Genomic DNA, 57,671 nt, shown 5'->3' on the forward strand with positions numbered 1-57,671 from the left:
TGGAGCGACTTAGGAGGCTCGAACTCCTGACCTGAACCTTGGCAAGGTTCCGCTCTACCAGCTGAGCTAAAGTCGCACTGGATTTTTCAATTGCTTGTCTAAGCAAGCGAGGCGCATTATAAATAAATTGAGCCGCGCTGCAAGTTCTTTTTACAAAAAAAGTGTCAACTGGTTAAATTTTGAAGAAATTGGCCTGATAATGGCGTAATTCTGCAATAGATTCACGAATATCATCTAATGCTAAGTGGGCACCAGTTTTTACCACGCCGTCGAGCATTTTCGGATTCCAGCGACGAGCCAACTCTTTAATGGTACTGACATCAATATTTCGATAATGAAAATATTGCTCTAACTCTGGCATATGGCGTGCCATGAAACGGCGATCTTGACCAATACTGTTACCACACATTGGTGAAACGCCTTGATCAACCCAAGGAGCCAAAAATTCGAGGGTTTGTGCAATAGCATCGGCTTCACTAATCGTGCTGGCTTTAACCCGCGTCACAAGTCCCGAGGCGTTATGGTGGGTAGTATTCCATTCATCCATGCCATCAAGTGCAGCATCGCTTTGGTGAATCGCTAACACCGGACCTTCGGCCAAAGTATTTAACTGGCTGTCGGTAACTATGGTCGCAATTTCGATTATTTTGTCGTGATCTGGATTTAATCCGGTCATTTCCAGATCGACCCAAACTAAGTTGTGTTGTTTTTTATTGTGAGATGGCATTTGCGCTATTTATAACCTTATTAACTGTTCGTCACTATAGTAGAGGAAATTTCTCTTTTTCCATAGTATGATTAGGCCTATTTTGTGAATTACTAACGATAAATTAAGATACTACTTTGGCTAAACAAAAAAAGTTAACGAAAGGGCAAATACGTCGGGTTCGCAGTAACCAAGACAAACGTTTGTCTTCATCGAAGAAAAAATCTCGTAATGTCGAGTGGCAAGACAATCAATTAGGCGATCAAGAAGATGGACTAGTGATCAGTCGTTATGGTCAGCACGCTGACATTGAAGCTGACGACGGCAACGTTCATCGTTGTAACTTGCGCCGGGCCATTGGCTCGATCGTGACCGGCGATCGGGTGGTTTGGCGTAAAGGCAACGAAACCTTTTCTGGCATTAGTGGCGTGGTTGAAGCCGTGCACGAACGAACATCTGAACTAACTCGACCTGACTATTACGATGGCGTAAAAGTTATTGCATCGAACATTGATCAGATATTTATTGTGTCATCGGTGGTACCCGCTTTTTCAAGTCAGATTATTGACCGTTATTTAGTGGCGGCTGAAAATGTCGAAATTAAACCGATTATCGTGCTCAATAAAATCGATTTGCTCGATGACGAAGGTTTAGAGTTGCTTGACTCGATGCTGGAAGTCTATCGTCAGCTCGGTTATGAAGTGGTGATGTTATCAAGTCATACTGGCGAGTCGGTAGCGACTATTAACGGCATGCTCGACGGGAAGGTTAGCGTATTCGTTGGTCAATCAGGGGTTGGTAAGTCTTCTTTAATTAACGCACTAATGCCCGATGCTGAATTGGTCATTGGTGATGTTTCAGCAAACTCAGGTTTGGGTACTCATACGACTACCACCGCTAAACTGTTGCATTTTGCCCAAGGTGGCGACTTAATTGACAGCCCTGGCGTACGTGAGTTTGGTTTATGGCATATTGATCCCGAACGCATTGCTTGGTGTTTTATCGAGTTTAGACAGTATTTGGGTGGCTGTAAATTCCGCGATTGTAAACATGGCAACGATCCCGGCTGCTTGTTAGCTCAAGCGGTTGAAGATGAAATAATAGATCAAGAACGCTTCGACAACTTCCATCGGATTATTGATTCTTTAGAAAATAACAAAGCGAATCGGCATATAGCTGGCTCAGAGTAATCTTCTTTATATACTTTGCTTACAAGGATACTTAAGTGAATTTCAGTGACAAATTAAAAATCGTCGGTCAATATTGTTTGCCTAAACATGCGCTATCACGCTTAACCGGCGCATTTGCAGCGGCTGAATGTGGCAAGGTTACTACCGCCATTATTGGTTGGTTTATTAAACGTTACCAAGTCGACATGGCTGAAGCAGAGCGCGAGCAACCACAAGACTATGTGACTTTTAACGATTTTTTTACCCGAGCATTAAAGCCAGGTTTACGCCCAATTGCCCAAACTGACTTAGTGTTGCCGGTTGACGGCTGTGTTAGCCAATTAGGTCCAATGCAAACGGGACGGATTATTCAGGCCAAAGGGCACGATTATTCAGCCTTTACCTTGTTAGGTGGTGATAAGTCACGCGCTAAGCCATTTAATCATGGCCATTTTGCGACTATTTATTTAGCGCCTAAAGATTATCACCGTATTCATATGCCAATGGACGCGACATTGCGTGAAATGGTTTATGTACCTGGCGATCTATTTTCGGTCAATCCATTAACAGCCGCCAACGTGCCGGGTTTATTTGCCCGTAACGAACGTGTTGCCGCAATTTTTGATACCGAATTTGGCCCAATGGCGATGGTATTGGTCGGTGCAACTATTGTTGCCAGCATTGAAACGTCTTGGCATGGTACTGTAACACCACCGTCAAACCAGCTTGACAGTTGGGACTACCCAGCCGATGGTGAGCAAGCGATTACCTTTAAAAAAGGTGATGAAATGGGGCTGTTCAAATTGGGCAGTACCGTTGTGATGTTATTTGGCGATGACATGTTATCGCACTTTGAACCGCACTTAGTTGCTGGCACTGTCACTCGCCTTGGTCAGCCAATGGCAAGCTTAAATAATACGGCCGCCTCAGACCAATAATCAGAGACACTCGATGAATGACTATCAGCGTAGTTTAATTCAGCTGCACGGCGGGGTGCTGTTATTTGGCGGCACTTCGTTGTTTTCTCATTTGTTGCCTTGGTCGGCGCTCGACATTACCATGTTGCGTACCGCCATTGCTGCGCTGGCCTTAATGCTTATTATTAAGTATCAAGGCGATCGGCTTAGGCTGAACAGCGGCAAAGATTATCTGATGGCGCTACTATTAGGCCTGATCGTTGGCGCGCATTGGGTAACCTATTTTATGGCGATGCAGTTGTCTAATGTCGCCATTGGTATGTTAGCTTTTTTCTGTTATCCGGTAGTCACGGTCTTTCTCGAACCATTATTTAATAAAACCCGAGCCCATCAGCGTGACATTTTATGCGCGCTGGCGGTATTTGTTGGGGTTTATTTATTGATCCCCGAACTTGATGTGAGCAACGATACCACCCTTGGCATTGCGATTGGGGTGTTTTCTGGTTTCTTGTTTGCACTGCGTAACGTCTTGCACAAGCGTTACTTTAGTCATTACAAAGGCACCCAGGCAATGTTTTATCAAACCTTGGTGGTCGCTATTATGTTGTCGCCATTTCTTGAATTAGATCCGCTGAGCATGAGTGGTTTGGTGGTTGATGGCAAGTTGGGTGAATTTGGCCTGTTGTTATTGCTGTCAGTGGTGTTCACCGCGCTGCCACATTCATTTTTAGCCAACAGCCTTAAGAATCTATCAGCTAAAACCGCCGGGCTAATCTCTTGCTTGCAACCGCTTTATGGCGTGGTGTTAGCTGCACTTATTCTTGGCCAGTGGCCAAGCTCTATGGTGTATATTGGTGGCGCGTTAATTGTTATGTCAGCGGTGTTTGAAACCATTGCCGTAACTAAAGGCTCGAAGAAAACCCGATAAAAAATCCCCGATGTTCGTCTGAATATCGGGAATTTATCACTTCACTTACCTTATTCTATCTTCGATCATCAGTTAGAAAAGAAACTTAAAAAATCATCAAATACTGACTTTGCGGCTTTTACTGGCGCGGCATAGCATGATTCGGTGTTCTGCCAAGTCGACTCTAACGCAGGTAACTGCACCACATCGTTACAATATTTGTCAGATGGCCGTCCCGTGACACTTGAAAAGTAACCCGAAACGATATTGCCCGGCGGTGCGAGCGAAATAGACTGCGCGCCATGCCGTTTAATCATTTCACTATAAACCGTTAACGCGCCTGACGAACCGGTTAATCCCGTTGATTTATTGTCGTCGCGACCAAGCCAAACAATGGTGGCTTCGTTATGGTCGAATCCGGCGTACCAACTGTCACGTAAATCGTCGGTCGTGCCTGTTTTACCCGCCAGCCTTTTGTTTGGATGTTGCCAGCGTAATGATCTGGCGGTACCCGACTGAGTCACTTGGTGCATTGCAAACTTAGTGAGGAATGCGGCGCTAGGGCTGATAGCCTGAACGGGATCAGGGTTATAACCATAAAAGCTTTCGCCGCTTTCAGTGATAACCGCGATAACAGTATGCAGCTGTTTAGTTTCGCCACCATTGGCCAAGCTTTGGTAAAGTTGACTTATTTGCCACGGACTGGCTTCAATTGCCCCTAATAACATTGAGGGCAGTTGCTTTATTTCATCTTTCCAGCCAGCTCTATTTAGGGTAAAGGTTACATTATCTAGCCCCACTGCCATGCCTAAATTAACGGTTGGCACATTGTAAGAGTGACTTAATGCGTCCATTAATGAGACTTGCTGACGGTACTTTTTGTCATAATTGAGCGGGCGCCAAGTTTGGCCATGGCCATCGGTTAACGTTAGTGGCTTATCTTCAAGCATGGTCGCTAAGTTAAACTGACCGGCGTTTTCTAGCGCACTAGCATATACAAAGGGTTTAACTAATGAGCCGATTGGGCGAATCGCATTAAGAGCGCGGTTAAAGCCAGCATAGTTAGCGTTGGTGCCATCGACTAATGCTTTTACTTGGCCGGTTCGATAATCGGTCACAACGACAGCGCCTTGCAAATGCGATGTTTTGGCTGACTTTTCGAGTTGTTTAACCCGTTTGGTTAAACTTTGCTGGGCAAAGCGTTGGGTACTGGTGTCTAACGTCGTATAAATAGACAGGCCAGAGGCTTGGGATAAATCCTGACTAAAACGTTGGGATAATTCTTGTTTTACTAAAGACATAAAGCCATGGTATTTGCCATTGCTGCCAATGCCATTTTTTAAGCCCAGTGACGATTTTGCCGCCGTTTGATATTCGCCAACGCTAATGAAGTTTTGCTTGAGCATTTGGCGTAGCAGAAAATCTCGGCGTTTTAAGGCACGCTTTGGCTGACGTTTAGGGCTGTAATAACTCGGGCCTTTGATCATCGCGACTAACAGCGCGGTTTGCGCTGGGGTTAATTCATTGATCGGGCGGGCAAAATAAAACTCACTGGCTAAACCAAAACCGTTAATACTTAAGGCACCGTTTTGGCCTAAAAATACTTCGTTGAGGTAAATTTCTAGTAACTGATCTTTCGAGTACTTCAGCTCAATTAATACCGAATAATAGGCTTCCTTAACCTTACGCCATAAACTGCGCTCACTGGTTAAAAAGACATTTTTAACCAGCTGCTGAGTTAAGGTTGAGCCACCTTGCACTGTGCGGCCTGCTTTTATGTTCGCGACAAGCGCACGTAAAATAGAGACTGGTGCAATGCCATTGTGGCTATAAAACTGGCGATCTTCGGTATGAATTAAGGTTTCAATTAACAATTCTGGAAATTGTTCACGCGGCACAAATATGCGATCTTCGGTGCTGCCATTGTTTAAGCGTTTTAACAGTTTTGGCTCAATGTTAAACTGAGCAATCGCTTGTTTTTCACCATGATTAACAATTGAATGTAAGCTATCCCCCTTAAAAGTTAACATTGTCCGTTGCGATGGGGTGTCGCCATCAACATAACTAAAGGTGCGCCGATAAAGATCAATCTTAGTGGTTGAAATTGCGTATTCACCCGGCGAGTTTGGGTTGCCAACTCGCCGGTAATTGAGCTGTTTTAGCTCGTTAAGCACTTGATCGCGACTAATTGACTGGCGCGGACGCAAGGTCATTGATTGTGCGTAGACCTTAGCGGGAATATTCCAGTGATCATAGGCAAACTTTTGGTCAATTTTGCCATCAAGATATACGCCATAGCTGGCCACAGCCACCACCATAATAAAACTTAATTTGGCGACGAACTTTAGCGCTTTTTTACGCCATAGTGCTTTTTTGTTAGCTTTTGCTTTAGCTGTAGTGCTGGTCTTTTTTTTGCTGGTCATTAAGTGGCTACTTTTAGGGCGACTGCGGGTCGCTAATTTATCGTTTAGTGGGCGAGTTCATGTGCTTTTTAACTCGGGTCGTTGGCATTGCAATGGCCGGATCTTCAGGCCAATAATGCTTCGGGTAACGCCCTTTCATATCTTTTTTGACTAACTGGTAACTGCCATGCCAAAAGTTGGCTAAGTCCTGCGTCAGCTGAATCGGTCGCATCGCCGGAGACAGCAGTTCAATTAATAGTATTATTTTACCCTGGCTAATTGCCGGATTGTTCATTATGCCGAACATTTCCTGAATTCTAACTGAAAGCTTAACCTGTTGGCTATCACTGTAATCAAGCCGAATGCTAGAACCGCTCGCTACTTGGTAATGAGTTGGAAATAATTGATTCAATTGTTGCTGCTTGGCCCAATCTAACCGTGAAAGCAGGGCGTCGCTAACATTAATCTGTTTGAGCGCGGTCAGCTTCTTGGCACCATTAAAATAGGGTAACAACCATTGTGATAACTGTTCCAGCAAGCAGCTTTCGCTAAAGTCTGGCCACTGGGCGGGATCGCTTTGGTGGGCAAAGTTGAGTCGCTGCAGTAACTGGTTATCGTTTTTGGTTAAATCAAGATACTTTAACCCGTTGGATCTAATACCGGCCATCAGTGCTAATTCCAGCTGTTGACGGTCTATTTGGGTGAGTGGTCGCTCGCTTACGGTAAGTTTACCTATTTTTCGCTGTGCTAGCGCTCGAACCTTGTTGGTTTTGTCGTCCCATTGCAATAAGTCGTGATCGTTAAAGTGTTCAGGGCTGTATTGCTCGAGCTGGCTGAGATCAAGTTCAGCGCCAAGAAATATCCGGCCTTCGTTGGCACTTTGAAAGCTGCCTTGCTCAAAACTCATTAAGTCGGCAACCACGATGTAATCGTGACTAAAGTGACTGTGGGTCGGTACACTGGCGCCAAAGCCATTGGCCAATAAATATTTTTCATCACCACTATTATTGCTATTGCTATTGCTATTGCTATTATCAGGGCGGCGTTTAGCGATGCGATCGGGAAAAGCTTGAGCCAGCAACAAACCGCACAGCTGACTGTCAGCGCTAAACTGGCGCTTATCAAGCTTGAGGCGTTGGCGATATTTGTTAGCTTGGCTAATAATTTGTTTGTCGGTATAAGACAGTGCTTTTGCATTTAATAAATGATTAAGATGAGTGCTAATGTCTATTTGGTTGGCTACAACACCGCCTTGCTCTAACACCGCGGCTAAATAGCAGGCTAGGGCCGCCAATTGTGGTTGTTGTTGCTTGGTTGCCCATAACATCATGTGGGCCATGCGCGGATCGGTACCAAATTGATAAATAGCCTGACCGTGCGCCGTTAATTGAACATGGCTGTCGAGTGCGCCGAACTCGCTGAGGAGCTGGCGAGCTTGGGTTAAATTATGTGTTGGTGGCGGGTTAAGCCAGCGTAACTGGGTTGGGTCTTGCACGCCCCATTTGGCTAGTTCAAGAGCCAGTGACAATAAGTCGCTGACCAATATTTGTGGTTGGTCGAACTTTGCGAGGCGGCTTTGCTGCTCTGCCGACCATAAGCGCCAACAATGGCCAGCCTGAACGCGACCAGCACGGCCTGCGCGTTGCTCGGCCGAGGCCTGAGATATCTGTTCTTTTTTAAGGTGGGTTACGCCGTTATGACGATTAAAGACCGCCTTGTTCACTAGGCCGCTATCAATCACCAGTGAAATACCTTCAATGGTTATTGAGGTTTCGGCGATATTAGTCGCTAGCACCACTTTTCGGCGCCCGGGCACTGTGCTCGATATTGCTTGGTCTTGTTGCTGCTGACTGAGCTGACCGTACAGCGGCAACACATCGATATTAGCGGGCTGTTGGCCCAAAGCGCTCGCAACTTTTTTTATTTCACTGGCGCCGGGTAAAAACACCAAAATATTCCCGTCATATTCACTCAGCGCTATGTTAACTAGCTTGGCGACTTGCGGTGGCAAAGGCAGTTTGGTATTGCGGGGTTTGTAGTGCAGATCAACCGGGTAGCAGCGACCTTGCGACTCAATCGCCACAGCATCGGGCATCAGTTGCTGCATTTGCTCGCCATTTAGGGTCGCTGACATGACGAGTAAATGTAAATCGTCGCGCAGGACATCGCCAATCTCTAAACACAAGGCCAAACTAGTATCAGCATGAATGCTGCGCTCGTGGTATTCGTCAAAAATAATTAAACCGACATCGGCCAGTTCCGGATCTTGTTGCAGCATCCGGGTCAAAATACCTTCGGTAATAATCTCTAATCGAGTAGTGTTCGACGTTTGATGATCGCCTTTTATGCGATAACCGACCGTTTCACCCACTTTTTCGCCCAGTTGCTTGGCGATATAGCGGGCAATATTACGCGCGGCCAATCGGCGTGGTTCAAGCATTAGAATTTTTTTATCAGCAAACGATGGGTGCTGTAATAGCTGCAGCGGTAAATAGGTTGATTTACCGGCGCCGGGCGGGGCTTGCAGTAATACTTGATTATGACTGGCCAGTGCGGCATTTAATTGGTCTAGGACCAAGCTAACGGGAAGTTGATTCAAAAAAATTCCTAATAAACGATATGTATTGCTAGCGCAGTGCGTGTGGCTTAAGCATTATTGTTGCAGTTAGTGTTAACGATTGTAGATCTGGCTTGGCGTAATAATTTGCGGCAGTGGAATATCCCAAGCCGCGATTGGCAAACTATCTACCTGTTGGCACTCATGCGCTAACCCAATTGGGTAAGGCCCTTGGCCTTGCGAAAAAGCGCCTAAGGTACGGTCATAATAACCGCCGCCCATGCCCATGCGATTGCCTTGCCTGTCAAAAGCGACTAATGGGGTAAAAATAATGTCTAACTGCGCGGTTGGGCAAAGTTTTGTTACATCAAGTTTGGGTTCTTTAATGCCGTATTTATTACTGACCATCGGCGAATTAGCCTGATAGCGAATAAAAATTAAATTGCCGGCACTAAAAGGGTGCAACCGTGGCAAATAGACTTCTTTGCCTTGACGCCATAAAGCCTCAATTAAGGGCATTGGATCGAGTTCACCGTCATTGGCGAGATAAATAGCAACCTTGGTCGCCTGCTGTAACTTAGGGTGACCGATCAGCTGTTTAACTAATTGCTGCGAGGCTTGTTGTTGCTCGGTTTGGCTAAGTTGCTGACGCGATAAACGCACTTGTTGGCGTATTTGTTGGCGTAACGGTGCTGGGGTTGCTGCTCGATTCATTGGATTAAGCTTGCTAAAGAGATTTATGGCTAGTGTAGAGGATTTTTGAACCAAGGTGAATGGCCAAGTTGTCATCTCAAAAAGCATTATATTTACATTAAGGTAATCAAGCGTGCAGGAGTTTATACAAAGGTTTCAATCTTGAAGGATATAGTTAATTCCCAGAGTGCCGCTGTTAGACATTTGGTCCTCGAACCGTAGGGTTCAAGGCGGGAGTCAATCATCACCGTAGGCTTCCCGGTACATGCCGGGCTTGCGCAAAAGCAAAGGGATTGACACCCTGGGTGTGTATATTGGCTCGGGAACTCAGCCCACTGACGCACACCCCAGGAATTGAATTTAGTATATTCCAGATCGGCGGTCTTGTTAATGGCTAAATGCTGATATATTAGTCTAACAAGTAACAAAAAACGCTAACTGTCTATTTTATCGGCACATTTATTTAGTGGCTTTAAATTATTAGCCCCTAAATCATGGGAATTACAGTGAAGTAGTTAAGTATGCAATAGCATGAGCTGATGTTTTATCAGTGATAGTTGTTTTTAGGCGTAGATACCAGATTGTGGAAACATTTTGAGTGTCGTTTACGGCGACCTTTGGTGAAATACATCGATGTATTTGATCTTATAACTATGGTTTCAATGATGACGGCTATAGATTAATAAAATTGGGTTCAATGCACGGTAACCAGCTGATAGAATAGCCAGATAAGATAATACAGTTTTAGGATAACAAAATGACTCAAGTAACTTGGCAACAACTAACCAGCAGTGTAAAGATGGCAGAGCTTGGCGCAACAGCCAGTGAGTGCCATGGTATTGTCTGTGGCCTTATTTGTGGTGGCATTAGTTTAGAAGACAGCAGCTGGTACGGTGCCTTTAATGATTTAATGAACGACGGCCTTGCATTGCCAATCGATTTGAAAAAAGTGATGCAGCAAGCATTTGATAACGCGCGTGGCGAATTTTTAGCTGAAGAATATCAAGTGCGGTTATTGCTGGCAGACGATGAGCAATATCTTAACGAACGTGCTAAATCATTAGCCCAGTGGACCGAAAGCTTTTTGACCGGACTGGCGATTGGCAATGAGTCGGGCAAAGAAATGTCAAAAGATGTCAAAGAAGCACTGGCTGACTTGAACCAGATTGCCAAAATTGATTCAGAAATTGAAGACGGCGAAGAAGCTGAGCAATTTTTAGAAGAAATTATTGAATACGTTCGCGTGAGCGCGATTTTATGTTTTAGTGAGCTGGGCCAAAAACCTCAACGACCTGAAACAGCCGATGCCGATGTTAAGGCTTCCAAAACCGAGAAGAAACTACATTAATGATCAATCAACTTTTCTTTAGCGGGCGTCGTAAGGCGCTGTTCGAACAAATGACAGACAACAGTGCCGCAATTATTTTTGCGGCTACTGAAAAAGTCCGTAGTAATGATACCGAATATCATTTTCGACAAAACAGTTACTTTTATTACCTCAGTAGTTTCACCGAGGCCGATGCGGTGCTGTTATTGGTTAAAAAAGATGGTTTGACCAATACTGTGTTATTTAATCGCGATAAAGATAAGTTACAAGAAATTTGGCATGGCCGCCGATTAGGCCAAGCACAAGCCGTTAAACAACTTGAGGTTGAACAGGCGCTGTCAATTAGTCAGCTTAGTGAGCAACTGCCCGAGTTGGTTAATGGCTGTGACACTTTTTATAGCTGTCACGGCGAGTCGTCTGATAATGACGCGACCATAGCGACCTTAATGGCCAGTTTACGCGCTGGCGCTCGCCAAAACTGGCGCGCACCGACCACGCACATTGATTTACGTATAGTGCTTGATGAATTACGGTTGTTTAAACAAAACGAAGAAGTTGAGCTTATGCGCCGTGCTGGGGTTATTTCAGCCAATGCGCATACCCGCGCAATGACTTTTATTAAACCTGGCATGTTTGAATACCAGATCGAAGCAGAGATATTGCACGAATTTACCATTAATGCCGCGCGTTTTGCCGCTTACAATACTATTGTCGGGGGCGGGGATAATGCCTGTATTTTGCATTACACCGAAAATGAGTCGGTATTGAAAGACGGCGATTTAGTGCTAATTGATGCAGGCTGTGAATATCAAGGCTACGCGGCCGATATTACCCGAACCTTTCCGGTTAATGGCAAGTTCTCTGTCGAGCAAGCGGCAATTTATCAATTAGTGCTTAAGGCGCAATTGGCCGCGATTGACATAATCAAACCTAGCGCCACGCTTAAAGCCGCACAAGATCAGGTGATTGCTATTTTCACCCAAGGTTTGCTCGACTTAGGCATTCTTAACGGTGATTTTGATCAGCTGGTGGCCGACCAAGCGTACAAGCAATTTTACATGCACGGGATAGGCCATTGGATTGGCATTGACGTGCACGATGTTGGCGATTATAAAACCGCAGATCGAGGTCGCATTTTAGAACCCGGCATGACGCTAACGATTGAACCCGGTTTGTACATTGATCTTGATGCCGACGTTGACCCTAAATGGCGCGGCATTGGCGTGCGCATTGAAGATGATTTATTAGTAACGGTCGGTGGCAACGAGGTGTTGAGCAAAGATGTGGTTAAAACCATTAGCGATATCGAAGCCTTAATGGCCCCTAGCTAGTGTTCATCCAGAAACTGCGAAGCAGGACACTGGCTATGTGGTACAGGGATGTGCCAACATTTTCAACTTGTTGAAAATGAAAGCGAAGTAAAACCACGTTTTACAGTAGTGTCTTCAGAAACAGACAAGGATGTCTATTTCTGGACGATAACTAGCTAGGCCGACGTCACCTTAGCAGTGACGTTATGTTAGATTTTGAGAACAAAGAGACAGGTTTAAACAAGTGGCAGACAACAAACAACATTTTGATTTAATCATCAACGGTGGTGGCATGGCAGGCGCAACGCTGGCATGGGGCTTAAGTTATCTGTTAGGTGATAATCACTCGCTTAAGATCGCAATTATTGAAGCTTCGATCAGTGATGACAGCCACGCAGGGTTCGATGCCCGGGTTATTGCGCTGTCTTATGGCTCGCGCCAAATACTAGAGCAGTTGGGCTTGTGGGCCGATTACAAAAAAATAGTCACTGCGATTGCTGACATTGAAGTGAGCGATCGTCACCACTTTGGTCGCACCAGTCTTACGCCTGCCGATTATCAATTACCCGCCTTAGGTTATGTGGTTGAATTGGCGCAAAGCGGGCAGTTATTACATCAAAAAATAGCTGAAAAGAATAACATCACTTGGTTTCGTCCCAATAGCATTGTCGCGATTGAGCAACAGCAATCGCAAGTTAATGTTGTTTTGCAAGGCGGTGAACAGCTGTCAGCTTCGTTACTGGTGGCCGCTGATGGTGGCAGTTCAATGGTGCGGCGTTTGCTTAATATTAGCAGCGAGCAAAGCCAGTTTAATCAGTCGGCCGTTATTGCCAATGTTACGGTTTCTGTGCCACATCTTGGTAAAGCTTACGAGCGATTTACCGATGAAGGCCCACTGGCTTTATTGCCGATGAGTCAAGGCAGAATGTCGTTAGTTTGGTCGATGGCGACCGACAAAGCGGCGGCGGTAATGGCGCTGCCTCAAGCCGATTTTTTGAGTGCGTTGCAACAGGCTTTTGGTTATCGGCTTGGTACGTTTGAACAAACGGGGCAGCGAGCAAGTTATCCGCTGGTGGTGACGTTATCGAGTCAACTGGTGCATCATCGGGTTGCCATTGTTGGTAACGCGGCGCAGGCATTACACCCAATTGCTGGCCAAGGTTTTAATTTAGGTTTGCGCGATGTTGCGCAACTTGTTGGTGATATTACGGCGGCGGTGACCTCAGGAAAAGACATTGGTCAGTTTCAGGTGTTAGACACTTATCGCCAAGCACGCGAGTTAGATCGCAACCACACGGTGTTGGCCACCAGTGGCTTGGTGTCAATCTTCTCAAATAACCACTGGCCGTTAGTGTTTGGGCGCAATGTTGCGTTACAGCTCACGAGTTGTTTTGGCACATTAAAACGGCCAGTGGCACACCAAATGTTAGGCTGGCGCGGGCAAGCTGCTGCTTTGCCACCTGCTCGTTAATTGTCTATAGCTTTACCATGGAAATAAATAACAAATGAATATTCAATCTTTTGATGTGGCGATTGTTGGCGGTGGCATGGTGGGGCTAGCGCTGGCCTGTGCCTTAGCCGACAGTGACCTGAAAATTGCGGTGGTCGAAACCAAAACACCGTCACTAGATTTACCCCAAGCTCATGACATGCGAGTAAGCGCGTTAAGTCAGTCGAGTCAAAATTTACTGACTCGGCTTAATGTCTGGTCAAGCATTACGGCGAGTCGTCATCAGCCTTATCGGGCGATGGAAGTTTGGGACACCGATAGTTTCGGTAAAATTGCATTTGACGCGCAGCAACTGCGTTGTCAATCGCTTGGTACTATCGTTGAAAACTCGGTGATTCAGTCGGCGTTATGGCAACAAGCCGAGCTGCTAGAAAATATTCGGTTATATCATCCGTATCAGTGTCAAAGTGTGGCGTTTGGTGACAAAGAAGCTTGGTTAACTTTAACTGACGAGCAGGGCGGCACTGAGTCGTTAACCGCAAAATTAGTGGTTGGCGCCGATGGTGCAAATTCTTGGTTGCGCACTAAAGCCGATATTCCATTAACCAGCTGGGATTATGATCATCACGCCTTGGTTGCAACGATTGAAACCGATTTAGCGCATCAACAAACCGCGCGGCAGGTGTTTTTACCCGAAGGCCCGTTAGCCTTTTTACCTTTGGCTAATGCACAGGGCAACAGCCCTGAGCAAAACCTCTGTTCAATTGTTTGGTCACTGTCGCCCGAATCGGCGCAAGAGCTGGCACAATGCGACGAACTTGAATTTAATCGCCGCCTAACAACCGCTTTTGATAATCGCCTTGGTTACTGCCAGCTAAAATCAGCTCGCGCAATATTTCCACTAAAAATGCGCTACGCTCGATCGTTTGCTAAACAACGCATTGCTTTAGTGGGGGATGCGGCGCACACCATTCATCCGTTAGCGGGGCTTGGGGTTAACCTTGGTTTGCTCGACGCCGCGGCACTGGCGCAAGAGGTGCTTGCCAATCACAACGCAGGTAAAGACATTGGCGAACTGGCTAATTTACGCCGTTACGAGCGCTGGCGCAAAGCCGATGCCACCCAAATGATTGCAACCATGGAAGGGCTAAAGCGTTTATTTAGCGGCAGCAACCCGGTTAAAAAGCTGGTACGAGACTTAGCATTAGTCGCTGTTGACCATATTGATCCGATTAAAGACATTTTTATTCGCCACGCCATGGGGCTAACCGATAATTTGCCTGAGCTGGCCAAACCGATCATTAAACAATAAGCCACTGGACCAAAAGGGTAATTACATCAACGTAAGCGCCCTTTTGTCACATTAGCTGTCGCACACAGTTAAGCGTGTGTAACAAGCTACTCCTCTGGTTAAGCCAACAACAATGGCTTTTAAATAACTTTATTTATAAAAAATAATTGGTTAATAGATTGTAAACTGCTCGGCGAGACCTCACACCCCGCACTGCTTATGGCTTTAATTGATTTCATCTGTATAACACCCTCTCTAGGTGTCGATTTTCGCATTAGTTTTTCTAACTCAAAGGGGGTTTGGTCATTAGAATATGTCTTTGGCGTTTAAGTTACAAAATAGTTATAATTGGCCATCTGAAAAAATCGGCAGCGTCAATAAGGGTTTCCTAACGACGTGATCTAGATAACAAACATTAAGGATCCATCATGGCTCAACAAACTGTTTTATTTGATAAGCACATTGAAGCTGGCGCAAAAATGGTCGACTTTCACGGTTGGGAAATGCCAATCAACTATGGCTCTCAAATAGAAGAGCATCATGCAGTGCGTAAAGATGCTGGCATGTTTGACGTGTCTCACATGACAGTTGTTGATATTAAAGGCGTGCAAGCGAAAGATTTCTTACGCAAGTTACTTGCTAATGATGTAGCCAAACTAACGGTTGAAGGCAAGGCAATGTACGGCGGCATGTTAAATGAGCATGGTGGCGTTATTGATGACCTTATTACTTATTTCATTACGGATAACTACTACCGTTTAGTGGTTAACTCAGCGACTCGCGAAAAAGACATGGCGTGGATCAATAACCAAGCTGCTAACTTTGAAGTTGCCGTTACTGAATTACCCCAATTATCAATGATTGCAGTGCAAGGCCCTAACGCTAAAGAAAAAGCAGCGAAAATATTCGACGCTGAGCTAAACGCTAAGCTTGAAGGCATTGGTCCATTCTTTGGTATTGCTAGCGGCGACTTGTTTGTCGCAACCACGGGTTATACCGGTGAAGAAGGCTACGAAATTATTATGCCGCAAGAGCAAGCCGTAGCAATGTGGCAGCAACTGCTTGACGTTGACGTTCGTCCTTGTGGCTTAGGCGCACGTGATACCTTGCGTTTAGAAGCTGGCATGAACTTATATGGCCTAGACATGGATGAAAGCATTTCTCCACTAGCGGCTAACATGGCGTGGACAGTAGCGTGGAAACCTGAAGATCGTAACTTTATTGGGCGTGACGCGTTATTAGCTCAAAAAGAAACTGGCGAACTGCATAAGCAGGTTGGTTTGGTTATGGAAGCTAAAGGTGTGCTGCGTAGCGGTCAACGTGTGGTGTTTAAAGATGGCGCAGGCGTTGAACAAGAAGGTGTTATCACTTCTGGTACGTTCTCACCAACCCTTGGTTACAGTGTAGCAATGGCTAGAGTACCGCGTTCAATTGGCGAAACGGCCCAGGTTGAAATGCGCAAGAAATTTGTTGAAGTACAAGTGGTCAAATCAGGCTTTGTACGCAACGGAAAAAAAGTATTTTAAATTGAAAATAAGTTATTATCAGCTATCGTTTTATATTGAAGGTGGTTGCTCACAACTGAGTTTTATTGTGAAGTGATTATTTTCGGGGAAGCGTAACTGTCTAATAAGGTATAGATTTACATTAATTGAGGTTGGCGTAAGCTAAAGCTACGCGAGCTAATAAAAAATATAAAGGATAAAACCCATGAGCAATATCCCAGCTGAACTTAAATTTGCTAACTCTCACGAATGGCTACGTGACGAAGGTAACGGTATTTACGCAGTAGGTATCTCTGACCATGCTCAAGGCTTACTTGGCGACATGGTCTTTGTTGATTTACCAGATGTTGGTGACACCCTAGATGCCGGTGAAGATGTTGCAGTTGCTGAGTCGGTAAAAGCGGCTTCAGATATTTATTGCCCAATTTCTGGCGAAATCGTTGCGATTAACGAAGAACTAGAAGACGCGCCTGAGTTAGTTAACTCTGACGCATTCAGCGACGGTTGGATGTTCAAGATTAAAGCGAGCGATGTTTCAGAAATTGAAAATCTGCTCGACGCAGAAGCTTATCAAGCGACAATCGAAGAAGATTAATATCGCTCACTAATTAAAGCCCCTTCAGCCTCTGCTAAGGGGCTTTATTTTTATATTTGGCTGTACTTTAATGTGTGCGGCCCCTGCTTTAGGAAGACAGTTACCATGACCCGCTTACCTTCGTTAACCGAGTTAGAAAACAAAAACGAATTTATCGCTCGTCACATTGGGCCAAATGCTCAGCAGCAACAAGACATGCTGACTTACATTGGCGCTGATTCATTAGAAGACATGACGAAAAAGATTGTTCCTGAGTCTATTTTATTAAAAGATGGGCTAAATGTTGGCAGTGGCCGGACCGAAGTAGAAGCGTTAAGTTATTTGCGTACTTTGGCTGACAAAAACCAAGTATTAACCACGCATATCGGCATGGGTTATAGCAATACTCACGTGCCGAACGTTATTTTACGTAACGTGTTAGAAAATCCAGGCTGGTACACGGCATATACGCCTTACCAACCAGAAATCGCTCAAGGTCGTTTAGAAGCTATTCTTAACTTCCAGCAGCTAACCATTGATTTAACTGGGTTAGATCTTGCTAGCTCGTCATTGCTTGATGAAGCAACAGCCGGTGCTGAAGCAATGGGCTTGGCGAAGCGTGTTTCTAAGAACAAAAAATCAAACCAATTTTACGTCAGTGATAGCATTCACCCACAAGTATTAGACGTAATTAAAACCCGTGCTGGTACTTTTGGTTATGATGTTATCGTTGGTCCAGCGCAAGACGCCGTAAACCACGACGTATTTGGCGCCATGTTAAGCTACCCAGCTTCAACAGGTCAGGTTGATGACATTGAGCAGCTAATTAGCGATCTACAGGCGAATAAAGCCGTTGTTGCTGTTGCCGCTGATTTAATGGCGTTAACTATGCTTAAGTCACCTGGCGAAATGGGTGCCGATGTTGTGTTTGGTAACAGCCAACGTTTTGGTGTGCCAATGGGCTTTGGTGGCCCACACGCTGCATTTTTTGCGTCACGTGATAAGCACAAGCGTTCAATGCCTGGCCGTATTATCGGGGTATCTAAAGACACGCGCGGCAAGCCAGCATTACGCATGGCAATGCAAACTCGTGAGCAGCACATCCGCCGCGAAAAAGCCAACTCAAACATTTGTACCGCTCAGGTATTATTAGCGAACATGGCGTCGTTCTACGCGGTTTATCATGGTCCTAAAGGCCTGAAAAACATCGCAACCCGCATTAACCGTTTAACGACTATCTTGGCGAACGGCTTAGTTGCTAAAGGCATTGAACTAGCGAACAATGCTTGGTTCGATACCATTACGTTAAATGTTGCTAACAAAGATCAAATACTTGCCAATGGCGTTGAAGCGGGCGTTAACTTACGTCGCGATTTAGCCGGTCAGGTTGGTATTAGCCTTGATGAAACAACAACTCGCGCTGATGTTGCTAAATTATTCGACATTGTTTTAGGTGCTGGTCACGGTCTTGATGTTGCGCAGTTAGACAGCGATGTTAGCGGCAACTCATTTGATGATGGTTTAGTGCGTACTTCACAGTACCTAACGCACCCAGTATTTAACAGCTACCATTCTGAAACCGAGATGATGCGTTACATCCGTCGTCTTGAAGGTAAAGACTTAGCGCTTAACCATTCAATGATTTCATTGGGTTCTTGTACCATGAAGCTAAACGCGGTTGCTGAAATGCTGCCAGTTAGCTGGAACGAGTTCGCCAACATGCACCCATTCTGTCCGCAAGATCAGGCAGTGGGTTATGTTGAAATGATCACTGAGTTGTCTGAGTGGTTAGTGAACATTACTGGTTATGATGCAATTTGTATGCAGCCTAACTCGGGCGCTCAAGGTGAATATGCTGGTCTGTTAGCGATTCAAAAATATCACGAGTCTCGTGGTGACGCGCATCGTAACATTTGTTTAATTCCTTCATCTGCGCATGGTACTAACCCAGCGTCGGCTCAAATGGCTGGTCAAAAAGTTGTGGTTACCGCTTGTGATGCTGAAGGTAATGTTGACATGGACGACCTTCGCGCTAAGGCCGAAGAGTTATCAGAAAACCTATCGTGCATCATGATCACTTACCCGTCAACGCACGGCGTATACGAAGAAACGATCAAAGAAATTTGTGAAATTATTCACGGTCATGGCGGTCAGGTTTATCTTGATGGCGCGAACATGAATGCACAAGTTGGCCTAACGTCACCTGGTAGCATTGGCGCTGACGTATCGCACCTTAACTTGCACAAGACTTTCGCAATTCCTCATGGCGGCGGCGGTCCTGGTATGGGTCCTATCGGTGTTAAATCACACTTGGCACCTTTTGTGGCTAATCACAGTGTGGTTGACCTTGAAGGCCCCCAAAGCGGTAACGGCGCAGTATCTGCGGCACAATACGGCTCGGCAAGTATCTTACCTATTACGTGGATGTACATTACCATGTTAGGTAACGAAGGTTTACGTCAGTCAACGCAATTGGCAATTTTGAACGCTAACTACCTTAAAGCGCGTTTAAGTGAACACTTCCCTATTTTATTCTCTGGTCGTGGCGGTTACGTGGCACACGAGTGTATTGTTGATTTGCGCCCACTTAAAGAAGCGTCTGGTGTAACTGAAATGGATATCGCTAAGCGTCTTAACGATTACGGTTTCCACGCACCAACCATGTCTTTCCCGGTGGCTGGTACCTTAATGATCGAGCCGACTGAGTCTGAGTCTAAGATCGAAATAGATCGCTTGGCCGATGCCCTAATTTCAATCCGTAAAGAAGTCGCTAGAGTAGAATCGGGCGAATGGAACGAAACTGACAATCCATTACACAACGCACCGCACACACTTGACGACATTATGGATCCAACATGGAACCGTGCTTATGACCGCGAATTAGCTGTATTCCCAACAGCAGAAGTTCGTGCCAACAAGTTCTGGCCAACAGTTAACCGCATTGATGACGTATATGGCGATCGCCATTTACATTGTTCATGTGTACCGATTGAAGAGTATCTTTAATTGGTGATTGATTGATCACGACATATCAAGTTGGAAACCGATTAGCTGATATGTCAGGTTGATTTTAGAAAGCGAGTACTGCGAAAGTGGTGCTCGCTTTTTTGCCAAGTAGAGCAGGTAAATCTGTTTATTTATCTGACCACAACAGAGTGAGAAACATGCTGTAGTTTCTGTACTGCAATGGGAAAGTGTCCAAATTAAAGCGATGATTCACAAAGTGTCTACTTCTCCATCAGGGGAGGCTTAGCTGCCAACTTAGGACGCTGTTAGTGAATTTCTAGCTAGCTTTACACCTCCAATCGACTAAGACAGTCTATAATGAAATGATGAGTTTTTAATATTAGAAATTTATATTCTCTGATTTATGGTCACTGTACATATATCCGGATTGACTCATGATCAAGACAAAATATTATTTACTAAGTAAGTATCATACTTAAGCGACTGCCAATAGAGTTTGGAGTGATTCTTACCTAATTGCTGACTAGTAAAAGGAGAAGCAGCATATGAAAATGATTTTCCATCAAATTAGTACTGAAAGAGGATGTCAATCCTACCTAATTGGATGTAAAGAAACATGTGCTGCGATCATCATTGATCCGGAGGTTAGTCAGGTAGAACGTTATCTGGCTCTTGCGATACAAGATGGATTGATAATTCATTACCTTCTGGATACTCATACCCATGCCGACCACTTCTCTGCAAGTCAAAGTCTTGCTCGTAAAATAGACGTTCCTATCATCATGCATCGCAACAGCGGGGCTCCTTTTGTCGATATGCGAGTAGATGACGGGGAGATTATTATTGTGGGCGAATTAAGGTTGAGAGTCATGTACACGCCGGGACATACTGATGATTCGATATGCATTATATTGCCCGACCGTGTCCTGACCGGAGACACTCTGCTTATTGGCGCTACTGGTCGAACCGATCTTCCGACAGGAAACCCCGACCAATTATATGACAGCCTGTTTAATGGCTTACTTAAGCTAAACCCTACACTTAAAGTATATCCTGGGCACGATTACAAACATCGGGGACACTCTACTTTAGAACGTGAATTAGCTGAAAATCCTCGCTTGCAAAAGAAGAATCGTCGCGAGTTTATTGAACTCATGCAGACCTTAAATTTAAGTATGCCTACTCACCTGACTGAAGCGTTGCGTACTAATCTTAGCGGTGGCAAGACAGTGGAACAATTGATCTCTGAGGCTGCGGCCAAAGTGTCTTTCATGGCTATGGACGAGGTGCAAAAGCGAATCCAGTCCAGCGATCCTGATATTCTCCTGCTAGATGTACGTGAACATGATGCCTTTGAACAAGAGCATATTCCTGGTGCGATGTTTATTCCAAGAGGTCAGCTTGAATTACGGGTCAATAATCTACTGACAGATCCTACTCAACGGATTGTGGTCTATTGTGAATTTGGAAAAATATCTACTCTTGCTGCCGCTACCCTTAGGGAAATGGGATTTAGTCGGGCTGTGGCACTTGATGGGGGGTTAAGAACCTGGAGGGAGGCAGGGTACTTCTTAGAGTCGGGAAATAAAAACTAACTTTCTTAAATTCTATGGTAATCCTGTAGTGGTGCCACGGTACTGACTTGGTCAACGGAATAATTATGGTTGTCCCATCTTTGTTTATCTTTGTTTATCTTTGTATTACAGGCATAAGTATTATTTGGGGGCATCTAGGAAATGGGGGCTAGTTATTGAACGTGATTATTCTAATTTTTAAGTGGGCCTGTCTAGGTAGGTACAAGATTATCAGGCTTGAGTGCCAGCAGATCACAATTTATTTCATCAATGACGTGTTCAGCGGTGTGCCCCAATAGCGCTTCAGATAGACCCTGTCGGCTACAGGTTCCTAATACCACCAATTCAGCATCAATATTTTTGGTAATTCGGGGGATCACATCATGTGACAATCCTTCCATAACATGTATGTTGTCTTGGTTAATCTGATATTGCCGAGCCATCTGGTCTGCTACCAATTGGTGTTGATGTTTGACCTCCTCATGGTCAACTTTGGAGTCAGTGTCGGGAGGGGTAATGTACATACTGATATCGCTCTCTAAATAGCAGTTGACCAAGTGATGCTCTGCCTGAAGCATCTGTGCAAGGAAGCGCGACTTCTTGAGGATTTCATTATTAAATGCCTGATTATTGTCTACATCAATAGCTGACAATATACGGCCACCTTCACACCACGGTGCAGATTTTACCAGTAAGATTGGGCTGATACACTCCCGCAACAGATGCCAGTCAGTAGGTGTAATAAATAATGAACCAAGCTCGCTATGTCGCTTGGTTCCCTTCACCACCAGATCATAGTTATATTGGCTTACATGTTCAGCGATCGCTTGATGCTGACATTTATGCCAGCAGACCTCAGAGTTAACCTCCAGATCATGAAATGACAGTGAGCCTAGTTGCTCCTGGAGCCAGTATTGTTGTTCCCTGATAACACTTTCTTTTAGTTTACCGCCGTATTTTTTAGACAGGGAGGAAAATAAATTAAGCTCCTGATCATATATGATTAGCAGCACGGTTATTTGTGCTCCGACTTGGCGAGCCAAATGTGCAGCTTTGTGTAACTGTATATATTTTTTCTCTTCAGGCTCTATGACAACCAATATTTTCTTATATGTTTCCATATACCCTCGTGCTTCGATGGGATCTATTGAGTCTAGTACAAAATTCAATAATTTTTTGGTAATTATTAAAAATATACCTTACAGATCTATTTTGTCGTAGTAACCCAGAATACCGTCTGCTTGGATAACTTTAACAAAGTGTAGTGGTCAACTAAATTTTGCTATCGTAGCCCATGATATAACTCGTTATTGAATGATCTGCTTGGTTAAAATTTTGATAGCCTACTTTAGTACCTATTCTGTTTTTATATTTCTAAAAAATCGCTCTATCCCAGCATTTTCCGTGACGGCTCATACTCTGCTTCATTTGGAAGCGCTATATTGTTTGATGGAACTTCTTACTGGTGTAATGCATTCCTTGATCAGAGTAGAACATTACCCCCTTTGGCTGTCTTCTTTATTTATAGGCCACTCTGAGTTTGCATCTTATTCTCTTCTGAATATCTGTTGCGTACGTATAAATTTTAAGCTAAGTTATTGTAGACCTACCAAAATTAAGCTAATTAAAAATGGAAAAATGACTACTTAATAATTAACGGTAGTTTATTTTTAAGATATCTCCATGGGAGGGGTATGTCTTCAGTCCGCTCAGCAATTAGGCTTCAGGATACAATCCTGTTCCGGTTATTTCTTGGTATGACAATGATTTATGTTGTATTGATTACTGCAACATACGGGGTTGTCGATTTTGTAGCCAAAGATTACCTTATTCATAAGAACAAGGAACTTATTAATGAGACTGGCTCTCATTTAGTCGCAGAATTGTCCCGTCAGGTAAGCGTTGCTGAAACATTAACCCGTACTTTGGCCACGGTCGGCGCAAACTTGCCGAAAAATCCTGACCTGTTTCTAGATATTATCCCCAAAATTATAAATACCGAAGGTTATCATCAGTTTATCGCTGGTGGTGGGATCTGGCCTGAGCCTGAAATATTTACCCCAGCAATAGAACGGCGCAGCTTTTTTTGGGGAAGGGATGGCGCTGGTCAGCTACAATATTTTGACCAGTATAACGACCCAAACGGTGCTGGTTATCATAACGAAGAATGGTATGTTCCTGCTCGATATAGTAGCCCTGGAGACTGTATCTGGTCAAAATCCTATATGGATCCTTACACTTTAGAACCAATGGTTACCTGTACTGTCGCAATGTTTAACCAGCAAAAGTTTACCGGTAATGCTACCGTTGATATTAAATTAAAGCGATTACAAAAAAACTTGCACGACAGCAGCGCTAAACTCGGTGGTTATGCCTATGCGGTAGACCGCAATAATAAATTTTTATCTTTCCCTGACGACAAATTAACAAAAGAAACTAGCCGTAATGACAATAACAATCTGGCGGCAGAGTACATAACGGTAACCGAACTGGCGAAAAAAAATAAAATTTTCAAACCGATTGCCGATATATTAAATGCCTTCAATTTGTCTCAGATGAATAGTGCTAAAGAAAACAATCAGCAAATCGCAGAAAAGATTGCGCAGGAAAGCTACCAAATATCGAGCAGTGAAGCCCAGCTAATTTCAGCTAACCTATTGGCATTGAAAAAAGAAATAAACTATCCGCAGGACACCTTAATTTCTGTGATCAATCAACAGGACCTGTTGCTTGGTGAGCCAGTGATCGTATCGTTTTTCTTTATGCCGGAAACGATGTGGAAAATTATTGTGGTTACTCCTCTGCGTCTGGCTATAAGCGGTGCAGAAGATATGGCACACCAGATATTGTTACTAATGGTAACAATAATAAGCATAAGCACAATCTTGGGTTTTATATTTTTTCGGCAACGTTTAACCGCTCCTATGTATCAGATGGTCAACCAATTACAGCGGACAGCTGCAGATAATACTGAGGCTCAACCTAAATTACTAGATGATAGTCGTCAGGATGAGTTTGGCTTGCTGGCCTATCACTTCAATCAGTCAACTCAGGCACTAGACCGCAATAATAAAAACCTGATATTACAGATTAAGGAGCGTAAGCAGGTTGAGCAACAATTTAAGCATCTGGCGTTGCATGATTCTTTAACCAACTTACCTAACCGAGCGTTATTTCAAGACCGATTACATCAAGCAATAGCACAGGCGAAACGTAATCGTAGTAAATTTGCCGTATTTTTTATGGATCTTGATGGCTTCAAACTGATTAACGATACACAAGGTCATGAGATAGGAGATGAATTACTGAAAATAGTAGGCTTAAGAATATTAGCAACAAAGCGAAATGCAGATACAGTTGCCCGTTTTGGCGGTGATGAGTTTGCATTTATAATAAACAAAGTGGAAAGTATTGATGATACGGCAATCTTTGCGCAGCGCTTAAATGAGCTTCTCCATACCCCAATGGTTATTCAAAATAAAAGTATCTCTATTAGTACTAGTATTGGCATTACTATCTATCCCGATGATGCGACTGATAGCAAGGGTTTGCTGCGTAATGCTGATATTGCAATGTATCAAGCTAAAGAGAGTGGGCGTAATACTACTCGTTTTTTCGTCAATGAAATGAATACTAAACTACAAAGATACAAACAGATATTAGCTGACTTAACCTCATCTTTGATTGATGATAATTTTGAACTATATTACCAACCACAATTCAAAATTGATAATAATAAGTTGGTCGGTGCCGAAGCACTAATCAGGTGGCATACTCCCGGAGAAGACATGATCCCACCGGCTCAGTTTATCCCGATTGCCGAGCAAAGTGGACTCATTAATGAGCTAGGAGACTGGGTGTTATCGCAGGCCTGCCGCCAGATAAAAATTTTTATCGACGCAGGAATACCGCCCATTAGAATAGCCATTAATATTTCTCCGGTGCAATTTCGAAGAAAAGACTTTCTTGTGCAAACGCTGACAATTCTTGAGCTATATAATGTACCTAGTCGTTATATTGAACTAGAGATTACGGAAGGCGCAATGATGTTTGATATCGACGAAGCCATTGTTACAATGCAAGCCTTGTATCAAGCAGGTTTTACGCTGTCGATTGATGATTTTGGCACTGGCTATTCTTCGCTGAGTTACCTTAAGCGTTTCCCCATTCAAAAAATAAAGATTGATCGCAGTTTTATCGTGGACATTGAAAAAGATAGCGACAATAAAGCCATCACTACAGCAATCATTCAAATGGGACACTCATTGGGACTTCAAATTCTGGCAGAGGGAGTCGAAAATGAAGCACAGCTGCAATACCTTATAAACCAGGAATGTGACTTGATTCAGGGACACTACAGTGGCAAAGCAATGGCCGCAGCAGAGTTCATTGAACGTTTTGGCGTTGTTGGATGTAAAACTGCTGAGCTCCCCTCATCATCAAAGCAGTATAGTGAGGAATAGAACGGGCGGGCTGAAAACAAAGCTTATGCCGCTGCGCTAATGGACATCACGATTGCTGTTATCGGCAGGCGATATTCATGTCGTTAGTTTAAATTAACACGACTAAAGATAAAGCGATGAAGGCCGGTAGTCCTTGAACAATGAGAATAGAGCGCTTAGCTGTAACGCCGCCATAAATTGCAGCCACTAATACACACAGTAAGAAAAATATTTGTACTTGCTGGCCAATAGCATGATTTGGGTGGGCTAACCCCCATATTAAGCCTGCAGATAGAAACCCATTATATAGCCCTAGATTTGCAGCTAAGGTTTTTGATGTTTGGGCATCTGCTTTAGACAGCCCAAAAACTTTTAATGCGCGTGGTTTGGTCCAAACAAACATTTCTAGCACTAAGATATAAATATGTTCAATGGCTACTAGCGCGACAAATATTAAAGGTAAGTAATCCATAAATTTTCTATTGAAAAAATAATTAAATCATATAGTACTCATTAACAATCACTCAATAGATAATTTAATGCTATTGGCTATGTTGTACTAAAGTGTTGCCATTTGAACAGCAAGTCGCCGTAAATCCATCCGTGGAGGCTCTAGACCAGCATCCATGCTGCTCAAGCTTGCTTTATCAAACACCAACACTTTCAATTAGTTGTGAAGCTAGCTACATTTAAGGTGAACAGAGCCAATGCTATTAGTACTTTGATTAGTACTTTGATTCGGTCAGGTATATGTACCTCTATTACCCCTCTGTATTGTGCTCGTTTTATGTGATCCTAGAATTTATAGCCCTTAACTATTTTTATTCTGTCATGGTTGAAGTGGCACAATGAATCTATGAAAATATTAAACAATTACAAGGTAGAGCAACAAGTTGGTTATGGATATATAACCTGAGTACCGGATAAGAGATTTTACCCAATAACGCTCTTTTAGCCGCTATCAGCGTTGTTTTTACTCCCAATAGCCAGCTATTGATTCGTTAAAACGCCTTGCCTACAAGGATGTAGGTACTTGAGTTCTGCTTGGAGCAGAGAACTCGTGATATCCACTAAAATTTCGTCACTGGGAATTAACTTTGTTTGTATTAGTTTATTTTCATAGTGTTACAAAACATTTATCCAGAACTCAGGTTATATAATAACGAGCGTCTTAATCTGGGGATTGATGATATAACTCTCATTCAGAAAGAAGACTAATAAAAACTAAGTGCGACCAACTGAGCTCCATTAATAATGAGGAGATCACCATCCAAAGCTATCGTGGCGTGTGAAAGTCAGGGAATTAATCTTTGCGTTTACCTGGTTGACGCGCTGTCACTCAGCCCGTCAAAGGTGAGTTATCTCAGAGATCATAGACATACAAGCTAGGGCAAGATTTGACGATTTCAGATTTGGCCGATTAGGATAGGAACGCTCTAGGGTGACCGTTTACTAATGGTTACGGGCGTATAATAAGGACATTTTATGAAGCTAGGTCTTTTTTTTACTTTACTTACTGTGGTCATGGCACTGCCTGCCCATGCACATAACCAGCCAGCCAAAGATTTTTTTGGCGCTCAGAGTGACGGATCACATCAACGTGCTCGCCCTTATGGCTCTTATGCGAAAGGCTGCCTTGCGGGTGGCGAACAGCTTGCTGAAACGGGTCGTACTTGGCAGGCAATGCGTTTGTCACGTAATCGCAACTGGGCCCATCCGCGCACGGTTGATTTTGTGCAACGCCTCTCGCGCGACGCTAAACGCATTGGCTGGAATGGTTTGTATATTGGTGACATGTCGCAACCCCGTGGTGGGCCGATGTTATCGGGTCATCGATCTCATCAGGTGGGGCTTGACGTTGATATTTGGATGCTGCCGCCAACGGAGCTAAGCCTGTCGAAGAGTCAACGCGAGAATATCAGTTCTATCTCTATGCGCCGTGATGGCGGGGCATTTGTGAACAACAAATGGACGCCGGAACATCACGCCATTATACGCGCCGCAGCTAATGATCGAGAGGTTGCGCGAATTTTTGTCTTTCCTGGGGCTAAAGTACAGATGTGTAAAGATGAAAAAGGGGATCGCCGTTGGCTGCGAAAAATTCGGCCATGGTACGGACATCATTACCATTTTCACGTGCGTCTGTCTTGCCCTAGTGGGGTGCGTGGCTGTGTCAATCAAGCGCCACCACCACCCGGTGATGGCTGTGCCGTTGCGCAGAGTTGGGTGAATGACATTCTGAACCCGGGTCCACCAAAACCAGCCGGACGCCCCAGAAGAGAATTAATACTTACCGACCTGCCGCATGAATGCGCAAATGTTCTCAGTTCACGCTAAGCATTGTTCTAACCAATACAGCTTATGGCTGCGGGTCAAAAAGCAGTCGTGTCTGGCCAATTCAACCACAAAATTGTGAGTAATACAGTTTCTAGCTAAAGCTTTTAGCTAGAAGTTCTGTTGATCAAGCTTGTGAATATTTGAGTCTATGTTCTATAAAGCACTTTAATCACATGCCAGCCATGTTTAGTTTTGACTAGCATTGGGGTGGAAATTTCTCCGGTAAAGCATGCTTTATCAAAAGCGGGAACCATGCTTCCTTTTTTGAATTCGCCTAAGCTTCCTCCATTTTTACCCGACGGGCAGCTGGAGTGTTTTTTAGCAAGGGTTTGAAATTTAGCGCCCTTTTTAAGTTTGGCTAAAATGTCCTCGGCTTGCTCTTTGTGTTTAACTAAAATATGTAACGCTGCTGCTGTTCTTGCCATAATAATCTAAGCCACTAGCCAACTATAAATAATTGCCAGATTATACGCTAGTTGGCTTTTGTGATACCAGTTGTCGACTCAAGAAAAACTCCACTGCAATAAAAGCGAAAGGTACAATTGAGGCGGCGAATAAAGATAAATGGGTGACTAACGACCATTTTTGTTGGCGCGATACCCCCGAAAACAACAAGATGTAGAGCATGAATAATACGCCGTGCAACATGCCCAGTTGAGACACAAAGTCGCGGCTTATAAAGCCAAGCGTAACACTCAGTATTGCTAAATAAGAACAGCCTTCGAGCATACTAACGACACGAAAAAATCTAAGCATTGATATAACCTGTGGAATTTAAAGCAGCATTATCCAATGATCAATAAACGGGGTCAAGAACGAACAAAAAAGAAGGGGCACTTACAAGTAAGCTATTGATTTTATTCGAGGTTAGCTTTGTGGTGAGATGGCTTAATATGAGCGTGAGGCTTTAACAAGGATGTCTTAGAGTGGTGGTTAAACCCATTGTGCCACTTAAGTCGTCGTTCTTTAAATTAAGTTACTTGATGACGCACTTAATTAGGAAACAAAGCCTATAATTAATTTATGAAGATCAAACGATATAAAGTAACAATAATATTACTCATATTATTTCTTTATGTACCATTAACCGCATCGGCTCGGTGCATTGGTGTGGTGACTGCTGGTGGTGGTCAGCAATACTGGCAAGCCGTTATTCGGGGTTCAAAAAAAGCGGCCACTGAATTAGGTCTTACTATTTATGCGCGTGGTGCTGTTGATGAAACCGACTCAAAAGGGCAGCGTTATATTCTCGATCTCGTCATTAATAAAAAAATGTGCCAAGGAGTAGTGCTTGCACCAAATAGTGTTGCGCGCTTATCCGATGTCGCCAAGTTAAAAGCTCGGGGTATTCCTACCGTTTATATAGATCGAGATATCGGGGGAGACCGAGTTAGCGTTATTAAAACCAATAATGCTGAGGCTGGAGTGCTTGCTGGTAAAGAGATGGTCAATGTTTTGAGCGGTAAAGGGAAAGTCGCAGTACTGGGGTTAAAAAAAGGTGTTGTCACGACGAGCATTCGAGAAGAAGCTTTCATTAAAGAAGTTCAAGCATCGGGCATTGAAGTGATCATTGACGAGTATCTAGGGAGCGGGATAGGGATTGCTCGGCAGAGGGCGCTAGACATATTAAAAGATGCTGATGACATTGACGGAATTTTTACGTCAAACGAGCTTACTACCGTAGCGGTCATAACTGCTCTTAAAAGGTTAAACAAATCAGGAACAATTGTTCATATTGGATTCGATGCTCATAGCGTTATTATACAATCGTTAATGGCTAACGAATTACACGGGTTTATCGCGCAAGATCCTTTTCAAATGGGTTATCTAGGGGTGCTTAATCTTTATCAAATTATGCAAGGAAAGGATGTTGAAGCCCAAGTGACGGTTAAGGCTATATTAGTAAACAAAAAGAATATATCGGCACCTGAGGTAAAAGATATTTTAAAGGTTTATTTAAATCCGCTTAATCGAAAAGGCACATTTCCCTAAAATAAGCAGGACAGGCATCGGTTATTGGTTGGTCTTTTATTTTTAGCCACAATCATCATTTCTTGGCTCTTTGGGTATTGTTACCAGTAATAGCGTTATGACTCGCACCATCTATAATTAATTTTGTCCGCATAAAGATAAAGCTCCGGTGGGAGCTTTATCTTTTTGGCTATTTTAATAAATTATTGGCTAATCTATTTTTCAGTGCGGAAACTTGCTACTGAGCCTGATAGCGTTTGGCTTAGTTGAGTTTGTTGCTTGGCATAATTTTCAACGTCTTGAGAGAGCTGCGACATCATTGATGCTTGATCCGAGATAGATACAATATTAATATTTATCTCTTCGGTCACCTGATGTTGTTCTTCTGCGGCACGGGTAATTTGACTGGTCATGTCTCTAATTTTCTCTACTGCGACATCAATGTCATTAAAGGCAATACTGACCTTTTCTGACGAGTTGATGACATCAACAGATTGCGACTGACTTATTGTCATATTCTCTGAAACTGCTTTGGTACGTTCGATCAATATAGTTAAAATTTGATTTATTTCTGAAGTGGAGTCTTGGGTTCGTTTTGCCAAGTTTCGAACTTCATCGGCGACGACAGCAAAGCCACGTCCTTGCTCACCAGCTCTGGCAGCTTCAATGGCGGCATTTAGTGCTAATAAATTCGTTTGCTCTGCAATTGCTTGGATAGTAAGCAATATTTTATTGATATTATCGGTTTCTAATTCTAGATCGGCAATTACGCTTTTCGAGTGTTCGATACTCTTTCCTAATTGCTTAACGCCTACAATATTTTGATTAATAACATCTCTGCCGGTTTGAGCAGCATGAAGTCCTTGCTCTGATACGTTCGCCGTTTCAGCGCAGCTGTTTGCGATTTGATTCGCAGATGCTGCCATTTGAGTCACGGCGGCAACAACTTGCTCAATCTCACTTATTTGCTGATTAGAGCACTGCGAGACTTTTACCGCGCTGGTGCTGGTGTCGGTCGACACTTGATAAATCTCATTGGCATTGGTTTTTATTTCTTGGATCATTTGTTGAGTGCGCTGGATAAACTGATTAAACCATTGGGCTAGTTGACTCGTTTCGTCGTTGCTTTTGACGTTAAGACGGGTGGTTAAATCGCCTTCACCTTCGGCTAGCGTTTTTAGTTCATCTTTAACTTCATTGATTGGGTCAACAATATTCTTTGAAAATAACAGTCCTATAAAAATGACCAGTGCTATTAATACAATACTGACCACGGCAGTTAACCAAATTAAGTGATTGGTACTCGAAAAAATTTCATCGGTTTGTTTAAAGCTAACAAACTTCCAACCTAGAGTATCTGATTCATACACATTGGCCATGTAACTAACGCCGTCAATCTCCAATTCCAGAATGCCTGAATCAGTGCTGTCGATGGTCTTAAAATAAGGTGCTGGAAGTTTCTGGAGCGATTTGAAGTTATTCTTAGGCTCATGTGCATCAACTAAAATGTTACCGTTGCCTTCGATAATCATAATAAAGCCAGTTTCACCAATCTTAATCTTTTGCACCATTTCCGTTAATGCTTTAACCGATACGTCAATAGCCACGACACCTTCAAACTCATTTTGCTCATTCTTGAAGCTTTTTATGACCGAAACATAAACAGCGTCGTCAGGTTCCCAGTAATAACCATCGATCCTTGCTACTTCGAAATTAGCAGCCTGAGCAACGGTGTACCAAGGGCGTAGTCGAGGATCCCATTTTTCATAATTACCGGTACCAGGCCATTCAAGGTATTGGCCATCTTTATTTCCTAAGTACACATAACCTAAAGCGGGATTATTATTGCCAATGGCACTAAAGAGTTCGAAAATTTCTAGCTCTCGGCCCCCGTTAGCTTTGGCCACCATTGCTGGCTTTTTACCTTCGGCGAAATAAGTACTGATTTCTCCTTGTTTAGTTGCGCGAACCACTGGGGTATCAGCAATAAAGGATACGTTATAACTTAAGGTATTAAAAAAGTTGGTAAATGATTGGTCAATGATTGATATATCTAAATCACTTGCTTGAATAAAGTCTTGTTTTGTTTGTTCAATAATATTATTGGACGTTAAAGATACAATGATAATAACGGGCAGTAGTGCGGTAATTAACAGTGCGGATAAAATTTTATTACGTATATTCAGCATTTGCTTCTCCTGCGGAATAGTTGTTCAGTTTAATGTAGTATTAATAACACAATATCTGATTTTTTTATTGTAAAAAGCGACTAACTTCTACGATTAATTCACGGCACGTGCATTATCATCGAGTTATCGGCATATATTACGGAAATGGCCTAAAACGTCTATATTGACTCGACGCGACAATAAGCGATTAATGCCAATCCATTGATTTAATGAATGAGTTCATAGTCTTGCATATGATTTAGAGGGCACAAACTAATGACGGCTTTTGTTGTTTTTTGCTCCGTTGGTAGGATAAATCATGATTACAGAAATTAATAACTGGTACATTGTTGATGTTTACCAAGATCAATCTTTTGAACAAAGCATGGGTAAAGTGCTGTGGGGCATTATCATTAACGATCAACAAGGTCGATTTGAGCCTGGTGATTTTGTATGCACGTCTAGATTATTAGAGATAAGAGCCGACGAGCGCGAAGTTTATACTCGCACCGGTAGTATTTATACCCTTAATGGACCCGGAGAGCAGGTTAGACTCACACAGGATGACCTAGCGATTATATCCCAAGGAGTATCACCTTTGCAGCTTGTTGAAATGCGGCAGTAACCGCTTAACCCTTATTTAACCTAGCATGGCGTAATCTGTGAGCCTTAATTACTCATAAGGCCTGCACCATGAACACAAACAATGAAAAACTTCCTAAAATATCTCGCTTGCTCCATATTATGGTCGCAATGGGTATTGTTGGCATGATGGCCATGGGTGTTTTTATGGCAGAGAACCAGGCCTTTTATTTGTACGGTATTCATAAATCTATTGGAGTATTAATCTTGGCTTTGGCGGCGTTCCGAGTCGTTTTACGTATAAATCACGGTTGGCCAAAACCATTAACTCAACACGGCAAAATACAAGTATTTATTAGTAAGGTAGTACATTGGACATTGCTGATATCGACAATTTTGTTTCCACTTTCTGGTGCCATAATGTCAGCGTCGCAAGGGCGAGGGCTGTATGTTTTTGGTGTTGAGTTACTGGCTAAAACTGTCGATTTAGTCACTGGAAAGTCAGTGGTGATAAGTGAGTCATTATCGCAAGTAACGAGTTTGGTTCATGCTAATTTGATGCCGATATTATTAGTCGCCTTAGCCTTGCATATTGCAGGGGCATTAAAGGCTCATTTTGTTAGTAAGGATGCGACATTAACAAGAATGTTTTAGCGCTAGTTCACTTAGCACGCCGATAACCTAACATTTGATAGAGTTTTCCTTTTATTACCCGCTGCTGCGCAGACTTGATCAACCCGGTCGCGTGATATCGTTTAAGAATGGCGTTAAGCAAGGGATCAAGCTGCTTTTTGGTCATTCCTGCTTTGAGTGAATCTTCGCTTAGCAGCCGTAATAAAATTTCATCGAGCCCGGTCAGTAAGGCGTTGTTACTGCGATCATTGAAGATAGAGGGGAACACCAAGTCAGAGTCTCGTACTAAGCCAAGTGCTTGAGTGATTTCCTCAACAATGCAAGAGATCAACTTACCGTGAAAACGCGCTAAATCAACCGGAATGAAAACATAGGCGAATATTATGTGGTTTTTGTTATTGGTCTTAATACTGGCAATGCAGACACTGCTATACAAATGCTCTGCTGCCTTTGCCCCAAGATTTTTAGCAACCAATGGCTTTATTTTCGCCTGATTAGTAAAGTAATAGTGCACATTAGCTTGTGCTTTGTTGTTGGTCAGTTGAATATCTAACTGAGTTATTGCCGCTAAATGGGAGATTTGTGCCGAGAGTAATTTTTGGTGCAGGGCTTTGTCTGGCACTTGATGCTCGACATATATCCGTAACGGTTGCTGCCATTTTCTTAGTCCGTTATTAACGTGATCGCCATATTCGCTGCCAAGACTCACTTCGTAGAAACTTTTCTTGATATAATCGCTGCTCTGCCACGAACGTGCTTGGCTATTGAAACTAGCGGTGCAGGCTATGATGAGGCAAACTAAGCTTTTGATTGATTGTGTAAAATAATTTTTCATTAGTCCACAGTAAAGATAATTGGTCTATTTAGCTAGTGATTGCTTGTTACTGCTCAAACTTATGTTTTACCCAATATTGCATTTGATCCTCGAGACAAAAACAAGACGGCGGTCACATGTTATTAAATAAACAGTTTACTTATTGGGCTACGGATTATATAGTTGCGCCGTTAATTATTCTCCTCTCGTTTATTTAACCGATTATCTATTAAGGTAATCCGTGTTATGTCTTTCCCTTTCACAGTCAGCCATCACTCAAATTTTTAAGCTACAATTGTTGTCTGAGTTATCGAGATGCGTTCTCGTCTTAAGTTGATATCTATAAATATCTAAAAGTTTTCAAACAATAATTCTGCTTTTCCTATTTATGCGTCTTAGCGCAAATTAAAAGAGTTTTATTATGTCTTATACCTACAACGGTACTGTTTATTCAATTAAATCACCTGTTACATCTATTTCTGTAAACAAAAATAATGTTGTTGTTACCGATCAAAACGGTGCAAAGTTTATCGAGTTTACCAACCAAAGAGATTCAAAGTGCTTTTTAGCCTGGGTTTACCAAGTATAAACCGCGCGTCCGACTAAGGATGTGAAGAGTAAAGGGGCCGCAGTTGTTGATTCACCAGTCTATTGGCAATACTAGAATGAACAACTTGACTGCTCCTGCACCACTATCTTTGCACTATTATTCTTGCACGTTAGTACTAATGTCATAACCCTTGCGCCATAGCACTAACGCATAATCCTTACACCATCTTCCTGACGGCCATCCCTTAAGTTACATTTCATACAATACGTTGTGTAAAATACAGCCTTGATACTATTGAATAATTTCAGCCGCTAAGCGTCGCCGGAAAAGTAATTTTAAAATGTGCACCCTTTGATGATTCAATGCAGTTAATTTCACCCGCTAGTTTAACCGTGACTATATTGTAACTAATCGACATGCCTAAGCCTGACCCACCTGTCGCGCGTGCGGTCGTATAAAATGGTTCAAATACTTTTTCTCGTTGCTTTGCATCTAAGCCCAAGCCATTGTCTTGATAATCGATAGATACGGTTTCTTTTATTAAGGTAATAATGATGGTGATTTGGCCATTATTCATTGCTTTAAAACCATGTTTGATTGAGTTCATGATTAGGTTGGTTAAAATTTGAGAAATGGCTCCGGGATCACTGATTAAGTTGATTTGGTGATCGGACTGAACAACGATTGTATGATTGTTTAGGTTTAGCTGTGGCTTTAAGCTATGAATTAACTTATCGAGATAAATATTGAGTTCAAAGCTACGTATTTGTTCATTACTTTGGTCGACAGCAATCTGTTTAAAATTATGAATTAACTCATCAGCTCGTTCCAAGTTTCTCATTAATATGACACAGGAATCCTGAACGTTGGTAATAAGCTCTTCCAATGAAGATCTTTTTAGCTGGTTGCTTTGATACTCTTGATCAAATTTTTTGATGATCCCTGACAAATGTGAAGAAGCTGTTACTGCAATACCTAAGGGCGTATTAATTTCGTGAGAAATACCAGCAACTAAACTGCCCAAAGCTGACATCTTTTCTGATTCGACCAATTTGCTTTGAGCTTCTTGTAAATTTAATAGTGACACTTCTAGTTCTTGGGTTCTTTGCTGTACTTTATGTTCTAAGTTTTCATTTAGCTCTAGAATTTGTTGTTCTTTTTTGATGCGGTCAGTAATGTTTGTTGAAATTCCCCCAGTTTCGACCAGCGAGCCATTGTCATCATAAATAGGAAATTTAACCGATAAATAATATTCAAGGTGATCATTTTTCTCCATTTCTTGCTCGAAAGTGACGGGTTTGGCTTGTTCGATTACCTCTAGGTCATATTTTTGATAGGTCGTTGCCAGTGATGCTGAAAAGAGCTCTGCATCATTGTGCCCTAATACTTGTTCGTATTCTAAGTTGTGGGTGGTGAGAAATTCCTGATTAACTAAGGTGTAATTACCATTGGTATCTTTTGAATAAATTAACGACGGTGAGTTTTCGACAATTGAGTGAATTAATCGTTCTGCCTGCTTTCGTTTGGCCAGTGCTTTAAGTAAATTTTGCTGCATGGTATTAATGGCACTAGTTACTCGGTCTAAAACATCTTTGATCGTCGACTTACGTCGCTTTAAAATTAACAACCTAGCTGGATTTTCTAATTTTACGTTATATGCCCAACCCGCTAAGCTATTCAAATGGCGGATCACTAATAAATCGATCAGCATTAGAATGCAAATAGACATCAGGAAGGTTTTTACGCCTTGGGTGATGAGAATTATTAACGCTTTACCCATAAGCTGTCGATATATCTCGGTGAGAGTAACAACAATTTTTAATTGACCAATAATTATTTGACGATTGCCATCATCAGTAAACTTAATTGGATAAAGGCGGGTAAATGCGTTCTCCTCACTTGTTTGACCTAATTCAATAACAGAGTTGGCATAGGTGTCTGCAACCTCAACATAAATAGTATCTCGTTGGGTCAATACACCATTAAGAATACTGTGCATTACTTCTTTGTCTAATTTCCACATTGCGACTGCAACCGAGGGTAAAACACTCTCTTGTACTTGATCTAAGTATATTTCTAGAGATTGTCGTGAGTCGCGATAATCAGTATATATTTGGATCATCGTTGCAAATACAGTAAATATGGAACTGAGAAAAAGAATCCAAAACAACAATCGCATGGAGAGTTTATCGCTCTTACGAAAAAACACTGTTTCTATGCTCCCATCACGTTCTGTGTAACTTGGGGTTACTAATAATAGTTCATTATTGAAGTAAGAGTATTAATAAAAAATTACTACTAATGTGCACCAGTCGGGGCGTTTCTATACTAAACTTAATTGGCCTATAACAAAGAAGGCTTTAGCTATGTACCGCGAATTATTATTAGTGACCCTGCGAACAATTATTTTAATTTCACTGTCTTTGTGTTCCTTAAATGCAGTTAGTCAAGTCAATGAAAATAAACCAACAATTCTAGTAATTCACAGCTGGCATGACATTCTTTGGGACCGGCTGTGGCATAAGGCTTTGCACGACCAGCTTGCTAGAAACTATAATTTGGTGCGTTACGATCTTGACGCAATGCGAGCAACTCCTGAAGTATTACAAGAACATATCAATCATGCTTGGGGTCTATATCAATCACTAAAACCGAGCTTAGTCGTGCTTGGTGATGACGCAGCACTTGCCGCAATGGGCTTACAATTCGCCAATAAGGTACCCGTTGTTTATTTAGGTATTAATAATAATCCGCGTAAGTTAATTGGCGGCATCATGCCAGCTAATATTACTGGGGTTATTGAGCGGCCTTTATATGAGCGGGCGTTACGACACATCATTAATCTATTGCCTGAAGGCGCTGATAGGGTGTTATTTTTAAATGATGCTGAACAAGTTGGCGCGAGTGTGACTAATATAAGTAACATTTTTAAAGGTAATACCACCACTAAGGTTGGTAATGTAACCATTGAGTTAACAGTTACAAGCGACTGGACAAAATGGAAAAAGGCGGTAATTGGCGCCAAACCTGCCGGTTATGACGCTATCTTGTTCGATTCTCGTTATTTATTATTTGATGAAAATGGCGTTTACGTTGAACCTGAACCGGGTGTTATTCGATGGATGGCAAAAAATTCGCCATTGCCGATGTTTAACTTTTATGAAGACTCTATCGGACCTCAATTATCAGCAGGGGGCTGGGTTATCTCAGGGTACGGCATCGGTGAAGCCGCTGCTGAAATTGTAAAATCAATTCTGGAAGATGGGGTAAGTCCTAAGGATATTTACCCGGTAACTTATAGCAAGGGAGAGTATATTTTTAGCCGGGTACAACTTAAACGGTGGGGCATTACGCTACCGGAAGATATCAAGAACAAAGCGTCATTTGCAGAAGATCTGCACCAGCTTTATACTTTTGATTGTAAAAACTACCCTGACTCTATTTGTTTTAATTAATCAATATACTGACCAACGACAACAAGGAGCAAGGCAGCGTATTACAATGTAGATATCGATACATATTACGTAAACTCGCGGTGAACACATGCGTATGCGCTCAATTTTTAGTCGACTAAAAGTACGGTTTACTACACATGCACCGATATATTGACTAATATCGGCGTTTTATTTTAAACGCTCTTGCCGTGCCAACTACGGACCCAGAACTATCTTAATAATGTGATTAAGTCGTTGGGTTGTGGCGCTTCAAAATTTAATCGCTGACCCGTTATTGGATGGGTAACAGATAGGCGTAATGCATGAAGTCCCATGCGGGGGCCGTTAGTTCCATAACGTGGGTCACCGACCACGGGATAACCTAACCAAGACAAATGAGCTCGAATTTGATGTTGTCGGCCAGTCTCTAGTTTTACTTCCAATAAAGAACGCTTATTAACGGTACGTAGGGTACGATAATGGGTAATGGCCTTCTTCGCGTCGGGATGAGCACCAATGTGCATCTTGTATTGTTTTGCATCTATTCTTAGCGGTTGATCGATCGTGCCACTGTCTGGTTTAGGTGCGCCATCAACCACGGCTAAATAAACTTTTTCGGCCTCGGTCCAGTTGGCATTAACGGCTTCGCGCATCTCAATTGAGGTCGCAAACATTAATACACCAGAGGTATCCCGATCAAGTCGATGAACTGGCCATAATTTTACGGGTTGTTTCGCTGTAGATAATTGATTTCTCAAAATTGCCAAGGCATGTAATTTATTTTCTTTGGCCGTCGCAACGGACAATAAACCCGCGGGTTTATTGATCACAATAAGATCACGATCACTAAATATAATGTCTAATTTATGGCTCGCCTGCGGGTTTTTACTGGCGACAATACTCTTGCCCTGTCCAAGTACCTCAACACTGTCTCCGGCATTAAGCTGATGATCGTGTTTAACGACAGACTCGCCATTGACGATGACGTAGCCATGTTGTAGTCGCTGTTTTATTTTCTTTTTAGACCAGCCCTGTAGCTTGGTATTAAGAAAAAGTAATAGGCTGTGTGCCTCACTTACTTGGAATCTATCTGACATTTGTAGTATTACCTTATAAAAATTACCACAATCCGCATAGCCTGAGCAGCTACTTGGATGTTTACGCGCAGTGTACTCTGCAATTGTGCACCTGGCTAGGTTGACAGCTAATCTCTTCTTATTAATGAGGGTAGCCGCAAACATTGATACTTTTATTTATCCGGTATTCTGGTTATTGATGCAGTTGCAATTGGCGGGTAATTCCCTGTTACAGGGCTGCTAGTTATGGCAACCTTGCTTCCACAATGATGGTGTTGTGCCAATCCCAGCGGCGAAAGGCGGCAGAAAATTTGGCCGGGTTAGCATAACCAACAGCCATGCGGTATTGGTCACAGAATTTGACGATTGCAATAACATTTTCGCGTGTTCCATTCGTCGGATGGTTAAGTATTTTTAGGGGTTGTATCCCGCTTATGGTCTAAAAACTCGGGTTTGCCACGGTATGAGAAGAACGCACGGCTGCTATTAAGTGGCTTGTACTCATAAATAGTCGGTATTGTGACGCCCCTTAGTGCTCTTTGGAAACATGATCAACTGGAAAAAATAGCAGCTCCTTATAAAGACGCGACGCCGTTGCTCGATTATGTGTCATCTGACGTGGTGCTAGCATCCGTATTAGCACAGGTGCCAAATGCTGATATTTCGTTTATTTCATGGCTGGGCAGCCCCTATGCCACGCCCCATCATTACACCGTCGCATTGCGAGGCAATACGCCGTTAACGGAGCGTTTACTTCAGCTAGCGATGGTTGATGCCAAAACGGGGCGTGTTACTAACATCGAAGAAACGCCGTGGTACATGAATGCGATGTTTTTATCTGTGCCGTTACATTTTGGCGATTATGGCGGGCTACCGTTAAAAATAATTTGGGCACTGTTTGATCTCGCGGCAATTATTGTGTTGTATTCAGGGTTTTATCTTTGGCTTAAAAAGCACTATAAGCTGGGAAAAAATAATAAAGTATCGCTCAAAGATAGATCAATGGCAGAGGGTAGTTAATGACATATAAATTAATGAGAGAGTCATCTTCATTGTGGCGTATATTTTTATGGTCATTGGATATAGCCGTTATAAGTTTGCTGGGCTGGTGTCAGCATTAATCGGTGATGGTTGGTTAGTTCTTGTGTCTTGGGCTTGCTTAGGCAGCGCGGTATTTATTATACCTTGGGCGTATTATGTGGGCGCTAGCGAGCTGAAAGAATGGCTATTGTGATCGAAAATATCCAATAAATAACTGGTCAGTCCTTTGGGGGAGTAATTTATCTATCCATTAAGCTATTTAGTTAGTTGAATGATATTGAGTCTTAATAGTACAATTTTTGTTGACCACTAGACTTAACTCCTTTAACTTGAGCGGCAGGGCAAAGGATTAATAGTGTCAGCATGTTACAACTGATACCGGCCCCAACAAGAAAAAGAGTTGGACTGAAGATAAGTCTAGCTAGTGGCAGGCATTAGTCGTTGATGTTGCTGCAGAAAGTCAAAGGATTAGCTTTCTCTGTTTTATGTGAATATAACTATTTTGTTTAAACCTGATGTCTGGCAATAAGTTTCTCATTAAGAATAGGCTACTCGTAATCTTATATTAACGAGGTATAAAATGAATATTCATTCTATTCGGGTCAAAATGCTATTGCCGCTAGTGTCTTTAGCGTTAGTTTTAATTGGGATTTTTGTGCTGCTCGCCTATTCAGAAAGTGCGCAAAAACATGCCATGAAAGAGCAAATTGACAGTTATTTTGAGGCAATATCAGAGGTACTTAATGCCGATAGAGATATTTATCAGGCACGGTTGGCTCAGGAAAAATCATTGAGTGGACACGGGACTGCTTTAGATAATAAAAAAGTATTCTTAGAAAATGCCCAACAAGTCAAAGATCGTTTCGCATTATTTAGAGATTCCCTAGCCGATCAGCCACAATTACTGGCCCAATTTGAATCATTTGACCAGTTACATCAATCTTGGCTCAGTTCAAATCAACAGCTCTTTGTTGCACCGCATACCGTTATTTTGTTAAGCGACGAGCTTAAACATATCGATGCACAATTTAGTGAAATTCGAAACATTCTAGATGATGCCGGCGATAAATTACGTCAGCACCTAGGCCAGATAGAAGTAGATAAGTCTTCTATTAAAGACTTAGAACGCTATGTTGAAGCAATAACCGAAGTTTTAAATGCTGACCGAGATTTTTATCAAGCAAGGTTAGCACTACAGAAACTGATTAATAATGATGATGTTGCTAAAAACAAATTAGATTTTCACGAAAATGCTAAACAAGTGTTACAGCGATTTAATTCCTTCAGAAATTTCCTCTCGGATTTACCTGAGCTGATTAAACCTTATGCTAACTTTGATCTGTTATTTAACCAATGGTATCAACAAAGTGAAGTTTTCATTGCGAGTTACGTAGAAAATTCTCAGTCTCAGGCTCAGCAAGGGGAAACGTCAACAGATCAAGCTTTTAAAGCCGTACGAAACCAGTTGGATATGGCGGGAGAAGTTGTTCGTCAACATGCCCGTGACAGCGAAAAGTTAATGAATGAAAATTTAGCCGAATTTAGAAACCTTTCTATTATCGTGATTGCGATCGTTTTTATCGCGGCACTCGCTTTTGGCTTGTTTGTAACAACCGCTATCGCGAAAGATGTCGAAGCGTTAACTCGGCGAATTAAAGAAATAGCCGAAGGCGATGGCGACTTAACCTTGCGTATAAACTCTCAAGCAAAAGATGAGTTGGGCGCTTTGGCTAATCAGTTTGATTCATTTGTTGAGCAGCTACGGGCGATTATCGGCAGTGTTCAAGCACAGTCAAATGACTTGGGGGGCATGACAGCGTCACTGCGCGATGTCTCAGCTAAAGCTAAAAGTATTACCAATGCGTTGGCTGATGCCTCTGATCAAATTGTGGATGCAGCCAATGAAATGAGTGTGTCAAATAAGCAAATGGCAGAGTCTGCAATAATTACTGCGCAAGAGGCGAATAAGTCTGGTGATCAAACCCAACAGGGCATTGACGCGGTTAAATCATCTAATTCACAAATCGTCAATTTAGCCAGTGGAATTGAAGAAACACTGGTTCGCTCAGAGGAGCTGGAAAAAAGTTCGGCGGCTATTTCATCGGTACTGGAAGTTATTCGAAAAATTGCCGATCAAACGAATTTGTTAGCACTTAATGCGGCGATTGAAGCGGCAAGGGCAGGTGAACAAGGCCGAGGTTTTGCTGTTGTTGCCGATGAAGTTCGGATGCTGGCGACTAAAACTCAAGACAGCACCAATGAGATTGAAGCGATGATTGACGAACTAAAAGGTAATGTGCAGGCATCATCAAGCTCAATTATGGCAAGCCGTAACCATGTTGATACTACGACCAAAAACTTTCAAGGCGTCGTTAGTATTTTTGATGCGTTGACCGCTTCATTTGAAGGTGTCAAAGAAATGGCCGAACAAACGTCTCAGGCAACCCAAGAGCAATCATCAGTCTCTGGAATGCTAATCCAAAACTTGCAGGGAATGAAAGAGCAAACTGATATTATTGAAGATATCTCTGAAACAATTGATAGCCACTCAAATAAAATTCTTGAATTATATAAGCGCCTTAGCGCTAATGTTGGTAGCTTTAAAGTCTAGTAAATATGCTGGTGGAGTTTTAATTCTAATCACTATCAGTAGGATGTGAGTAAAATCAAGGCCAATCTATTGATTGGCCTTTTTATTGGTTGTTTACTTACTTAAAGTCATTTTACTAAGTTTTTGAATGCAACGCTAAGTAGCTTTGGGTTGCCGTATTGAGTCGTTCTTTTTCACAGCTTGTGATAAAACTTGCTTCAATCGCATTAAAAGTGAACTGGGCTATTTCGGCTTTGGTCATTGGGTGGGCGTTAGCCACGGCCAAGAAGTTATCGGTCATGTAACCGCCAAAATACGAGGGATCGTCCGAGTTAATCGTTACACACAGCCCTTTATTTAACAGCGTAACGATATTGTGCTGTTCCATTTGTTCAAACACTTTTAGTTTGAGGTTAGATAGCGGACAAACGGTTAATGGCATACGCGATTGAGCGAGTTGCTCGACCAATTTGGGATCGTCAACACAGCGAACGCCATGGTCGATACGAGAAATTTTCAATAACTCTAACGCCTCATAAATGTTACTGGCTGAGCCTTCTTCACCAGCATGCGCGACCGTTAAAAATCCATGGTTGAGTGCTTGTTTAAATACACGCTCAAACTTACCTGCTGGGTTGCCCACTTCACTCGAATCTAAACCGACGCCAATAATCTGGTCTTTATAAGGGATGGCTTGTGCTAAGGTTTTAAAAGCAGCTTCTTCATCTAAATGACGCAAAAAACACATAATAAGCTTGCTGGTGATCCCAAGTTCTTGTTCTGCTTGGCCAAGCGCACGTGTTATGCCTTTAACAACAGTATCAAAGCTAATGCCGCGTTCGGTATGGGTTTGTGGGTCAAAAAATATTTCGGTATGCATCACATTGTCAGTTTGGCAGCGTAATAAATAGGCCCAAGTGAGATCATAGAAGTCTTGTTCGTGAATTAAAACGTTAGCACCTTGATAATAAATATCTAGAAATGACTGCAGATTGTGAAAGTTGTATGCCTGCTTAACTTCGGCAATCGAGTTAAACGGGATCGCGATATTGTTGCGCTGTGCAAGCTGCAACAGTAACTCAGGTTCTAATGTCCCTTCGATATGAAGGTGAAGTTCTACTTTGGGTAAGGCACTAATAAATTTTTTCATGGCTAAGCTCTTAATAAATTATTATATTTACTTAGCACTTTTCTATTGAAGATGAAATTTTTACAAAGAGAAAAGTACTACAGCACTAAACTCTTCGTAATCAGGAGTTTATGGTTCCTGGTAGAGACCCCCAAACCATATTATTGGGGTTATACGAAGTGAAAGCAGGTTGCATCAACTTGCTTAAGTTTAGATCTTGCCGTCTTTTATATAATAAGTCTAGCGCTAAATAGCCCTCGTGATAACTTATTGGCCGGCTACTTTAATCCTGACCAAAAAGTACCGTTGCTTGGCTGTCTAACCACAGCGGGTGTTTGGTCATCACCTTAGAAAACATTTTGCTTTGCAAGTAGTTATTAAGCCACTGGCGTAAGTGAGGGTAGGGGGCTTGTAAATACCACTGGCGTTCAACCCGGGCAAACTGGCGAATAAAGGGTAAAATAGCAATGTCGGCCAAACTTTCTTGATCTGCGAGCAAAAACTGATGGCGGCTTAAACGTTGTTCTAAATCTTGAATATGTACTTCACAGCGTTGGCGATGCTCAATAACATTGGGCTCTTTGTAGCGCTTCGCGCAGCGGTATTGTTCTAGTTTCCCCTTAAACTCTTGATCAAAAATAGCCATCAGCTGACGTATCTGCGATGTCGCATTATCATCGGCGCGCAGTAGCAAATTATCCGGATCATTTTTGGTTAAAGACCACCACATAATGTCGGCACTCTCTTCAATTACTTCCTGTGCTGAGCCCGTTGTCGGATCCAATGGCAAGACTAAGACTGGCACCGTACCTTTTGGGGATGCCTCGAGCATGGCTTGGGGTTTATTGCTCAGTACTATGTCGCGCAAGATCACAGGTTGCTGCGATTTATAAATAGCAATGCGTGCGCGCATGGCGTAGGGGCAATTTCTTAACGAATAAAGTATCGGTAATATCATGATTTTACTCACCGTTTTTCTTATTAATAGCAAAGGGATGACTTTTATCTATTTTAGCGATATTCATTAGGCAAATATACGGGTAAAATCCCCCCTTTAAAATTTACTGATAACAAGTTGTACCAATGACTCAAAAAATTGAACTATTAGCCCCTGGTGGCAGTGTTGACGCGATTAAAGCGGCCATTATTGCTGGCGCCGATGCGGTGTATTGTGGCCTAGATACCTTTAACGCCCGTAATCGTGCGGCTAATATTTCGTTCGACGAGCTTGTTGGGGTTATTCGGCTGGCTCACCAATATGAATGTCAGATATTTTTGACCTTAAACATTGTTATTTTAGAGCGCGAATTTAAGACCTTGTCTAAGTTACTTAGCCGCTTGGCTAATACCACGCTCGACGGCGTTATCGTGCAAGATATCGGGATGTTTTATATTCTTAAAAAGCATTTTCCGACCTTAGATATCCATGCTTCAACTCAGATGACGACGCATAACATTGGTCAAATTCCATTTTTGAGAAAGCTTGGTGCATCGCGGGTTAACTTATCGCGTGAGTTGAATTTACGCGAAATTACCGCGATTAACACCGTTGCGCATCAAAACGATACCCTGACCGAAGTGTTTGTACATGGTTCGTTGTGTATTGCATTCTCAGGGTTGTGTTATTCAACCTCGGCCAGTGTTGGTAACTCGGGCAATCGTGGTCGTTGTAGTCAGGCATGTCGCGAAGAATATGAAACAACGCCGTCGGGCAATAATTTCCCGCTTAATATTAAAGATAATTCGGCCTTTTTCGATTTGCCTGCGCTGATTGAAGCGGGTGTTGACTCATTTAAGATTGAAGGGCGCATTAAAGGTTCTAGTTATGTTCATACCGTGGTCGATAGTTTCCGTAAACAAATCGATGGTATCTTAGAAACTGGTGAGTTAGTAGACGATGGTGAACGCTTATATAAAGTGTTTAATCGTGATTTCTCGAATGGTTTTTTACGCGGTGATCTTAATCAATCGATGTTTATTGATAACCCACGTGATAATTCAAAAAAGCATGCGCTTGATAAAGCGCAGCAAATATCTGTGGTGCAAATAGAAGATCCAAGCCGGGCGTATTACGACGATAAAAATGAAATCAATGCGACAGTCGACGACAAAATAAAATACCTAAACATTGATAAAATAGCGTTAAACCTTAGTTTTATCGGGCAGCAAGGTCAGCCGTTAACCATCACTGTTACCACGCAAGAAGATGATAACGAGCCAAGCAGCTTTAACGTTACTTCTACTAGCCCACTTGTTGCTAGTGACAGCGCGGGTATTGATGCTGCAATTGTTGAGCAGCGTTTTAAAGTGTTAAATAATGCTGGTTTTAATTTAGTTGAACAGAACCTTGAGCAGCTGGGTAGCGGACTTGTGATCCCATATAAAGAACTCACAAACTTGAAAAATGATATCGCTTTGGCACTCAATAACTCAAAAGCATTATTACCAGCGATAGAGTTGCCAAAAGTCGTGCCAAATTCAAATGTCGAAAATAAGAGCCAGCCAAAACTGTCGATCTTAATTAGTGATTTAGCTGACGCGGCACTTGGCGACACAACCGATGCTGATATTTACTTTAAATTGCCCGACGCATACAAACGCGATTGCACCAAGTACATTGATCTTCTTAATGACAACCCACGTTTAATTCCGTGGTTCCCAGCCGTTTTAATTGGCAAAGATTATGATGTCGCGGTTAATATTTTAGAGCAGGTTCGTCCAAAACAAATCGTCACTAATAATACCGGCATCGCTTATAAAGCTTATGAATTAGGCATTGAGTGGGTAGCTGGTCCGTTTTTGAATACGACCAACTCGTATGCATTAATGGCGTTAAAAGAAGAGTTTAATTGTAGCGGCGCCTTTATTTCTAATGAAATTAACCGTCCGCAGATTAAAAATATCGCCCGCCCGGCTAACTTTAAAATGCTTTATAGTATTTATCACCCGATCTTATTGATGACCAGTCGTCAGTGTTTCTTCCAGCAAAGTGTTGGCTGTGAAAAACCACGGATTGATAATGGCTGTATGTTGTCGTGCGATAAATCGACCAGCATCACCAACCTTAAAGGGGTGTCGTTTGCGATTGACAAGCAAAAGGCCGGTTACCCAGCAATTTATAATCAAGATCAGTTTTTGAATATGGAAATCATTAATGATTTGAGCGATTTATTCGACGGCTTTATGATTGATTTAACCAACATTGGTGCTGGAGATAAGCAATCGCCTGATAAAGTTGCGTTAATTGCTCAGTTCGAACAATTATTGTCAGGTAATACAACGGTTGAATCTGCGGTAAATATTATGGTACCTGAATCAACTAATACTCAGTACCACACTGGATTGTAATCGTTTAAGTTGTTGCTATGAACGCTGAATAAAAGGCGCTGTTTAAAACAGCGCCTTTTTAATGGTAACGGTAATTTTATAGTCGAACAGCATGTCTTCAAGTTGTGGTCCCGCCCCAATATTATGAACCACTAAGGGTAAACTATTGAGCGTTGCCGCTGTGGCAATAATGCCAATGTGCGGTAAATTATTGTCTAGTCGCCAAGTAACAATGTCACCAAGTTGATACTGTTCAGGGTCTTGCTCTGTGGTTAATACCTTACCGTGGCGTTTAAAAAAAGCCCGTAAATTAGGGACCCGTCGGTGATCAATATTGGTGTCAGGGCGGGTTAGCCCCCAAATTCTGTTGGACGGGTACTGGTTGAAGTTTTGTTTAATGTCCTGATGGACAAGCTGTTGCAGGTCAATGTCCAAAGCACGATAGGCGCGGATAATAACATCGGTACATACCCCAAGCTGTTTAGGAATGTCACCATTAGGATAAGCAATCGCATAATAGCTGCCATCGTATGTCACCACAGATTGGGTGCGCTGTAACGCCGCCTCCGCTAATTTATGCGCAAAAGTTTGAGCTGTAGTTGTGGTGGATAAAGCCAGTAGCCATAATCCTAAAAGATATTTCATTGCTTACCTTACTTAAGTTAAGCTAAGTTAAACCTCACCAAATCAACAACAGTTAGCAGGTTAAGATACTGCTTAGTTACTTAATTTTATCTCGCCGAGTTTAATAGTGCTTGTTTGATAGAGCCTAGTTTGGAATCAATTCATTTCTAAATTAACACTAATAATTATCTTAGTTCAAATGTATGCTGTGATAACTAAATAAACAAGTGGTGTAGCGATGACTATTAAGATCAATTCAAAATATCCTGGTGTGAGCGATTTACGCGCTAAAGCAAAAACTCGAGTACCAAAGTTTGCCTTTGACTACCTTGAAGGTGGCAGCAATGAAGAATATGGTTTAGCGAAAAATACCAATGCAATCAGAGAAGTTGAATTACGCAGTAATCTTTTGTCATCGGTTAGTGAAATCTCGCTTGAAACAGAGATTATGGGTCATACCTACGCTGCACCTTTTGGCATTGCCCCAATTGGACTGCAGGGTTTAATGTGGCCTAACGCCCCTGAAATTCTAGCCAAAGCGGCATTAGCGGCCAACATTCCTTATGTGTTAAGTACAGTATCTTCAAGTAGTCTTGAGCGCATCGCCGAGGTTTCACAAGGACAAGCTTGGTATCAATTATACAATCCAACCAAAGACGATATTAGGGTCGACCTAATTAAGCGGTTAAAAGCCGCAGGTTATAAAAACCTAATGATCACGGTTGATGTGCCAACCTTTGGTTATCGCCATAACGATATTAAAAATGGTTTGTCGATGCCACCACAAATGACCATTAGCAACATCATTCAAATGCTGCAACGCCCACGCTGGTTGTTAAATACTGCCCTAGCAGGCAAACCTGAAATGGTTACCCTAAAACCCTATATGGACAAAAATATGCCAACCAGTGAATTGGCAAATTTTATGAACAACACCGTGATGGGCAAGGTAGATGCTGAAAGCCTTAAGGTTATTCGTGATCTGTGGGACGGTAATTTAATCATTAAAGGCGTGATCAGCGAAGCCGATGTCGCCAGTTCTATCGCACTGGGTGCTGATGGCGTTGTTGTGTCTAATCACGGCGCAAGACAGCTTGACGTTGGTGAAGCTCCAGTACGCCCTTTACAGCGTATTAGTGAACGGTACGGCGATAAAATATCAGTGATGATGGACAGTGGTTTACGATCTAGTCCTGATATTGCCTGTGCAATGGCGAGTGGCGCCCAGTTTACTTTCTTAGGGCGTGCCTTTGTTTATGGGGTAGCGGCTTTAGGTGATCAAGGTGGCGATCATACAATTAACATACTCAAAAGACAGCTAACCCAGCTCATGGGACAACTTCGCTGTGCCAAAGTAAGTGATTTACCACAGCACTTAGTTTAATACCAATGGCAACTGGTGCTGCGTTGCAGCGCCAGTTGCCATTGGGTTAGTCGAGTGCGTTATTTGAAATGATACTTTCCGGTTTGAACTTAACCACAAATGTTGTGTATTGCCCTAATTCACTGGCACATTCAATTTTACCATTGAGTCGATTCGTTACAATGTTATAGATAATATTTAAACCCAAACCACTGCCGCCACTTTCACGATTGGTGGTAAAAAATGGATTAAATATTTTGCTGATGTTTCCTGGTGAAATACCCGCACCATCGTCGTTATAGGTTAATTTTATCGTTTGTTTAATTACTTCTACTCTTATTAATATAATGCCCGTTTCTTGCTTAGGGTAGCCATGAATAGTCGAATTAATCAAAAAGTTCGACAATATCTGCGATAAGGCGCCGGGGTAACTGGTTATCTCCAGGCTTTCATCACATTCGACTTTTATCGTCAGATTGGTTTTTTTAGTGAGATGGAAAATACTCAGCCTAATTTCATCGATATAACTTTTAACGTTAAATGAGCGTTGCTCATCCGAGCTTTGATCAACCGATATTTGTTTAAAGCTTCGGACCAAATCCGCCGTTTTTTCCAAATTTCGATTAATAATACGAGCCGATTCGAGGCTCGATTTTAAATAGGTTTCAAAATCGGACTGCGACATTTTTTTAAGTTGATATTTCTTATCTAATGATTGGGTAATATCAACAAAATTGGTGATCGCGGTTAGCCCAATACCAACTGGCGTATTAATTTCATGGGCAATACCGGCGACTAAAGCACCGAGACTGGCCATTTTTTCTGACTCAACCAAATGTTGTTGAGCTTGTTGTAAATTATCAAAAGATTGCTCTAATTCTTGGTGGGCAAGCTCGACTTCTTTTTTCGCGGTGGATAATTTTTTAAACACCAAAAAAATTAAAGCTAATATGAATAAAAAGCCCGCAATCAATTGATACAGCAGTCGATAATCAACCGCGGTTTTCACTTCACGTTTAATCCAGCGGTCATGAATTTCTTGGTGCTGAGCAAGCGGAATAGCGGCAATCACTTTATTGATAATACTCAAAAGTATCGGTTCCCCCTGTTTAACTAACATCCGGTGCGAAAAGCCATAATCGAGTAATCCAACAATCCGTAAATCGCTAAAATCGTTTTCTAATTGATTGGTTGCCACGGCTAAATGCTCGACAAAAGCGTCAACGTTGCCATTGCGAACCATGGTTAGTGCATCGTTGATGCTTTTGGCCTCGATAATTTGTGCCGTGGGATAGTGTTGTTTAACGTAATAATAAGAGCTATTACCTTTGGGAATAGCGATTCGCATGTCTTTTAGGTCGTCACGGTCACTGACGAAAGACGACTGGCCGTCCATGACAATAGCAAAGTTAAAATAGGCGTATTGGTCAGACAACAGGCCCATCGTTTTATATTCATCGAGGTTAGAGACACCAGGAATGAAATCGATCTCATTATTTTTAAACGCGGAGACAACTTCTCGCCACTTATCATATTTTTTATATTCAAACTTGATCCCAGTTTTTTCGGCGACAATATTCATGTAATCGGCGGTCAGGCCACTAAAATGGCCATTTTCAACAATCACTAATGGCGTCCAAGTTACTTCAGAATAGCTTAAAATGGGGGGTTTACTGAGGTAGATTCTTTCTTTTAAATTAAACTCAATTTTTTGTTCTAAGTAACCAAAACGTTGATAGGTATCATGAATATATTGCTGATTAGGGTGTTGTTTGAAGATATCAACATCAGGAATTAAATTTGATCTGGTCAGTTGTTTTTTTACTTGATTATCATTGAAAAACACTCGGACAAAGCCAACTTTTTTAGTGACATTCTCGAGTAAACCAAAGCTGTCAAATTGGGTGTAATAGTTAAACTTATCATTGGAACTTTGGTGGATTAAAACGTCGTCATTATCGTAAACTTCAATTTTATTAATGTATGGCAATAAACCCAATTTATGCGTTATTTGCCCGATTGCCTTGTGGTCTTCTTTATAAACAAAAGGGGCGAGCAAGGAGGAAGTAAGTGACGTAAGTGCTAATTTGGGTGTGACGACTCCGTGTGAATAATCATCGATAATATGTTGGTATTCGCCTGATTGTTTTAAATTGGCTAAACCACTATTAAAGGTGTTTCTTAATTCACGGTTACGAAAGGCAACCTGAAATTCATTGGTATTATAAGTTAGTAAGTCATCTACTTGAAAGGCGTCGAGCGTGGTGTAACCACGTTCGACCGTTAGCCAACGCAAGATGGTTTTGTCGATAATAATGGCATCGACTTCACCAGAAATTAAGGCATTGATTTGTTGCTCTTGATTAGTGATTTCTTGATAAAGGCCTTGAGTATTACTGGCCGAAAATACGGTCATATAGTCAGACCCTAAATGTTGAAAGGCGCCAGTAAATGCCATTACCTTTTTATTTGCTAAGTCATTTAATTTTTCAAATTTAAAGTGACTGCTCGCCAGTGATACCACCACGTTGTTAAATTGGATAAAGTCATCTGAATAAAAATAACCATCTTGGCGTTTTTTGACTGTCACTACCGCGTCAAGTTGCGGGTCATTTTTTAATGCCTGGCCTAGCATCGCCAAGGGTAAATTTTTGCTCTCGGATATTGTGATCGATTGTTCATCAAAAATTCGTTTTAACAGATCAAATTCAATGCCTTTTAAGTGGCTCTTGTTGAGGGTGAAAGGTTCGCGGCCGAGCCCAAGTGCCAGTCTGATCGATTTTTTATGCTCGCTGCGGCCAATCCAGCGTTCGACCGCTTGGTTTTTGAATTTCTGCGGGATGCTTTTCATCGATTTATTTAAAATTGATTGTAATAATGGTTTGTTTTTTTGTGACCAAAAATATAAACCGCGAGCATGAATATCATTTTGTTTTATTAATTTAATATTATTGATAGCAGAGTTTTTTAAAATATAAGAGGTGATAACTTCGGCACTAAAGATCGCATCAACCTTGCCATTAAGTAATAATGTAATGGAGGCTGAGACGTCAGCGGCTGGTACGATATGAATATCAGAATATTTTTCTTTGACAAAAGTGGCTGTCGCATCACCAGCGACTATCGCTAATTTTTTTCCGTGTAAGTCGGTAAATGAATTGATTAATTTATTGCTATTTAACGTATAGATAGCTGAATTCACATTTAAAAATGAATCGCCATATAGACCTATTTTGTTGCGAGTATCAACGAAGTAGGTCGCAGGTAATAAATCGACTTGTTGCTGTTCAAAATCTGTTAATAATTGCGCCCAAGGTTTAATGATTGGCTTAAACGTTAGTCCAGAAATTTTGGTGATTTGCTGTAGGTAATCGCCGATAATGCCATAAATCTCCTTGCCGTCGCTAAAAATTATCGGTTGCCATACTTCTGTACCGACATTTACTATGGGGTTCTCTTTAATATATTGTAATTCGGCCGTAGTGAATAATGAATCGTTAGTCGTTGACTTGTTATGCCATTTTTTTAATAGCTGCTGATGTTGTTGTGGGGTGATTGAATTTATGCCTTTGGCTAAAATTGCACTGAGTTCTGGGTGTTGTTTCGAGCTCCCAATCGCATATTGTCCAAATTTCGAAAAAAACGAGCCGGCAATTTTTAAATTATACTGCGCCAAAAGTTGCGGTTTAGACGCACCAAGGAAAGTGACATCTGCCTCGTTTTTAATCATCGCCACAAAAGCTTGTTCTGCGTCTTTTACATAAACCAGTTTGGCGTCGGGCAGCTGAGTTTTCAATAGCTCAACCATTGCGTATTCTTTAATGACCGCAATGGTTAGGTCTTTAAGATCGTCAAAGTGTTTAACTTGTTGGTTGTCGGCTTTGGTAATGATTTTATGGGGGTCAAAAAAGTACGGCGGAGAATAGTTTAAACTTATGGCCCGTTGCTTGGTCCAAGACAATGAAAAAATGCCACCAACTTGCCCGTCGATTAGGTCATTGAGGCCTTCCTGCCAAAGTTTATAACGTTTGAGTTGAAAGTGGGTACCCAAGTTTTTATTAATTAATGCCAACAAATCAACATTGTAACCAGCTGGTGTACCATTTGGGCTAATAAATATAAAAGGATACCAATTAAACGAGCTGGCAATTGCGACATTAGGATTGTTTTTCAACCAGCGGCGTTCGCTTTTACTTAAAGTCGACGTTCTCAGATCTTCATTAACAATCCAGGTGTTTTCAAGTTCAGTGACTTCATTGACAGAAATCAGTGCCATCCCTATTTTTACCAGCGATTGCAGCGCTAGATCGTCTTTGGCGACGACAGCATGAATTTTTTTGGTTAAGTAAAAGTCGGATATTTTTTCATATTGATGATAATTTAAGTTTTTAATCATCTTAAACCAAGTGTGAACCGACTCGTTAATAAACGCATCTATCACCTGATCGTCCATCGCTTTTATGAGTGAACTCAACTCTTGAAAGCGTTTTATTTTAATCAGTGGAAAGTGTAATTGAATATAACTGTCGTACGATCCCCCACCCAAGACGCCAATTTTTTTACCTTTTAAGTCACTAATTTGGTCAATTTTGTCTTGATCGTTTTTTCTTACGTAGATATGGGCCGTTGTTGTATAAAAAGGGGCGAGCAAGTTCACTGAGCCCAGAGAAGTTTCACGTTTGAATAAACCCGCATGCATCTGAACCTTGTTTTGCCTAAATGCTGCCGTTGATTCTGAAAATGATAGCGGAATGAATTCAATGTTTCGGTTAACTTTTCTAGCCCATAACCGCCAGTAATCAACCAAAAAACCTTGAGCCTTGCCGCTATCATCGACAAAACTATAAGGCACTAAATTCTTAAACATTGAAATTTTGATCGTTGGTTCAACGGATGTTGGCGTGTTTTTTTGTGCTGATACCGGGTAGATAAAAAACATCAACGCCATCAAACATATTAATCGCATCAATTTATACCTTTTTTTATTGGTTTTGTTGATAAAGATAAAAAGTTTAGATAATGAAATTGTCGTTAGCTTGATCTTAGGTGCTTTACTCAAATCTACAGTGAGTATAGAAATATTAGCGTAATTTTTCAGTAAATATAATCTCCAGAAGCGTTTTAATTAAAATCGGCTTTATCAGGAGAAAAATAACAGCGATAAATAACAGTATTAAATAAGTACTTTACTTTTGACTTAAATCTAAATATAAATGATAATCGTTTTTATTTCTCGCGTGGTGTAAGTGGAAATTTGGCAAACGCTGTTAATCAATGGCAATGATAATTTTGATAATAAGCAATGGACGCAGGCTCATGATTGTTATCAGCAAGCGGTCGAGTGCTTAGATGTTTTATGCTCACAAGATAAGCAAAACTTTAATTTGTTAATGGCCTGGATTAGCGGCTTGCATAATCTGTCTGCTTTATATGAAGCTCAAGGAAAATCGCGCTTAGCGATGAGCTATCTTATGCAGCCACACCAACGACTCATTGATCGATCACAAGCGCAACAACTTTGCTCTTCGGCGCAATTATTGGTGTTACGCGGATTAAACATTACTTTTTCACCCATAGTGGCGTTAAGTAAAAAATACCCCAACTGTGTTAGCTGCCAAGAGGCGCTACCTCAAGCTCAAGCGTTGATGCGACTGACACAGCCAACGATGCATTAGTGCATTACTTTAAAATATAGAATGAAAAAGTAAGGAATATTTAGATGAAAAAATTAGTTAACTCTAAGCATGTTATCGCGCTTACTGGCTTGTTGTTTGCACCGACTTTGTTGGCGCATACTGGGCACGACCATCTCGCGGCTGATTCGGGCTTAGTGCATTTATTATGGCTAGCGCCTGTGTTGTTAGCCGGTGGCTTGTTAGCTTATCGCTATTTGGGTAAATCAACTGACAACAGCAAAAAATAAGAATTTAAAGAAGGTATTTAGTATGTTCCATAAGTTAGTTTCAAATTTAGATAAAACATTCAAGTTTTCGACGGTATCGGCTCATTGTGATATTCCTTGTAAGATATACGATCCAAGTGCTGCTCAAATTGCGGTACTAACAATGATCCGAATGGTCGATTTATTGGAAGAGTTAAACCAAAAATCATCATTAACAGCCAACGAGCAAGCGCAATTTTCACGTTTAGTCGCGCAAAAAGAAGAGCATGGTTTAAAAGCCAAAGCTGAAATCTGTGTTATTTGGGGCGACTACATTAAGCAACCACAGCTTGATCAATTCCCTGAGCTACATACTTTAGTGCACAGCATCATGCTGACGGCATCGAAAGCAAAGCAAGAAATAGATAAAGCCGTGACCTTGGATTTATTAGACAAGGTTAATCGCTTTGCTGATATCTTTTGGCAGTCAAAAGGTGTGGCGACGTTTACTGCGACTTGTCCATACCCTCCGGCACAAACCGTGGTTTACCCGAAACTGGGCGCCTAATGTGTTCGGCTTGCACTTTAGCAAGGTTATTGGCCGTAGTATGTCACCGCAAATACCGCAAGACAGCTATGTGTTAGTGATGCCTTGGTTAAAAATATTAGCGCTTAAACGCGGTAATATTATTAAGGTCAAGCACCCCCAATATGGTGAAATAATAAAATCTGTCGCGGCCATTGATAACGATGGCTGCATTTGGTTGCAGGGCTTGGATCCTAGCAGTGTCACTATGGCACAAATGGGGCCGATTTCAGCATCCCAAGTGTTAGGTAAAGTGATAAAGGTTATCGCGCCTAATTCGCGACCTTAAACCATCATATTTTTGTTATAGCTAGTCTTGTTAAGGCTATTCAACGCCATATATCATCGACTAAATTAGCAGTTTAAAATTAAAAAAGGGCCATCGAAATCTTATTTCGATGGCCCTTTTGTTTATGGCAATAGGTTAATGTTGTTGGCCATTAATCGTAATGGCTTAATTATTAGTGCTTAACTAGGTTACTTAGCCAGTTATTAGACAGCGAGGCAAACACCACAATGCCACCGAGTAGCAACATAAACCACTGCGGTTGAATGCCCATGACAACCAGGTAACTTTGAATGCTCGACAAAATGAAAGCCCCGCATAACGTCCCAATAATTGAACTACGGCCTCCTGCCAACAAACAGCCGCCTAACACGGTCGCAGCTATGGCTTCGAGTTCCATCAGGCGACCAAAACTGCCATCGGCAAAACCGATATGATTAGCTTCTAAAATACCCGCAAAACCAGCCAACATCGAACAGATAACAAAAGCCTTAATCTTTAATCCTTTGGTTCTGATCCCACGAGAGTGCGCGGTGTCTTGGTGACCACCAGTCGCCAACAGACGATTACCGAACGGGGTATAAAATAAGGTGATATGCAATATTATCAAGATGGCCAATACCCACCAAACAGCGGTATTTAGGCCCATAAAGTGACCTCCACCAAAGATATGAAACAGCGTTTCGTCACGAATTTCACGGTTGGCAGCAAAGGTATTATTATCGGTCAGTGCATAGGCTATGCCTCTGAAGATAAATAATAAACCAAGGGTAGCGATAAGCGATGGAATGTGGAAACGATTAACCAATTGGCCATTAATAAAACCAATTGTCATCGCGGCCAGTAGCGCTAGCGGAATAGCAAAACCAACCCCAATACTATCAGCCAGCCCCAGGTAGACCAATGCGCTGAAACCAAATACTGAACCGACCGAAATATCTATTTCACCGATGGTGACGACAAAGGCTTGACCAAAGGCCATGATCGATAAGATGGCGGTAACTTGCAAAATCGACTGAATATTGCCTAGGTTTAACCACACACCACCGGAACTAATCGCAAAAAAAGCCGCCATTAGTACTGCGATTATCAATGAGCCAGATTCTGGCTTACTGCGAAAGAAATGAATTGCTTGGCTATTCATTAGTTACCTCCCACCACATTTAAACCATCCTCAACCTTGCGGCCACCTTGGCGAATGACTTCTTCAAGCTCGTCGGCGGTCATTTCGTCTTTGCGTACGTCGATAACTTTTTCACCATTTTCCATAATGACAATGCGATCACACAAGCGGTGTACCTGAAAGATATCGTGAGTAATATAGATAACCAACACGCCTTGTTCCTTTAATTGCTTAGCAAGTTCGTTAACGTGTTCTCTTTCGCGAACAGAGAGGTGGTTGGTTGGTTCATCCATGATCACCACCCGATGCTGCGCCTCAACTGCACGGCCAATTTTAATTGACTGTTGTTCACCACCTGAAAGCAT

44 protein-coding genes, 1 tRNA gene, 1 other RNA gene and 1 riboswitch (1 of these 47 running past the window's edge) are annotated in these 57,671 nt (G+C 42.2%); of the genes, 26 read left to right on the top strand and 20 right to left on the bottom strand.

Translation table 11 applies throughout. From position 1 onward, the window contains the following. Nucleotides 1-76: transfer RNA gene (locus HRU23_12935), tRNA-Gly, on the bottom strand. A gap of 96 nt (nucleotides 77-172) precedes the next feature. Then, nucleotides 173-727 carry an oligoribonuclease gene (gene orn / locus HRU23_12940; GenBank protein NRA55044.1) on the bottom strand — a complete coding sequence of 185 codons (555 nt, stop codon included), beginning with the start codon at nucleotides 725-727 and terminating at the stop codon, nucleotides 173-175. 116 nt (nucleotides 728-843) lie between these two features. Here orn and rsgA point away from each other — a divergent pair, with 116 nt between their 5' ends. The 3 genes from rsgA to HRU23_12955 are packed head-to-tail and all read left to right on the top strand — an operon-like array spanning nucleotide 844 to nucleotide 3,720. Further along, the gene (rsgA, locus tag HRU23_12945) at nucleotides 844-1,896 is read left to right on the top strand and encodes a small ribosomal subunit biogenesis GTPase RsgA (protein ID NRA55045.1); all 1,053 of its coding nucleotides are present in this window, start codon (nucleotides 844-846) and stop codon (nucleotides 1,894-1,896) included. Nucleotides 1,897-1,931: 35 nt separating this feature from the next. Then, nucleotides 1,932-2,813 carry a phosphatidylserine decarboxylase gene (psd, locus tag HRU23_12950; protein ID NRA55046.1) on the top strand — a complete coding sequence of 294 codons (882 nt, stop codon included), beginning with the start codon at nucleotides 1,932-1,934 and terminating at the stop codon, nucleotides 2,811-2,813. 13 nt (nucleotides 2,814-2,826) lie between these two features. Further along, entirely contained in the window at nucleotides 2,827-3,720 is an 894-nt protein-coding gene (locus tag HRU23_12955) for an EamA family transporter (GenBank protein ID NRA55047.1), read from the top strand. Nucleotides 3,721-3,788: 68 nt separating this feature from the next. Here HRU23_12955 and mrcB read toward each other — a convergent pair whose 3' ends face one another. The 4 genes from mrcB to ssrS form a co-directional block, all read right to left on the bottom strand. Beyond that, nucleotides 3,789-6,122: a penicillin-binding protein 1B gene (gene mrcB / locus HRU23_12960; protein ID NRA55048.1), complete on the bottom strand. Its 2,334-nt coding sequence runs from the start codon at nucleotides 6,120-6,122 to the stop codon at nucleotides 3,789-3,791. Nucleotides 6,123-6,159: 37 nt separating this feature from the next. Continuing rightward, nucleotides 6,160-8,700, bottom strand: a complete 2,541-nt coding sequence (gene hrpB / locus HRU23_12965; GenBank protein NRA55049.1) for an ATP-dependent helicase HrpB — start codon at nucleotides 8,698-8,700, stop codon at nucleotides 6,160-6,162. Nucleotides 8,701-8,772: 72 nt separating this feature from the next. Beyond that, nucleotides 8,773-9,372: a 5-formyltetrahydrofolate cyclo-ligase gene (locus HRU23_12970; protein ID NRA55050.1), complete on the bottom strand. Its 600-nt coding sequence runs from the start codon at nucleotides 9,370-9,372 to the stop codon at nucleotides 8,773-8,775. 154 nt (nucleotides 9,373-9,526) lie between these two features. Further along, nucleotides 9,527-9,708, bottom strand: a non-coding RNA gene (gene ssrS / locus HRU23_12975) — 6S RNA. Nucleotides 9,709-10,108: 400 nt separating this feature from the next. Here ssrS and HRU23_12980 point away from each other — a divergent pair. The 8 genes from HRU23_12980 (at nucleotide 10,109) to HRU23_13015 (ending at nucleotide 21,370) form a co-directional block, all read left to right on the top strand. Then, a complete protein-coding gene (locus HRU23_12980; protein NRA55051.1) occupies nucleotides 10,109-10,699 on the top strand; it encodes a UPF0149 family protein in 591 nt (196 codons plus the stop codon). Further along, the gene (gene pepP / locus HRU23_12985; GenBank protein ID NRA55052.1) at nucleotides 10,699-12,009 is read left to right on the top strand and encodes a Xaa-Pro aminopeptidase; all 1,311 of its coding nucleotides are present in this window, start codon (nucleotides 10,699-10,701) and stop codon (nucleotides 12,007-12,009) included. Before HRU23_12980 ends, pepP begins: the two co-directional genes overlap by 1 nt. A gap of 223 nt (nucleotides 12,010-12,232) precedes the next feature. Further along, on the top strand, nucleotides 12,233-13,459 hold the full coding sequence (ubiH, locus tag HRU23_12990; GenBank protein ID NRA55053.1) for a 2-octaprenyl-6-methoxyphenyl hydroxylase: 1,227 nt from the start codon (nucleotides 12,233-12,235) through the stop codon (nucleotides 13,457-13,459). Between the two features lie 34 nt (nucleotides 13,460-13,493). Beyond that, on the top strand, nucleotides 13,494-14,750 hold the full coding sequence (locus HRU23_12995; GenBank protein ID NRA55054.1) for an FAD-dependent monooxygenase: 1,257 nt from the start codon (nucleotides 13,494-13,496) through the stop codon (nucleotides 14,748-14,750). 407 nt (nucleotides 14,751-15,157) lie between these two features. Next, nucleotides 15,158-16,255, top strand: a complete 1,098-nt coding sequence (gene gcvT, locus HRU23_13000; protein NRA55055.1) for a glycine cleavage system aminomethyltransferase GcvT — start codon at nucleotides 15,158-15,160, stop codon at nucleotides 16,253-16,255. Nucleotides 16,256-16,439: 184 nt separating this feature from the next. Then, nucleotides 16,440-16,829, top strand: a complete 390-nt coding sequence (gcvH, locus tag HRU23_13005) for a glycine cleavage system protein GcvH (GenBank protein NRA55056.1) — start codon at nucleotides 16,440-16,442, stop codon at nucleotides 16,827-16,829. A gap of 105 nt (nucleotides 16,830-16,934) precedes the next feature. Then, nucleotides 16,935-19,814 carry an aminomethyl-transferring glycine dehydrogenase gene (gene gcvP / locus HRU23_13010; GenBank protein NRA55057.1) on the top strand — a complete coding sequence of 960 codons (2,880 nt, stop codon included), beginning with the start codon at nucleotides 16,935-16,937 and terminating at the stop codon, nucleotides 19,812-19,814. Between the two features lie 512 nt (nucleotides 19,815-20,326). Further along, a complete protein-coding gene (locus HRU23_13015; GenBank protein NRA55058.1) occupies nucleotides 20,327-21,370 on the top strand; it encodes an MBL fold metallo-hydrolase in 1,044 nt (347 codons plus the stop codon). Between the two features lie 191 nt (nucleotides 21,371-21,561). Here HRU23_13015 and uspE read toward each other — a convergent pair whose 3' ends face one another. Continuing rightward, entirely contained in the window at nucleotides 21,562-22,470 is a 909-nt protein-coding gene (gene uspE / locus HRU23_13020; protein ID NRA55059.1) for a universal stress protein UspE, read from the bottom strand. A gap of 573 nt (nucleotides 22,471-23,043) precedes the next feature. On the opposite strand from uspE, the gene HRU23_13025 reads away from it, so the two are divergent. Beyond that, on the top strand, nucleotides 23,044-25,812 hold the full coding sequence (locus HRU23_13025; GenBank protein ID NRA55060.1) for an EAL domain-containing protein: 2,769 nt from the start codon (nucleotides 23,044-23,046) through the stop codon (nucleotides 25,810-25,812). Nucleotides 25,813-25,900: 88 nt separating this feature from the next. Here the strand turns inward: HRU23_13025 and HRU23_13030 are convergent, their stop codons facing one another. Beyond that, entirely contained in the window at nucleotides 25,901-26,263 is a 363-nt protein-coding gene (locus tag HRU23_13030; GenBank protein ID NRA55061.1) for a DUF1304 domain-containing protein, read from the bottom strand. Between the two features lie 1,013 nt (nucleotides 26,264-27,276). On the opposite strand from HRU23_13030, the gene mepA reads away from it, so the two are divergent. After that, a complete protein-coding gene (gene mepA, locus HRU23_13035; protein ID NRA55062.1) occupies nucleotides 27,277-28,128 on the top strand; it encodes a penicillin-insensitive murein endopeptidase in 852 nt (283 codons plus the stop codon). Nucleotides 28,129-28,274: 146 nt separating this feature from the next. Here mepA and HRU23_13040 read toward each other — a convergent pair whose 3' ends face one another. Further along, nucleotides 28,275-28,553 carry a peptidylprolyl isomerase gene (locus HRU23_13040; protein NRA55063.1) on the bottom strand — a complete coding sequence of 93 codons (279 nt, stop codon included), beginning with the start codon at nucleotides 28,551-28,553 and terminating at the stop codon, nucleotides 28,275-28,277. Between the two features lie 40 nt (nucleotides 28,554-28,593). Beyond that, complete coding sequence (locus HRU23_13045) at nucleotides 28,594-28,884, bottom strand: DUF3817 domain-containing protein (protein ID NRA55064.1); 291 nt, start codon at nucleotides 28,882-28,884, stop codon at nucleotides 28,594-28,596. 357 nt (nucleotides 28,885-29,241) lie between these two features. Between HRU23_13045 and HRU23_13050 the strand changes: the two genes are divergently transcribed. Further along, the gene (locus HRU23_13050; protein NRA55065.1) at nucleotides 29,242-30,120 is read left to right on the top strand and encodes a substrate-binding domain-containing protein; all 879 of its coding nucleotides are present in this window, start codon (nucleotides 29,242-29,244) and stop codon (nucleotides 30,118-30,120) included. A 194-nt stretch (nucleotides 30,121-30,314) separates the two neighbouring features. Here HRU23_13050 and HRU23_13055 read toward each other — a convergent pair whose 3' ends face one another. Next, complete coding sequence (locus tag HRU23_13055) at nucleotides 30,315-32,285, bottom strand: methyl-accepting chemotaxis protein (GenBank protein NRA55066.1); 1,971 nt, start codon at nucleotides 32,283-32,285, stop codon at nucleotides 30,315-30,317. A gap of 301 nt (nucleotides 32,286-32,586) precedes the next feature. Between HRU23_13055 and HRU23_13060 the strand changes: the two genes are divergently transcribed. Both HRU23_13060 and HRU23_13065 read left to right on the top strand, forming a co-directional pair. Next, the gene (locus HRU23_13060; GenBank protein NRA55067.1) at nucleotides 32,587-32,892 is read left to right on the top strand and encodes a hypothetical protein; all 306 of its coding nucleotides are present in this window, start codon (nucleotides 32,587-32,589) and stop codon (nucleotides 32,890-32,892) included. A gap of 68 nt (nucleotides 32,893-32,960) precedes the next feature. Further along, complete coding sequence (locus tag HRU23_13065) at nucleotides 32,961-33,503, top strand: cytochrome b (protein NRA55068.1); 543 nt, start codon at nucleotides 32,961-32,963, stop codon at nucleotides 33,501-33,503. Nucleotides 33,504-33,510: 7 nt separating this feature from the next. Here HRU23_13065 and HRU23_13070 read toward each other — a convergent pair whose 3' ends face one another. Continuing rightward, on the bottom strand, nucleotides 33,511-34,317 hold the full coding sequence (locus HRU23_13070) for a DUF2927 domain-containing protein (protein NRA55069.1): 807 nt from the start codon (nucleotides 34,315-34,317) through the stop codon (nucleotides 33,511-33,513). Nucleotides 34,318-35,150: 833 nt separating this feature from the next. Then, the gene (locus HRU23_13075) at nucleotides 35,151-36,968 is read right to left on the bottom strand and encodes a PAS domain-containing protein (protein NRA55070.1); all 1,818 of its coding nucleotides are present in this window, start codon (nucleotides 36,966-36,968) and stop codon (nucleotides 35,151-35,153) included. 244 nt (nucleotides 36,969-37,212) lie between these two features. Here HRU23_13075 and HRU23_13080 point away from each other — a divergent pair, with 244 nt between their 5' ends. Next, entirely contained in the window at nucleotides 37,213-38,301 is a 1,089-nt protein-coding gene (locus tag HRU23_13080) for a hypothetical protein (protein NRA55071.1), read from the top strand. Between the two features lie 209 nt (nucleotides 38,302-38,510). Here the strand turns inward: HRU23_13080 and HRU23_13085 are convergent, their stop codons facing one another. After that, on the bottom strand, nucleotides 38,511-39,377 hold the full coding sequence (locus HRU23_13085) for an RluA family pseudouridine synthase (protein NRA55072.1): 867 nt from the start codon (nucleotides 39,375-39,377) through the stop codon (nucleotides 38,511-38,513). Between the two features lie 498 nt (nucleotides 39,378-39,875). Here HRU23_13085 and HRU23_13090 point away from each other — a divergent pair, with 498 nt between their 5' ends. The 3 genes from HRU23_13090 to HRU23_13100 all read left to right on the top strand — a co-directional run bounded on the left by HRU23_13090 (nucleotide 39,876) and on the right by HRU23_13100 (nucleotide 43,008). Next, nucleotides 39,876-40,376 carry a PepSY domain-containing protein gene (locus HRU23_13090; protein ID NRA55073.1) on the top strand — a complete coding sequence of 167 codons (501 nt, stop codon included), beginning with the start codon at nucleotides 39,876-39,878 and terminating at the stop codon, nucleotides 40,374-40,376. 34 nt (nucleotides 40,377-40,410) lie between these two features. Further along, nucleotides 40,411-40,590 (top strand): hypothetical protein, encoded by a 180-nt coding sequence (locus HRU23_13095; GenBank protein NRA55074.1) that lies wholly within the window; start codon nucleotides 40,411-40,413, stop codon nucleotides 40,588-40,590. A gap of 387 nt (nucleotides 40,591-40,977) precedes the next feature. Continuing rightward, on the top strand, nucleotides 40,978-43,008 hold the full coding sequence (locus tag HRU23_13100; GenBank protein ID NRA55075.1) for a methyl-accepting chemotaxis protein: 2,031 nt from the start codon (nucleotides 40,978-40,980) through the stop codon (nucleotides 43,006-43,008). A 115-nt stretch (nucleotides 43,009-43,123) separates the two neighbouring features. Here the strand turns inward: HRU23_13100 and HRU23_13105 are convergent, their stop codons facing one another. Both HRU23_13105 and HRU23_13110 read right to left on the bottom strand, forming a co-directional pair. Beyond that, on the bottom strand, nucleotides 43,124-44,137 hold the full coding sequence (locus tag HRU23_13105; protein NRA55076.1) for an adenosine deaminase: 1,014 nt from the start codon (nucleotides 44,135-44,137) through the stop codon (nucleotides 43,124-43,126). A gap of 77 nt (nucleotides 44,138-44,214) precedes the next feature. Further along, a riboswitch (purine riboswitch) is annotated at nucleotides 44,215-44,314 on the bottom strand. Between the two features lie 85 nt (nucleotides 44,315-44,399). Beyond that, the gene (locus tag HRU23_13110) at nucleotides 44,400-45,074 is read right to left on the bottom strand and encodes a glutathione S-transferase (GenBank protein ID NRA55077.1); all 675 of its coding nucleotides are present in this window, start codon (nucleotides 45,072-45,074) and stop codon (nucleotides 44,400-44,402) included. Nucleotides 45,075-45,199: 125 nt separating this feature from the next. Here HRU23_13110 and HRU23_13115 point away from each other — a divergent pair, with 125 nt between their 5' ends. After that, the gene (locus HRU23_13115; GenBank protein ID NRA55078.1) at nucleotides 45,200-47,464 is read left to right on the top strand and encodes a U32 family peptidase; all 2,265 of its coding nucleotides are present in this window, start codon (nucleotides 45,200-45,202) and stop codon (nucleotides 47,462-47,464) included. A gap of 42 nt (nucleotides 47,465-47,506) precedes the next feature. Here HRU23_13115 and HRU23_13120 read toward each other — a convergent pair whose 3' ends face one another. Then, the gene (locus tag HRU23_13120; GenBank protein ID NRA55079.1) at nucleotides 47,507-48,088 is read right to left on the bottom strand and encodes a DUF1287 domain-containing protein; all 582 of its coding nucleotides are present in this window, start codon (nucleotides 48,086-48,088) and stop codon (nucleotides 47,507-47,509) included. Nucleotides 48,089-48,305: 217 nt separating this feature from the next. On the opposite strand from HRU23_13120, the gene HRU23_13125 reads away from it, so the two are divergent. Then, entirely contained in the window at nucleotides 48,306-49,451 is a 1,146-nt protein-coding gene (locus tag HRU23_13125) for an alpha-hydroxy-acid oxidizing protein (protein NRA55080.1), read from the top strand. Nucleotides 49,452-49,497: 46 nt separating this feature from the next. On the opposite strand, the gene HRU23_13130 is transcribed toward HRU23_13125, so the two are convergent. Further along, a complete protein-coding gene (locus HRU23_13130) occupies nucleotides 49,498-54,396 on the bottom strand; it encodes a transporter substrate-binding domain-containing protein (GenBank protein ID NRA55081.1) in 4,899 nt (1,632 codons plus the stop codon). 280 nt (nucleotides 54,397-54,676) lie between these two features. Here HRU23_13130 and HRU23_13135 point away from each other — a divergent pair, with 280 nt between their 5' ends. From HRU23_13135 to sodX, 4 genes are read left to right on the top strand one after another with little or no spacing between them, the layout of a single operon-like run. After that, on the top strand, nucleotides 54,677-55,105 hold the full coding sequence (locus HRU23_13135; GenBank protein ID NRA55082.1) for a hypothetical protein: 429 nt from the start codon (nucleotides 54,677-54,679) through the stop codon (nucleotides 55,103-55,105). A gap of 44 nt (nucleotides 55,106-55,149) precedes the next feature. After that, nucleotides 55,150-55,353: a hypothetical protein gene (locus HRU23_13140; GenBank protein NRA55083.1), complete on the top strand. Its 204-nt coding sequence runs from the start codon at nucleotides 55,150-55,152 to the stop codon at nucleotides 55,351-55,353. Nucleotides 55,354-55,375: 22 nt separating this feature from the next. Then, nucleotides 55,376-55,879, top strand: coding sequence for a superoxide dismutase, Ni (sodN, locus tag HRU23_13145; GenBank protein ID NRA55084.1), 504 nt, complete (start codon nucleotides 55,376-55,378; stop codon nucleotides 55,877-55,879). 1 nt (nucleotide 55,880) lies between these two features. Then, a complete protein-coding gene (sodX, locus tag HRU23_13150; protein ID NRA55085.1) occupies nucleotides 55,881-56,186 on the top strand; it encodes a nickel-type superoxide dismutase maturation protease in 306 nt (101 codons plus the stop codon). 172 nt (nucleotides 56,187-56,358) lie between these two features. On the opposite strand, the gene HRU23_13155 is transcribed toward sodX, so the two are convergent. Next, nucleotides 56,359-57,327, bottom strand: coding sequence for an ABC transporter permease (locus tag HRU23_13155; protein NRA55086.1), 969 nt, complete (start codon nucleotides 57,325-57,327; stop codon nucleotides 56,359-56,361). Then, nucleotides 57,327-57,671, bottom strand: the 3' end of a protein-coding gene (locus tag HRU23_13160) for a sugar ABC transporter ATP-binding protein (protein ID NRA55087.1). Its footprint extends 441 nt past the window's final position; only the last 345 of its 786 coding nucleotides appear in the window; its start codon lies off the right edge, out of view; the stop codon is at nucleotides 57,327-57,329. Before HRU23_13160 ends, HRU23_13155 begins: the two co-directional genes overlap by 1 nt.

Source organism: Gammaproteobacteria bacterium, from assembly GCA_013214945.1.
Taxonomy (GTDB): domain Bacteria; phylum Pseudomonadota; class Gammaproteobacteria; order Enterobacterales; family Psychrobiaceae; genus Psychrobium.

What these genes read in the sequence shown, in the direction of transcription:
- HRU23_13070 (NRA55069.1), bottom strand. Translation starts at nt 34,317, where the DNA reads ATGAAAAATTATTTTACACAATCAATCAAAAGCTTAGTTTGCCTCATC.
- HRU23_13025 (NRA55060.1), top strand. Translation starts at nt 23,044, where the DNA reads ATGTCTTCAGTCCGCTCAGCAATTAGGCTTCAGGATACAATCCTGTTC.
- mrcB (NRA55048.1), bottom strand. Translation starts at nt 6,122, where the DNA reads ATGACCAGCAAAAAAAAGACCAGCACTACAGCTAAAGCAAAAGCTAAC.
- HRU23_13155 (NRA55086.1), bottom strand. Translation starts at nt 57,327, where the DNA reads ATGAATAGCCAAGCAATTCATTTCTTTCGCAGTAAGCCAGAATCTGGC.
- HRU23_13075 (NRA55070.1), bottom strand. Translation starts at nt 36,968, where the DNA reads ATGATCCAAATATATACTGATTATCGCGACTCACGACAATCTCTAGAA.
- sodN (NRA55084.1), top strand. Translation starts at nt 55,376, where the DNA reads ATGTTCCATAAGTTAGTTTCAAATTTAGATAAAACATTCAAGTTTTCG.
- HRU23_13060 (NRA55067.1), top strand. Translation starts at nt 32,587, where the DNA reads ATGATTACAGAAATTAATAACTGGTACATTGTTGATGTTTACCAAGAT.
- HRU23_13115 (NRA55078.1), top strand. Translation starts at nt 45,200, where the DNA reads ATGACTCAAAAAATTGAACTATTAGCCCCTGGTGGCAGTGTTGACGCG.
- HRU23_13085 (NRA55072.1), bottom strand. Translation starts at nt 39,377, where the DNA reads ATGTCAGATAGATTCCAAGTAAGTGAGGCACACAGCCTATTACTTTTT.
- HRU23_13065 (NRA55068.1), top strand. Translation starts at nt 32,961, where the DNA reads ATGAACACAAACAATGAAAAACTTCCTAAAATATCTCGCTTGCTCCAT.
- HRU23_13110 (NRA55077.1), bottom strand. Translation starts at nt 45,074, where the DNA reads ATGATATTACCGATACTTTATTCGTTAAGAAATTGCCCCTACGCCATG.
- HRU23_13040 (NRA55063.1), bottom strand. Translation starts at nt 28,553, where the DNA reads ATGGCAAGAACAGCAGCAGCGTTACATATTTTAGTTAAACACAAAGAG.
- HRU23_13045 (NRA55064.1), bottom strand. Translation starts at nt 28,884, where the DNA reads ATGCTTAGATTTTTTCGTGTCGTTAGTATGCTCGAAGGCTGTTCTTAT.
- pepP (NRA55052.1), top strand. Translation starts at nt 10,699, where the DNA reads ATGATCAATCAACTTTTCTTTAGCGGGCGTCGTAAGGCGCTGTTCGAA.
- gcvT (NRA55055.1), top strand. Translation starts at nt 15,158, where the DNA reads ATGGCTCAACAAACTGTTTTATTTGATAAGCACATTGAAGCTGGCGCA.
- HRU23_13015 (NRA55058.1), top strand. Translation starts at nt 20,327, where the DNA reads ATGATTTTCCATCAAATTAGTACTGAAAGAGGATGTCAATCCTACCTA.
- gcvH (NRA55056.1), top strand. Translation starts at nt 16,440, where the DNA reads ATGAGCAATATCCCAGCTGAACTTAAATTTGCTAACTCTCACGAATGG.
- HRU23_13120 (NRA55079.1), bottom strand. Translation starts at nt 48,088, where the DNA reads ATGAAATATCTTTTAGGATTATGGCTACTGGCTTTATCCACCACAACT.
- uspE (NRA55059.1), bottom strand. Translation starts at nt 22,470, where the DNA reads ATGGAAACATATAAGAAAATATTGGTTGTCATAGAGCCTGAAGAGAAA.
- HRU23_13105 (NRA55076.1), bottom strand. Translation starts at nt 44,137, where the DNA reads ATGAAAAAATTTATTAGTGCCTTACCCAAAGTAGAACTTCACCTTCAT.
- HRU23_12955 (NRA55047.1), top strand. Translation starts at nt 2,827, where the DNA reads ATGAATGACTATCAGCGTAGTTTAATTCAGCTGCACGGCGGGGTGCTG.
- HRU23_13125 (NRA55080.1), top strand. Translation starts at nt 48,306, where the DNA reads ATGACTATTAAGATCAATTCAAAATATCCTGGTGTGAGCGATTTACGC.
- HRU23_13140 (NRA55083.1), top strand. Translation starts at nt 55,150, where the DNA reads ATGAAAAAATTAGTTAACTCTAAGCATGTTATCGCGCTTACTGGCTTG.
- gcvP (NRA55057.1), top strand. Translation starts at nt 16,935, where the DNA reads ATGACCCGCTTACCTTCGTTAACCGAGTTAGAAAACAAAAACGAATTT.
- HRU23_13030 (NRA55061.1), bottom strand. Translation starts at nt 26,263, where the DNA reads ATGGATTACTTACCTTTAATATTTGTCGCGCTAGTAGCCATTGAACAT.
- mepA (NRA55062.1), top strand. Translation starts at nt 27,277, where the DNA reads ATGAAGCTAGGTCTTTTTTTTACTTTACTTACTGTGGTCATGGCACTG.
- HRU23_13080 (NRA55071.1), top strand. Translation starts at nt 37,213, where the DNA reads ATGTACCGCGAATTATTATTAGTGACCCTGCGAACAATTATTTTAATT.
- HRU23_13130 (NRA55081.1), bottom strand. Translation starts at nt 54,396, where the DNA reads ATGCGATTAATATGTTTGATGGCGTTGATGTTTTTTATCTACCCGGTA.
- HRU23_13100 (NRA55075.1), top strand. Translation starts at nt 40,978, where the DNA reads ATGAATATTCATTCTATTCGGGTCAAAATGCTATTGCCGCTAGTGTCT.
- HRU23_12970 (NRA55050.1), bottom strand. Translation starts at nt 9,372, where the DNA reads ATGAATCGAGCAGCAACCCCAGCACCGTTACGCCAACAAATACGCCAA.
- orn (NRA55044.1), bottom strand. Translation starts at nt 727, where the DNA reads ATGCCATCTCACAATAAAAAACAACACAACTTAGTTTGGGTCGATCTG.
- HRU23_12980 (NRA55051.1), top strand. Translation starts at nt 10,109, where the DNA reads ATGACTCAAGTAACTTGGCAACAACTAACCAGCAGTGTAAAGATGGCA.
- HRU23_12995 (NRA55054.1), top strand. Translation starts at nt 13,494, where the DNA reads ATGAATATTCAATCTTTTGATGTGGCGATTGTTGGCGGTGGCATGGTG.